This window comes from Streptomyces sp. RB17 (assembly GCF_009604455.1).
In the GTDB taxonomy this organism is placed as follows: domain Bacteria; phylum Actinomycetota; class Actinomycetes; order Streptomycetales; family Streptomycetaceae; genus Streptomyces.
In genome coordinates this window covers 850140-905405 of record NZ_WEGL01000001.1, presented here as the reverse complement: position 1 = coordinate 905405, position 55266 = coordinate 850140, and the positions used below count along the sequence as shown (strand labels likewise).

58 protein-coding genes (2 of these 58 running past the window's edge) are annotated in these 55266 nt (G+C 71.7%); 30 read left to right on the top strand and 28 right to left on the bottom strand.

From position 1 onward, the window contains the following. Positions 1-417, bottom strand: the 5' portion of a protein-coding gene (locus SRB17_RS04175) for a MaoC/PaaZ C-terminal domain-containing protein (protein ID WP_153534639.1). It extends 459 nt beyond the left edge of the window; 417 of the gene's 876 nt are visible here — the first part of the coding sequence; the start codon lies at positions 415-417; its stop codon lies beyond the left edge, outside the window. Between the two features lie 382 nt (positions 418-799). Between SRB17_RS04175 and SRB17_RS04170 the strand changes: the two genes are divergently transcribed. Genes SRB17_RS04170 through SRB17_RS04160 form a run of 3 tightly spaced genes read left to right on the top strand, consistent with a single transcriptional unit; the run spans position 800 to position 3722 of the window. Beyond that, positions 800-1699, top strand: coding sequence for an ATP-binding cassette domain-containing protein (locus SRB17_RS04170; RefSeq protein ID WP_416237021.1), 900 nt, complete (start codon positions 800-802; stop codon positions 1697-1699). After that, entirely contained in the window at positions 1699-2415 is a 717-nt protein-coding gene (locus tag SRB17_RS04165) for an ABC transporter permease (protein WP_153534635.1), read from the top strand. Before SRB17_RS04170 ends, SRB17_RS04165 begins: the two co-directional genes overlap by 1 nt. Positions 2416-2432: 17 nt before the next feature. Continuing rightward, on the top strand, positions 2433-3722 hold the full coding sequence (locus SRB17_RS04160; RefSeq protein ID WP_153534633.1) for a sensor histidine kinase: 1290 nt from the start codon (positions 2433-2435) through the stop codon (positions 3720-3722). On the opposite strand, the gene SRB17_RS04155 is transcribed toward SRB17_RS04160, so the two are convergent. Then, positions 3700-5262 carry an alpha-L-arabinofuranosidase B gene (locus tag SRB17_RS04155; protein ID WP_153534630.1) on the bottom strand — a complete coding sequence of 521 codons (1563 nt, stop codon included), beginning with the start codon at positions 5260-5262 and terminating at the stop codon, positions 3700-3702. The two genes, SRB17_RS04160 and SRB17_RS04155, sit on opposite strands and share 23 nt — an antisense overlap. A 420-nt stretch (positions 5263-5682) precedes the next feature. Between SRB17_RS04155 and SRB17_RS04150 the strand changes: the two genes are divergently transcribed. After that, positions 5683-6324: a response regulator transcription factor gene (locus tag SRB17_RS04150; protein ID WP_194293893.1), complete on the top strand. Its 642-nt coding sequence runs from the start codon at positions 5683-5685 to the stop codon at positions 6322-6324. A gap of 22 nt (positions 6325-6346) precedes the next feature. Here the strand turns inward: SRB17_RS04150 and SRB17_RS04145 are convergent, their stop codons facing one another. The 4 genes from SRB17_RS04145 to SRB17_RS04130 form a co-directional block, all read right to left on the bottom strand. Beyond that, positions 6347-7144, bottom strand: a complete 798-nt coding sequence (locus SRB17_RS04145) for a hypothetical protein (protein WP_153534628.1) — start codon at positions 7142-7144, stop codon at positions 6347-6349. Continuing rightward, positions 7144-7683: a SigE family RNA polymerase sigma factor gene (locus tag SRB17_RS04140; RefSeq protein WP_153534626.1), complete on the bottom strand. Its 540-nt coding sequence runs from the start codon at positions 7681-7683 to the stop codon at positions 7144-7146. Before SRB17_RS04140 ends, SRB17_RS04145 begins: the two co-directional genes overlap by 1 nt. A 51-nt stretch (positions 7684-7734) precedes the next feature. Then, on the bottom strand, positions 7735-9165 hold the full coding sequence (locus SRB17_RS04135) for an MFS transporter (protein ID WP_153534624.1): 1431 nt from the start codon (positions 9163-9165) through the stop codon (positions 7735-7737). 64 nt (positions 9166-9229) lie between these two features. Next, entirely contained in the window at positions 9230-10417 is a 1188-nt protein-coding gene (locus tag SRB17_RS04130; protein WP_153534622.1) for a lipid-transfer protein, read from the bottom strand. A gap of 163 nt (positions 10418-10580) precedes the next feature. Between SRB17_RS04130 and SRB17_RS04125 the strand changes: the two genes are divergently transcribed. The 5 genes from SRB17_RS04125 to SRB17_RS04105 all read left to right on the top strand — a co-directional run bounded on the left by SRB17_RS04125 (position 10581) and on the right by SRB17_RS04105 (position 16135). After that, positions 10581-12326: an MFS transporter gene (locus SRB17_RS04125; RefSeq protein ID WP_153534620.1), complete on the top strand. Its 1746-nt coding sequence runs from the start codon at positions 10581-10583 to the stop codon at positions 12324-12326. 183 nt (positions 12327-12509) lie between these two features. After that, positions 12510-13163, top strand: a complete 654-nt coding sequence (locus SRB17_RS04120; protein ID WP_153534618.1) for a class I SAM-dependent methyltransferase — start codon at positions 12510-12512, stop codon at positions 13161-13163. A 23-nt stretch (positions 13164-13186) separates the two neighbouring features. Next, positions 13187-14140: an N-acetylmuramoyl-L-alanine amidase gene (locus tag SRB17_RS04115; RefSeq protein WP_323374948.1), complete on the top strand. Its 954-nt coding sequence runs from the start codon at positions 13187-13189 to the stop codon at positions 14138-14140. Between the two features lie 83 nt (positions 14141-14223). Next, entirely contained in the window at positions 14224-15021 is a 798-nt protein-coding gene (locus tag SRB17_RS04110) for a DUF5336 domain-containing protein (protein WP_323374947.1), read from the top strand. Positions 15022-15124: 103 nt separating this feature from the next. Beyond that, complete coding sequence (locus SRB17_RS04105) at positions 15125-16135, top strand: LLM class F420-dependent oxidoreductase (RefSeq protein WP_153534614.1); 1011 nt, start codon at positions 15125-15127, stop codon at positions 16133-16135. On the opposite strand, the gene SRB17_RS04100 is transcribed toward SRB17_RS04105, so the two are convergent. Further along, the gene (locus SRB17_RS04100; RefSeq protein ID WP_323374946.1) at positions 16132-16704 is read right to left on the bottom strand and encodes a hypothetical protein; all 573 of its coding nucleotides are present in this window, start codon (positions 16702-16704) and stop codon (positions 16132-16134) included. The two genes, SRB17_RS04105 and SRB17_RS04100, sit on opposite strands and share 4 nt — an antisense overlap. Positions 16705-16832: 128 nt before the next feature. Between SRB17_RS04100 and SRB17_RS04095 the strand changes: the two genes are divergently transcribed. Further along, positions 16833-17126, top strand: a complete 294-nt coding sequence (locus tag SRB17_RS04095) for a hypothetical protein (RefSeq protein WP_153534612.1) — start codon at positions 16833-16835, stop codon at positions 17124-17126. A 28-nt stretch (positions 17127-17154) separates the two neighbouring features. On the opposite strand, the gene SRB17_RS04090 is transcribed toward SRB17_RS04095, so the two are convergent. From SRB17_RS04090 to SRB17_RS04080, 3 genes are read right to left on the bottom strand one after another with little or no spacing between them, the layout of a single operon-like run. Next, on the bottom strand, positions 17155-18225 hold the full coding sequence (locus SRB17_RS04090) for a prenyltransferase/squalene oxidase repeat-containing protein (RefSeq protein ID WP_323374945.1): 1071 nt from the start codon (positions 18223-18225) through the stop codon (positions 17155-17157). Further along, a complete protein-coding gene (locus SRB17_RS04085; protein ID WP_323374944.1) occupies positions 18222-18974 on the bottom strand; it encodes a class I SAM-dependent methyltransferase in 753 nt (250 codons plus the stop codon). The genes SRB17_RS04090 and SRB17_RS04085 overlap by 4 nt, the downstream gene beginning before the upstream one ends. Next, complete coding sequence (locus SRB17_RS04080; protein ID WP_323374943.1) at positions 18968-20464, bottom strand: glycosyltransferase family 4 protein; 1497 nt, start codon at positions 20462-20464, stop codon at positions 18968-18970. Before SRB17_RS04080 ends, SRB17_RS04085 begins: the two co-directional genes overlap by 7 nt. A 220-nt stretch (positions 20465-20684) precedes the next feature. Between SRB17_RS04080 and SRB17_RS04075 the strand changes: the two genes are divergently transcribed. Continuing rightward, on the top strand, positions 20685-21305 hold the full coding sequence (locus SRB17_RS04075; protein WP_153534610.1) for a TetR family transcriptional regulator: 621 nt from the start codon (positions 20685-20687) through the stop codon (positions 21303-21305). A gap of 31 nt (positions 21306-21336) precedes the next feature. Here SRB17_RS04075 and SRB17_RS04070 read toward each other — a convergent pair whose 3' ends face one another. The 3 genes from SRB17_RS04070 to SRB17_RS04060 form a co-directional block, all read right to left on the bottom strand. Beyond that, complete coding sequence (locus SRB17_RS04070) at positions 21337-22200, bottom strand: tetratricopeptide repeat protein (protein ID WP_323374942.1); 864 nt, start codon at positions 22198-22200, stop codon at positions 21337-21339. Between the two features lie 70 nt (positions 22201-22270). Continuing rightward, the gene (locus SRB17_RS04065) at positions 22271-22504 is read right to left on the bottom strand and encodes a ferredoxin (protein ID WP_153534608.1); all 234 of its coding nucleotides are present in this window, start codon (positions 22502-22504) and stop codon (positions 22271-22273) included. Positions 22505-22508: 4 nt separating this feature from the next. After that, positions 22509-23960, bottom strand: coding sequence for an aldehyde dehydrogenase (locus SRB17_RS04060; protein ID WP_153534606.1), 1452 nt, complete (start codon positions 23958-23960; stop codon positions 22509-22511). A 458-nt stretch (positions 23961-24418) separates the two neighbouring features. Here SRB17_RS04060 and SRB17_RS04055 point away from each other — a divergent pair, with 458 nt between their 5' ends. The 4 genes from SRB17_RS04055 (at position 24419) to SRB17_RS04040 (ending at position 27606) form a co-directional block, all read left to right on the top strand. After that, on the top strand, positions 24419-24640 hold the full coding sequence (locus SRB17_RS04055) for a hypothetical protein (RefSeq protein WP_153534604.1): 222 nt from the start codon (positions 24419-24421) through the stop codon (positions 24638-24640). Positions 24641-25397: 757 nt separating this feature from the next. Continuing rightward, positions 25398-25775 (top strand): hypothetical protein, encoded by a 378-nt coding sequence (locus SRB17_RS04050; RefSeq protein WP_153534602.1) that lies wholly within the window; start codon positions 25398-25400, stop codon positions 25773-25775. A gap of 270 nt (positions 25776-26045) precedes the next feature. Beyond that, complete coding sequence (locus SRB17_RS04045; RefSeq protein WP_153534600.1) at positions 26046-27083, top strand: MBL fold metallo-hydrolase; 1038 nt, start codon at positions 26046-26048, stop codon at positions 27081-27083. Positions 27084-27126: 43 nt separating this feature from the next. Continuing rightward, entirely contained in the window at positions 27127-27606 is a 480-nt protein-coding gene (locus SRB17_RS04040; protein ID WP_194293892.1) for a nuclear transport factor 2 family protein, read from the top strand. 8 nt (positions 27607-27614) lie between these two features. Here SRB17_RS04040 and SRB17_RS04035 read toward each other — a convergent pair whose 3' ends face one another. Next, complete coding sequence (locus tag SRB17_RS04035) at positions 27615-28088, bottom strand: phosphotransferase (RefSeq protein WP_323374941.1); 474 nt, start codon at positions 28086-28088, stop codon at positions 27615-27617. A 336-nt stretch (positions 28089-28424) separates the two neighbouring features. Here SRB17_RS04035 and SRB17_RS04030 point away from each other — a divergent pair, with 336 nt between their 5' ends. The 7 genes from SRB17_RS04030 (at position 28425) to SRB17_RS04000 (ending at position 35577) form a co-directional block, all read left to right on the top strand. Beyond that, positions 28425-29657, top strand: a complete 1233-nt coding sequence (locus SRB17_RS04030) for a prenyltransferase/squalene oxidase repeat-containing protein (RefSeq protein WP_153534598.1) — start codon at positions 28425-28427, stop codon at positions 29655-29657. Beyond that, positions 29654-30307 carry an SCO2322 family protein gene (locus tag SRB17_RS04025; RefSeq protein WP_323374940.1) on the top strand — a complete coding sequence of 218 codons (654 nt, stop codon included), beginning with the start codon at positions 29654-29656 and terminating at the stop codon, positions 30305-30307. Before SRB17_RS04030 ends, SRB17_RS04025 begins: the two co-directional genes overlap by 4 nt. Next, entirely contained in the window at positions 30294-31457 is a 1164-nt protein-coding gene (locus SRB17_RS04020) for an energy-coupling factor transporter transmembrane component T (RefSeq protein ID WP_153534596.1), read from the top strand. The genes SRB17_RS04025 and SRB17_RS04020 overlap by 14 nt, the downstream gene beginning before the upstream one ends. After that, complete coding sequence (locus SRB17_RS04015) at positions 31454-33154, top strand: ABC transporter ATP-binding protein (protein WP_323374939.1); 1701 nt, start codon at positions 31454-31456, stop codon at positions 33152-33154. Before SRB17_RS04020 ends, SRB17_RS04015 begins: the two co-directional genes overlap by 4 nt. After that, a complete protein-coding gene (locus SRB17_RS04010; RefSeq protein ID WP_153534594.1) occupies positions 33151-33999 on the top strand; it encodes an ECF transporter S component in 849 nt (282 codons plus the stop codon). The genes SRB17_RS04015 and SRB17_RS04010 overlap by 4 nt, the downstream gene beginning before the upstream one ends. 365 nt (positions 34000-34364) lie before the next feature. Then, positions 34365-34778: a transglycosylase SLT domain-containing protein gene (locus SRB17_RS04005; RefSeq protein WP_323374938.1), complete on the top strand. Its 414-nt coding sequence runs from the start codon at positions 34365-34367 to the stop codon at positions 34776-34778. Between the two features lie 100 nt (positions 34779-34878). After that, complete coding sequence (locus tag SRB17_RS04000; RefSeq protein WP_323374937.1) at positions 34879-35577, top strand: YoaK family protein; 699 nt, start codon at positions 34879-34881, stop codon at positions 35575-35577. Between the two features lie 118 nt (positions 35578-35695). Here SRB17_RS04000 and SRB17_RS03995 read toward each other — a convergent pair whose 3' ends face one another. Beyond that, positions 35696-36931, bottom strand: coding sequence for a cytochrome P450 (locus tag SRB17_RS03995; protein ID WP_153534592.1), 1236 nt, complete (start codon positions 36929-36931; stop codon positions 35696-35698). A gap of 281 nt (positions 36932-37212) precedes the next feature. Between SRB17_RS03995 and SRB17_RS03990 the strand changes: the two genes are divergently transcribed. Further along, positions 37213-38382 carry a steroid 3-ketoacyl-CoA thiolase gene (locus tag SRB17_RS03990; protein WP_153534590.1) on the top strand — a complete coding sequence of 390 codons (1170 nt, stop codon included), beginning with the start codon at positions 37213-37215 and terminating at the stop codon, positions 38380-38382. Here the strand turns inward: SRB17_RS03990 and SRB17_RS03985 are convergent. Both SRB17_RS03985 and SRB17_RS03980 read right to left on the bottom strand, forming a co-directional pair. Further along, positions 38366-38620 carry a DUF397 domain-containing protein gene (locus tag SRB17_RS03985; protein WP_153534588.1) on the bottom strand — a complete coding sequence of 85 codons (255 nt, stop codon included), beginning with the start codon at positions 38618-38620 and terminating at the stop codon, positions 38366-38368. The two genes, SRB17_RS03990 and SRB17_RS03985, sit on opposite strands and share 17 nt — an antisense overlap. Further along, on the bottom strand, positions 38601-39428 hold the full coding sequence (locus SRB17_RS03980) for a helix-turn-helix transcriptional regulator (protein ID WP_323374936.1): 828 nt from the start codon (positions 39426-39428) through the stop codon (positions 38601-38603). Before SRB17_RS03980 ends, SRB17_RS03985 begins: the two co-directional genes overlap by 20 nt. A 108-nt stretch (positions 39429-39536) precedes the next feature. On the opposite strand from SRB17_RS03980, the gene SRB17_RS03975 reads away from it, so the two are divergent. Further along, positions 39537-39929, top strand: a complete 393-nt coding sequence (locus SRB17_RS03975; RefSeq protein WP_153534586.1) for an ATP-binding protein — start codon at positions 39537-39539, stop codon at positions 39927-39929. Between the two features lie 131 nt (positions 39930-40060). Here SRB17_RS03975 and SRB17_RS03970 read toward each other — a convergent pair whose 3' ends face one another. Next, positions 40061-42094 carry a bifunctional glycosyltransferase 87/phosphatase PAP2 family protein gene (locus SRB17_RS03970; RefSeq protein WP_323374935.1) on the bottom strand — a complete coding sequence of 678 codons (2034 nt, stop codon included), beginning with the start codon at positions 42092-42094 and terminating at the stop codon, positions 40061-40063. A 390-nt stretch (positions 42095-42484) separates the two neighbouring features. On the opposite strand from SRB17_RS03970, the gene proP reads away from it, so the two are divergent. Both proP and SRB17_RS03960 read left to right on the top strand, forming a co-directional pair. Further along, positions 42485-43864 carry a glycine betaine/L-proline transporter ProP gene (proP, locus tag SRB17_RS03965; protein WP_153534584.1) on the top strand — a complete coding sequence of 460 codons (1380 nt, stop codon included), beginning with the start codon at positions 42485-42487 and terminating at the stop codon, positions 43862-43864. A gap of 211 nt (positions 43865-44075) precedes the next feature. Beyond that, entirely contained in the window at positions 44076-44747 is a 672-nt protein-coding gene (locus SRB17_RS03960; RefSeq protein ID WP_153534582.1) for an O-methyltransferase, read from the top strand. Between the two features lie 31 nt (positions 44748-44778). On the opposite strand, the gene SRB17_RS03955 is transcribed toward SRB17_RS03960, so the two are convergent. Further along, on the bottom strand, positions 44779-45171 hold the full coding sequence (locus SRB17_RS03955) for a hypothetical protein (RefSeq protein ID WP_323375112.1): 393 nt from the start codon (positions 45169-45171) through the stop codon (positions 44779-44781). 116 nt (positions 45172-45287) lie between these two features. Between SRB17_RS03955 and SRB17_RS03950 the strand changes: the two genes are divergently transcribed. Further along, the gene (locus tag SRB17_RS03950) at positions 45288-45716 is read left to right on the top strand and encodes a DUF1992 domain-containing protein (protein WP_153534580.1); all 429 of its coding nucleotides are present in this window, start codon (positions 45288-45290) and stop codon (positions 45714-45716) included. Here SRB17_RS03950 and SRB17_RS03945 read toward each other — a convergent pair. The 4 genes from SRB17_RS03945 to SRB17_RS03930 form a co-directional block, all read right to left on the bottom strand. After that, a complete protein-coding gene (locus SRB17_RS03945) occupies positions 45705-46199 on the bottom strand; it encodes a hypothetical protein (RefSeq protein ID WP_228395828.1) in 495 nt (164 codons plus the stop codon). The two genes, SRB17_RS03950 and SRB17_RS03945, sit on opposite strands and share 12 nt — an antisense overlap. A gap of 809 nt (positions 46200-47008) precedes the next feature. Continuing rightward, positions 47009-47629, bottom strand: coding sequence for a hypothetical protein (locus SRB17_RS03940; RefSeq protein WP_194293891.1), 621 nt, complete (start codon positions 47627-47629; stop codon positions 47009-47011). A gap of 76 nt (positions 47630-47705) precedes the next feature. After that, entirely contained in the window at positions 47706-48116 is a 411-nt protein-coding gene (locus SRB17_RS03935) for a nuclear transport factor 2 family protein (protein WP_153534578.1), read from the bottom strand. An 82-nt stretch (positions 48117-48198) separates the two neighbouring features. Then, positions 48199-48921 carry a YafY family protein gene (locus SRB17_RS03930; protein WP_323374934.1) on the bottom strand — a complete coding sequence of 241 codons (723 nt, stop codon included), beginning with the start codon at positions 48919-48921 and terminating at the stop codon, positions 48199-48201. 51 nt (positions 48922-48972) lie between these two features. On the opposite strand from SRB17_RS03930, the gene SRB17_RS03925 reads away from it, so the two are divergent. After that, positions 48973-49479: a GNAT family N-acetyltransferase gene (locus SRB17_RS03925; protein WP_153534576.1), complete on the top strand. Its 507-nt coding sequence runs from the start codon at positions 48973-48975 to the stop codon at positions 49477-49479. Here SRB17_RS03925 and SRB17_RS03920 read toward each other — a convergent pair. Both SRB17_RS03920 and SRB17_RS47950 read right to left on the bottom strand, forming a co-directional pair. Further along, positions 49472-51511 carry an MDR family MFS transporter gene (locus tag SRB17_RS03920; protein ID WP_153534574.1) on the bottom strand — a complete coding sequence of 680 codons (2040 nt, stop codon included), beginning with the start codon at positions 51509-51511 and terminating at the stop codon, positions 49472-49474. The two genes, SRB17_RS03925 and SRB17_RS03920, sit on opposite strands and share 8 nt — an antisense overlap. A 587-nt stretch (positions 51512-52098) precedes the next feature. Continuing rightward, positions 52099-52335 (bottom strand): hypothetical protein, encoded by a 237-nt coding sequence (locus SRB17_RS47950; protein ID WP_323374933.1) that lies wholly within the window; start codon positions 52333-52335, stop codon positions 52099-52101. A gap of 58 nt (positions 52336-52393) precedes the next feature. Here SRB17_RS47950 and SRB17_RS47945 point away from each other — a divergent pair, with 58 nt between their 5' ends. Further along, positions 52394-52582, top strand: coding sequence for a peptidoglycan-binding domain-containing protein (locus SRB17_RS47945; RefSeq protein ID WP_323374932.1), 189 nt, complete (start codon positions 52394-52396; stop codon positions 52580-52582). A 39-nt stretch (positions 52583-52621) separates the two neighbouring features. Here SRB17_RS47945 and SRB17_RS03910 read toward each other — a convergent pair whose 3' ends face one another. Then, positions 52622-53290: an HAD family hydrolase gene (locus SRB17_RS03910; protein ID WP_153534570.1), complete on the bottom strand. Its 669-nt coding sequence runs from the start codon at positions 53288-53290 to the stop codon at positions 52622-52624. Positions 53291-53516: 226 nt separating this feature from the next. Further along, positions 53517-54098: a TMEM165/GDT1 family protein gene (locus SRB17_RS03905; protein WP_153534568.1), complete on the bottom strand. Its 582-nt coding sequence runs from the start codon at positions 54096-54098 to the stop codon at positions 53517-53519. A 397-nt stretch (positions 54099-54495) separates the two neighbouring features. Here SRB17_RS03905 and SRB17_RS03900 point away from each other — a divergent pair, with 397 nt between their 5' ends. Continuing rightward, positions 54496-55140 (top strand): HNH endonuclease family protein, encoded by a 645-nt coding sequence (locus SRB17_RS03900; protein WP_153534566.1) that lies wholly within the window; start codon positions 54496-54498, stop codon positions 55138-55140. Positions 55141-55239: 99 nt separating this feature from the next. Here the strand turns inward: SRB17_RS03900 and SRB17_RS03895 are convergent, their stop codons facing one another. Beyond that, positions 55240-55266 carry the 3' end of a VTT domain-containing protein gene (locus SRB17_RS03895; protein ID WP_153534564.1) on the bottom strand. It continues 618 nt past the right edge of the window, so 27 of the gene's 645 nt are visible here — the last part of the coding sequence; the start codon falls outside the window, past its right edge; it ends in the stop codon at positions 55240-55242.

The following is a 55266-nucleotide window of genomic DNA, read 5'->3' as shown; positions in this document are numbered from 1 at the left end:
GCCGTCGGCGTCGGCGACCTCGGTGCGCAGGACCAGGATGGCGGCCTTGCCCTTGTCGTAGACGGCGGCGAGCCGGTGGGTCGCGGTCGCCGTGCCCTGGGCCGGGATGGGGCGGTGGATCTCCAGCCTCTGTCCGCCGTGCAGCACCTTGGCGAGCTCGACCTCCACGCCGGGCATGGACAGCCCGCTGATCACGCCGGGCGCGCCGGAGCCCGCGACGGTGGCGAAGCTCGGCAGGACGTGCAGCCGGGACTCCAGGGTGTAGCGCAGCTCGTCGGGGTCGGTGGCGGGGGCGTCCTTGTCGGGGTTGGCGCCCGCGCCGATGCCGAGGTGGTAGAGCTGGACGTCCTTGGTGGTCCAGGAGATCTCGCCGGTCCGGGGTTCGGCCGCGAGGGCTCGGCTTGCGTCGATGGGCATACGACTCCTGACACTCGCGGTTCAACTGGCGGTTCAAGACCCCGGCGCGGACGTCCGCACCGTCGGCCGCACCGAGGTCGCTACGGGCCGACCTAGAACGCGTTCCAGTCCGGCGCCCTCTGTATAGCCCAGCGCTCCATACTTGTGAAGGCTCCTGACGCCGTGTCAGCTCAGTGGGTGATGGCTCGGGGGGTAGTGACATTTGTACTGCCCGAGTCCGTACATGCGCATCTGCCGGGGCGAGGACCGGATCCGTAGCGTCCTAGACATGACACAACGGGGACGACGGGGACTACAACGGGGACCACGGGGAGCACGGGGACCACGCGGAAGCGCCGTCTGCTTCACGCGGGCGGTCAGGACGTACGGCACGGTGCGCGCCGTGGACGGTGTCGACCTGGACATCCCGCCCGGACAGACCGTGGCCCTGCTGGGCCGCAACGGTGCCGGCAAGTCGACCGCGATCGGCCTGCTGCTCGGGCTGTACGAGCCCGACGCCGGGACCGTGGAACTGTTCGGCGCCGCGCCCGAGCGGTCGGTGCGCGCGGGGCGGGTGGGCGCGATGCTCCAGGACGCCCGGCCGGTGCCCCGGGTCACCGTGGGCGAACTGGTCACCTTCCTGGCCTCCCGCTATCCCGCACCCATGCCGGTGGCACGGGCGCTGGAGCTGGCCGGGATCGCGGATCTGGCCGGGCGGCGGGTGGACCGGTTGTCCGGCGGGCAGGTCCAGCGGGTGCGGTTCGCCCTCGCACTGGCCGGCGACCCGGCGCTGCTGGTGCTGGACGAGCCGACGGCGGCGCTGGACGTGGAGGCCCGGCACGCCTTCTGGGAGTCGATGCGCACGTACGCCCGCCGTGGCCACACCGTGCTCTTCTCCACGCACTACCTGGAGGAGGCGGACGCCCACGCCGACCGGATCGTGGTCATCGACCGGGGCCGGATCGTCGCCGACGGCACGGGAGAGGAACTGCGGCGCGCGGCGGGCGGGAACCTGGTCTGCGTGGATCTCGCGGGGCGGGAGCCGGAGTCCTTCGGCCTGCTGCCGGGAGTCCGCTCGGTGGAGGTGCACGGCGACCGGGTCCGGCTCCGCACGGACGACTCCGACGCGACGGTGATGGCGCTGGCGGAGCTGGGCGCGATCAGGAACCTGGAGGTGACCCCGGCGTCTTTGGACGATGCGTTCCTCGCTTTGACAGCCGGGGGAGGCGCCGGCGCCCTCAAGGGGCGCGGGGAACTGCGCGAGCAACCCACGGCAACCCGCACCCGAAGGACGACCGTCTGATGCTCGCCTACATCCGTCTGGAAACCCTCCGCACCCTCCGCGATCCAGGCTTCGTCATCGGTGGCATGGCCATGCCGGTGATGATTTATCTCCTGTTCACCAACCTCGGTGAAAACGACCGGAGTTGGCGCACCGCAGCAATGGTGGGCATGGCCGCCTACGGCGCGCTCGGCTCCGCGCTGAACACCGGAGGTGCCGTCGCCGAGGACCGCGCGACCGGCTGGCTGCGCCAACTCCGCGTGACCCCCATGACCCCACGCGAGGTCGTGACCGGCCGGACCCTGACCGGCGTGGTGACCGTACTGCCCTCGATCGTCGCCGTACTGACAGCGGGCGGACTGGTCAACGGGGTACGTCTGGCGCCGAGTCACTGGGCGGCGATCGCGCTGCTGCTCTGGCTCGGCTCGGTCCCGTTCACGCTGCTCGGCCTCGGCAACGGCTACCGGCTGACCGGGCCGAGCACCGGCGTGGTGAACATGGTGTGCAATCTGGGGCTCGCGGTGCTCGGCGGCCTGTGGTTCCCGGTCAGCCTCTTCCCCGCCTGGCTGCGGGCCGTGTCGGCGTACACCCCCACGCATCGGTTCGCCCAGCTGGGCACCGCCGTATCCGAGGGGCACGCACCCGGGGTCGGTGCCATCATCGTGCTGACCGCTTGGCTCGTTCTGTTCGGTTCGTACGCTGTGCTGTCGTACCGCCGTCGGGCGGGGACCATCTGACCGGGGGAAACAAAGACATGACGTGGGGACTGGGCGTTCGGTGCGAGATACAGGCCCTTCGGGCCGAACGCCGCCGGTGGAAAGCCGAGCACGAGCGCTTCAAGGCCGCACAACGGGCCGCCCGGAAGAAGGGCAAGGCCCCGGACGTCGACCATCCGGGGCCGCCACCCACCGGCTTCGCCCTGCTGCCCTGGCTGCTGATGGGGATGGGATCCTTCTCCAATCTCCTCCAGGGCAGCACCCCGAACCCGTGGATCGGCAGCGTGGGCCTGGTCACGTTCAACACTCTCTACATCTACGTCACCTTCCGCTCCTTCGAACGGGAGAAGCGCGAGGCGCTCTCCACCCGGGTGGCGCTGCTCGTCATGGGCCTGGTGACCACCGGTCTGGCGCTCGGCTACGGCGGCAACTGGCTGATGTTCTTCCCGTTGCTGGGGCTGGCGACGGGTGCGGCGCTGCGCGGCCCGTGGCTCGGCCGTACGGGTGTACTGCTGGCCGCGTACGCGGGTGCGATCTCCGCTGCCCACGACGGCTCGGACGCGGTGAACATCGCCTACGGCACCTTTCTCTCCAGCATGGTGACCGCCGCGATCCTCGGCCTGTCCGAGGCGGTACGGGAACTGCGCGCCGCCCGCGAGGAGCTGGCCCGCCGCGCGGTGGAGAAGGAGCGGCTGCGTTTCTCCCGGGATCTGCACGATCTGCTGGGGCACACGCTGTCGGTGATCGTGGTGAAGTCGGAGGCGGCCCGGCGGCTGGCCCCGCGCGACATGGACGCGGCGCTGGGCCAGATCACGGACATCGAGTCGGTGGGCCGGCAGGCGCTCACCGAGATCCGCGAGGCGGTGACCGGCTACCGGGAGGGAAGCCTGGCCACCGAGCTGACCCGGGCTCGCTCGGCGCTGTCGGCGGCGAGCCTGGAGCCGGTGGTACGGCAGTCGGGGGCGCCGCTGGAACCGCAGGCGGAGGCGCTGCTGGGCTGGGTGGTGCGCGAGGCGGTGACGAACGTGGTCCGGCACAGCGACGCGAGCCGCTGTGAGATCACCGTCGAGAGCGGCGCCGAGCAGGTCCGGCTCACCGTCACCGACAACGGCAGCGGCAACGGCAAGCCGGTCAGCCGGCCTCAGCAAGGCATCGGCGGCACCGGACTGAAGGGGCTCACCGAGCGCCTCGCGGCGGCGGGCGGCTCACTCACGGCCGGCCCGTCGCCGCGCGGCGGTTTCACGGTGACCGCGGAACTCCCTGTGGAGTCGGCGGAGTTCGCGGATCTGGTGGTGACGGCTACGGCTACGGCGCCCAGGGCGAGCTGACCGCCCAGCTGACGTCGTCGGTCCAGGACGTGCTGCTGTCGAAGTCGTTGGAGCCGCCGTCGCTCGCTATGTACAGGTTGTAGTCGTAGTGGCGCAGATATCTCGTCGGGTAGTTGTACGAGGCGAACGAGGTGCCGGTGCCGCTCTTGCCGGTCGTCGGGCAGAAGGTGGCGTCGGCCCGGAACTGGGCGGTGCCGTCCATGGGCTGCCGGTAGAGCTTGTAGTTGTAGTGGCGCAGGTAGTCGCCGGGGTAGTTGCGCGACTCGAAGGAGACGCAGGAACTGCTCGCGAGGCCCTTGCGGACGATCCAGGTGGCGTCGTTCTTGTCCAGGCTGGAGCTGCTGGAGGTGATGGCGGAGACGACGCCGGCGTCGTTCTGGTGGCGGACGTAGTCGCTGGTGCAGCAGGAGGTGGTGGCGCGCAGCGAGATCTCCGAGCCGGGGCTGAGCGTGCCGGTGCTGCCGGTCGCGCCGCCGTAGCCGACGGAGACGATGTCGGCCTGGACGGCGTTGTCGGCGGCGTCCGTCGGGATGCCGGAGGTCATGACGCCCTCGAAGAACGAGCCGATGGATCCGTTGCTGTTGTCGCCGCCGGTGCCCAGGACGATCGCGCCTTCCTGGTGCATGGGCGAGTATCCGCTCGTGGTCGGCTCACCTCCGGAATAGGTGGTCGTGAGCCCACCGGATTGTGCATTACCCCATTTGAGCGCGAAATGGTTCTGGCCGTTGTTCTTGAGCAGCGCGGTCACGAACGGCAGTGAGCCCGTGCCGGTGTTGGAGGAGTTCTTGCTGTATCCGGCGTCGGACTGGAACAGCCCGTTCTCCAGGTCGGCCTGCACCCAGGGGCCCTGCCCGTAGCAGGGGGAGAACCAGCACTCGGTGCCGAAGTTGATGGCGTCCATGTGGCCGTTGCCGGTGTCCTTGTTGTTGGTCTCGGCGTTGCCGTAGTCGAAGCAGCAGCGGTTGTTGACGTGGGTGCCGGAGGTCACCATGTACATCCCCTCGGCCGCGCCGTTGGTGGCGACGCCGGAGGTGGAGTTGTCCCGGTAGCCCATGCCGGCGGAGATCTCCAGGCCGTAGACCTGGTGGCCGCCGACGGTCACCGGCAGTGCGTCGGCGGGCGCCCCGACATCGGCCGCGCCGGCCCCGCCCGCGCCCTCGACCGTGAGGTCGTTGTGGCGGGAGGACTGGTCGTAGATCTTGGTGATGATGCAGGTCGTGCCGGAACAGAAGGTGTCCTGGGCGGCCGCGTTGGCGTATCCGCCGGCGGTCAGCAGCCCGATGTCCTTCGTGGCGCTGTCCGAGGCCCGCTGCACCTGGTAGAGCGGGCCGTTGTACGACGCGTACAGCGCCCGGACCAGGCTGTGCGCGGCGACGCAGGGGGTGCCGGCAGTGGCGTAGACGTCACAGGGCAGCGAACTGGCGGCGGCGGCCTGGGGCGCGCCGACTCCGAGGAGCAGCGCGGCGAGGGTCGCGCAGACGGCGAGCACGGACAGGGCGGCGCTTCTCAGCCGCCCGGGGCGGATGTGGGGGGATCTCATGGGCACGGTGCACCTCGGATTCTCGGCGTTCGATATCTCGGACGTCGTTCGATCGAAATACCGAACCTATTCGACGGTGGAAATTCCATGGATTTCTGGAAAGGCAGGGGCGATTGTTTGAGTACGGCCGGAGACCGTCAACCCCCGCCGCATCGGACCATGCCAAGTCTTTAATCGCCGACGACTGCCCGTGCCATGAGCAACGGCCGAAAGAAACCTGTTCCCTTCGGGCATCACCCAGGCGAAGTCGGCCGCCCCGCACGTCCGCCGCTGTACGGTGCCGTCGGGACGGTTCCCTGGTTCGAGTTCGGCGACGACGAGGCCGAGGTGTCACGGCCGACTGGTTCGGCGAGATCCTGCGGCTGCCGACGCTCGAGTACGCCGGCCGCCGCGACGGGTTTCCGGCCGTAACCTGAGGCCATGAACGAGATGCCCCGGGAGCACCGGACCGGCAAGTCCATTCGGGTGCTGCTCGCCGAGGACCAGGGCATGATGCGGGGTGCGCTCGCTCTGCTGCTCGGCATGGAGGAGGACATCGAGGTGGTGTCCCAACTGGGCTCGGGCGACGGCATCGTGGACGCCGTGCTCACCCACCGGCCGGACGTGGCGCTGCTGGACATCGAGCTGCCGGGCATCAGCGGGCTGGACGCGGCGGCCGAACTGCGGGAACAGGCGCCCGACTGCCGGGTGTTGATCCTGACCACCTTCGGCCGGCCCGGCTATCTGCGCCGGGCCATGGAGGCGGGTGCGGCCGGGTTCCTCGTCAAGGACGGGCCCGTGGAGGAACTGGCCGCGGCGATCCGGCGCGTACTCACCGGGGAGACCGTGGTCGACCCGGCGCTCGCCGCTGCCGCGCTCAGCGCCGGGCCCAGTCCGCTGACGGCCCGCGAGTGCGATGTGCTGAAGGCGTCGGTGGACGGGGCGACCGTCGCCGACATCGCCGGCAGGCTGCATCTGTCCGAGTCCACCGTCCGCAACTACCTGTCCTCGGCGATCGGCAAGACGGGCACCCGCAACCGGGCGGAGGCGGTACGGGAGGCCCGGCAGCAGGGGTGGCTGTGAGCGCCGGTCCGGCCGTGCCGGGTCACCGCATCACCTCCGCGCTCCGATAGTGCCTGCCTTCCGGTGCCACGCAGACGAACCAGGCCGACGAAGCCCCGACACCGGCTCGGGGCACCGCCACGGTGCTGGTGCCGTCGTTCCAGGTGCATTTGACCTGGCCGGCCGTCTGGGCCACCTCTCCGATCACCAGCCGTCCGGAGCTTTCGGGGCCCCAGCCCAGCCGCGTGGCGATGGATTCGAGATCGGTGCCCGACGGACGGTCCAAGGTCTCCGCGGTGTTGAACATGACCTGCTGCTGCGGGTGTTCACCCCAGGCACGCGTGACGAAGAAAGAGCTCTTGCCGATCAGGTCGGCCGCCCTGTGGACCTGCGCCGCCTCCAGCCCCAGCCTTTTCATCGCGTTGTACTGCCGGACCGCCTCCGTCCGGTCGCGCGGCGCATCCCACACCTGGAGCTCCACACGCCATTGCTTTCCCCGGTACAGGCCGCTCGCCAGATCCGTGCGCTGCGGCTCGTCCACCTGCCGGGCGCGAGGAAGCGCCGGGCGGATTGCCACTGGCGCCGTCCGGTCCCCCGACCCCCCGCCCGGCAGCCCCGTCACCGCCAGGGTCGCTCCCGTCGACCCCGTCAGCACCAGTGTCGTGGCCGCCGCCACCGCCCAGCGGCGGGCTCTGCGCCGCCGGCCGCCGCGGATGACCGCCTGGACGGGGGCTATGCCGATCTCGACCTCGTCCGCGGCGTCCGCGAGGAGGAAGGCGATGTCCGTCTGCGTCATGTCGGTCATCCCGTTCATGTCGTGGCTCTCCCGGTCCGCGCTCATCACTTCCGCCCTCCGTGCGTCACCGTCTCCGCCAGTTCCGGTATGGCCCGGAGTTTGGCGATCCCCTTGGCCGCGTTGCTCTTCACCGCGCCGACCGAGCAGCCCATCGCCTCCGCCGCCTGAGCCTCCGTCAGGTCCTCCCAGTAGCGCAGGACCACCGCCTCCCGCTGCCGCACCGGCAGTCGGGCGAGCGCCTCGAGCAGCGCGCCGCGGTCGTCGGCCTGCGCGATCCGGTCCCCGGTGTCGGCGATCTCGTGCACCAGGCCCGAGTCGTCCTTGGGGGCCAGGAACTCCTTGAGTTTTCTCCGGTGCTTGCGCGCATGCAGGTTGATCATCACGCGCCGTACGTACGCCTCCGGTTCGTCGGCGGCGCCGACCTTGCGCCAGGACACATAGACCCGCTCCAGGGTCGACTGCACCAGGTCCTCGGCGGCGTGCTGCTCCCCCGTGAGGAGAAATGCCGTACGCATCAGCCGCGGCCAGCGGCCGATCATGAAGCTCTGGAACTCCTCGTTCCGAGCCTGCTTCCCGTCCCCCATGGGCACCTCCTAGATGTCAGAAGGAGTCCATGAGCGGCTCGGACCGTTGCCTCACGTCGAGGAAATTTTCCGCGGCAGCCACAGCAGCATCAGCACCGCCCCGCCCAGCAGCACCGCCGTACTGGCCTGGAAGGCCAGCGCATAGCCGTCGGTCAGCGCACCGGGGCCGTGCCCACTGCCCGTGCCGGCCGCGGCGACGGTCGACATCACGGCGAGGCCGAGCGAACCGCCCATCGTGCGCGAGGTGTTGACAAGCCCCGACACCACACCGGCCTCGCCCGGTGCCGCGCCGGACGTGGCCAGGGAGGCGAGCGGGGTCGCCGCGAGACCCGCGCCCAGCATCATCAGGACCCCCGGGATCATGATCGCGGTGAGGTACGCCTCGTGCGCGCTCATCGTCGACTGCCAGCCGAAGCCGGCCGCGGCCACCAGCGTGCCCAGCACCGCCACGGTCCGCGGACCGGCCGACCGCATCAGGCGCGGCGCGAGCTTCGAGCCGACGACCACGGACAGCGAGCTGGGAACCAGGGCGAATCCGGCCTCCAGCGGCGTGTAGCCGAGGACGTTCTGGGCGTAGAGCGTCATGAAGTACCACATGCAGAACATGGCCGAGCCGGAGAGGAACATCGCCGCGTTCGCCGAGGCGACCGAGCGCAGCCGGAGCAGGCCGAGCGGCATCAGCGGGGCCGCCGTACGCGCCTCGACCAGCAGGAACAGGACGATGAGCGCCGCCCCGGCGAGCAGTGGGAGCAGCGTGGCCCGGGCCGCCCAGCCCTCCGCCTCCGTCTGCGAGATGCCGTAGGCCAGGGTCGCGAGGCCCGCCGTGACCAGCAGCGCGCCCGGCAGGTCCAGCCGCCGCCCGTCGCCGGCTCGGCTCTCGCTCAGCCAGACCACCGAGCCGGCCAGCACCAGCGCGCCCACCGGCACGTTGATCAGCAGCACCCAGCGCCAGGACAGCACGTCCACGAGCACCCCGCCGACCAGTCCGCCCGCGGCCCCGCCCCCGGCACCGACCGCGGTCCAGGTGGCGATCGCGCGCGCCCGCGCCGCCCCCTCCGGCACCGCGGACGTCAGCAGGGTCAGCGTCGAGGGGGCCAGCACCGCCGCGCCCAGCCCCTGCACGGCCCGCGCCAGCAGCAGCTGCCGGCCCTCCTGGGCGAGGCCGCCGCCCAGCGAGGCCAGCGTGAACAGACCGAGGCCGACCAGGAACATCCGCTTGCGCCCGTACAGGTCGCCGGCCCGGCCGCCGAGCAGCATGAAACCGGCGAAGGCGATGGCGTAGGCGTTCACCACCCACTGCAGACCGGACGCGCTCAGGCCGAGGCCGGACCGCATGGACGGCAGGGCGACGTTCACCACCGACACGTCGAGGACGACCAGGAACTGTCCGGCGCAGGCGAGCGCCACCACCAGCCAGGTCGGCGGGGCCGTACGGCGGGATATAAGGGGTGTGGTGTCGGCGGCTTCCAGCATGGGGGTCATGCTCTCAACCCGGTTACGGTCCTTGCATCGGCATTTCGGACCGCGGGTGCCCAGGTCGTGCGTCCTACACTGCGCGCAGTACCGTCACCACCGCCGCGCCGCCCAGCCCGATGTTGTGCGCGAGCCCCACCCGCGCGCCCGGCACCTGCCGCTCCCCCGCCGTGCCGCGCAGTTGCCACACCAGCTCGGCCGTCTGGGCCAGGCCGGTCGCGCCCAGCGGATGCCCTTTGGAGATCAGCCCGCCCGACGGGTTCACCACCCACCGGCCGCCGTAGGTCGTCGCGCCCGACTCGACGAGCTTTCCGGACTCCCCGGGGGCGCACATGCCGAGTGCCTCGTACGTCAGCAGTTCGTTGACCGAGAAGCAGTCGTGCAGCTCGATGACGTCCACGTCCTCGATGCCGAGCCCGGCGCGCTCGTACGCCTGCCGGGCCGCCTCCCTGGACATGGGCTGCCCGACGACGTCGATGCAGGAGCCGGACGCGAAGGACTCCTCGGTGTCCGTGGTCATGGCCTGTCCGGCGATCTCCACGAGACCGGTGAGGCCGCGCCGCGAAGCGAACCGGTCCGACACGACCACTGCCGCCGCCGCACCGTCCGAGGTCGGCGAGCACTGGAGCTTGGTGAGCGGCCGGTGGACGGTACGGGAGGCGAGGATGTCGGCGATGTCGTACACGTCCCGGAACTGCGCGTAGGGGTTGTGCGCGGAGTGGCGGTGGTTCTTGGCGGCGACCGCGGCGAGCTGGGCCTCGGTCGTGCCGTACCGCTCCATGTGCTCGCGGGCCGCGGCGCCGAAGATCTGCGCGGTCGGCGGGGCGGGTTCGAAGCCGTGCCGGGCGGCCATGATGCCGTAGTGCCGGGCGACGGGGGACACAGAGAAGTCTCCGCCGTCGGCTCCCCCGCCCAGCGCGCCCTTCTTCATCTTCTCGAAGCCCAGCGCCAGTACGCAGTCGGCGGCGCCGCCCTCGACGAGCTGACGGGCGAGCATCAGCGCGGTCGAGCCGGTGGCGCAGTTGTTGTTGACGTTGCAGACGGGGATGCCGGTGAGGCCGAGTTCGTAGGCGGCGCGCTGGCCGGCGGTCGAGGGCTGGAAACAGTAGCCGACGGGAACCTGTTCCACGTCGCCGTAGACAACGCCCGCGTCCGCCAGTGCTGCCGTCCCCGCCTCGCGCACCATGTCCCAGTACTGCCATGAACGGGTCTCGGGCTTCTCGAACCTGGTCATCCCGACCCCGGCGACATAGGCCTTCATGGCGCGCAGAATAGAACGTGTTCCATAAACCCACCAGCCCCTGACACCGAATCAGAAACCCATGGCCTGGTCAAGGATTCGTTAGAGGCTCGAAGCAACGGAATAGTTGCCTGTGCATACGAGGTTTACCCGGCACTTATCACTACGGGGAGGCCTCGACTCCATGACCCACACGACGACCGACCAGCCGGCCCGGAGGGCGAGCGGCGCCGTGGTCCCGGTGCTCGCCTTCGCGGGCATCGTCGTCGCGGTGATGCAGACCCTGCTCGTGCCGGTCATCAAGGACCTGCCGCAGCTGCTGCACACCGCGCCCTCCAACGCCACCTGGGTCCTCACCTCGACCCTCCTGTCCGGCGCCGTGGCCACCCCGATCATGGGCCGGCTCGGCGACCTCTACGGCAAGCGGCGCATGCTGATCCTCAGCCTCGCCGTGATGGTGGTCGGCGCCCTGGTCAGCGCCCTCACCAGCCAGCTGCTCACCATGATCGTCGGCCGTACGCTGCAGGGCTTCGCCATGGGTGCGATCCCGCTCGGCATCGGCCTGATGCGGGACATGCTGCCGCGCGAGCGGCTCGGCTCGGCCATGGCCCTGATGAGCTCCTCGATCGGCGTCGGCGGCGGCCTCGCGCTGCCCGCCGCGGCCCTGGTCGCCCAGCACACGGACTGGCACGCCCTGTTCTACGGCGCCGCCGGCCTCGGCGCGCTGTCCATCGTCCTCACCCTCCTGGTCGTCCCCGAGTCCCCGATGCGGGCGAAGGGCTCCTTCGACCTGCTCGGCGCGCTCGGCCTGTCCACCGGCCTGGTGCTGCTCCTGCTGCCCATCACCAAGGGCAGCGACTGGGGCTGGTCCTCGGGCAGGACGCTCGGCCTGTTCGCCGCGTCGGTCGTCGTCCTCCTCCTGTGGGGCCTGTTCGAGCTGCGCCACCGGGCGCCCCTGGTCGACCTGCGCACCACCGCACGCCCGGCCGTCCTCTTCACCAACCTCGCGTCGATCATGGTCGGCGTGGCGTTCTACGTCGTCTCCCTGGTCCTGCCCCAGCTGCTCCAGCTGCCCAAGGCCACCGGATACGGCCTCGGCCAGTCCATGGTCGTCGCGGGCCTGTGCGTGGCCCCGCTGGGCCTGACGATGATGTTCACGGCCCCGGTGTACGCCCGGCTGTCCGCCAAGTACGGCCCGAAGACCACCCTCATCCTCGGCCTGCTGATCATCGCGCTCGGCTACGGCGGCGGGCTCGGCCTGATGGACGCCGCCTGGCAGACGATCGTCACGTCCGTGGTCCTCGGCGCGGGCATCGGCCTCGCCTACTCCTCGCTGCCCGCCCTGATCGTCGGCGCGGTCCCGGCCTCGGAGACCGGCGCGGCGAACGGCCTCAACACCCTGATGCGGTCCATCGGTACGTCGGTGTCGAGCGCCGTCATCGGCATGGTGCTCGCCAACACGGCGAACAACGTGGGCGGCATCGCGATCCCGACCATGCACGGGTTCCGGGTGTCCTTCCTGATCGCCACGGCCGCGGTGGCGGCGGGCCTGCTGATGGCCCTGTTCCTGCCGAAGGCCCCCCGGCCGGGTCAGCAGCACACTCAGCTGCGGGCCAGCAGTGAGGAGGACGCTTCGCTGGAGCGGGCCGAGGAGGTGCTGCGAGGCTTCCGGGGCCGGGTTCTGGGCGCCGACGGCGTTCCGGTCGCCCGGGCCAAGGTCACGCTGATCGACCGGCGGGGGCGGCAGGCCGGGGCGGCCGTCTCCGACGAGGACGGCGGCTATGTGCTTGCCGTGCCGGCCCAGGGGGCGTATGTGCTTGCCGCACGGGCCGCGGGGCATGGGCCGCTTGCCTCTTCCGCCACGCATTCGGGTGAGGAGCGGGCTGTCGATCTGGATCTGTCATTGCCCGGGGAGACTGTGAGCGCCTGAGAGCTCGGCGGGTACTGCCGCCCGGCGGCCGACCCGCCGTCGTGGCCCTTCGCGCCCGCGCGGCGGAGCCGCATATCAATACAGCCCCGCGCCCCTTGGATACGCACCCCCCGTCGATAAGTTACCGGGGGGTGCGGCAGCATGGGCGGCTGGAACAGTCGTACGACCGGAAGGCCGCCGCCCATGCCCGCCAGCGCTCCCAAGCCCGACATCCTCGCCGCCTTCGAGGCGGCGAAGGGGTTCATGCCCGTGGACGAGGGGCTGGCGTTGTACGAGGCCGCGGTGGAGGCGGGGCGGCTGGGGCTGGCGTTGCTGGAGGTCGGGACGTACTGCGGGCGGTCCACCGTGCTGCTCGCCGACGCGGCCCGCGCGGCCGGGGTCACGGCACTGACCGTGGACCATCACCGGGGCAGCGAGGAGCAGCAGCCCGGCTGGGACTATCACGACCCCGAGACGGTCGACCCGGAGACCGGCCTGATGGACACCCTGCCCACCTTCCGGCGCACGCTGTTCAAGGCGGGGCTGGAGGAACACGTGGTCGCCCTCGTGGGCCGCTCCCCGCAGATCGCGGCGATCTGGAAGTCCCCGCTCGGTCTCGTCTTCGTCGACGGCGGCCACACCGACGAACACGCCACCGCCGACTACGAGGGCTGGGCACCCCATGTGGCCGAGGGCGGCTTCCTCGTCATCCACGACGTCTTCCCCGAGCCCGAGGACGAGTTCACCGGGCAGGCGCCGTACCGCGTGTACCTGCGGGCACTTGAGTCCGGAGCGTTCACGGAGACCTCGGCGACCGGCTCCCTGCGTGTCCTGCGGCGAACGGGAGCGGGGATCTAAGGGCCCCGGTTAGAGTCGCAGACGTGTCGTACCTAGGCCCGGAGTTCGATCCCCCCCAGCCGCGTCGGTCCCGGCGTGGACCGTTGACCGTGGCGCTCGCCGCGCTGGTGCCCGGTGCGTTGCTCGGCTGGGTGGTGTACGAGGCGGTGGGCGCCGGTGCCGGCAGTGGTGGTGCGGACCGTACGGCCGCCCCGGCTTCGGCGTCCGGTACGTCCGCCGTGCCCTCTCCGTCCGCCGACTCCGCCTCGCCTTCCGCGCCGGACGACGGCAAGCGGCCCTCGGGAGGCTCCGCCTCCGGTCCGCTCAGGGGCAAGGTCGTCGTCATCGACCCCGGGCACAACCCGGGCAACTTCCAGCACACGGCCGAGATCGACCGCAAGGTGGACATCGGCACGAACTGGAAGGAGTGCGACACCACCGGGACGTCCACCAACGACGGTTACACCGAGGCCCGGTTCACCCTCGACGTCGCCCACCGGCTGCGCACGCTGCTGGAGAAGCAGGGCGCCACGGTGAAGCTGACCCACGACGGCGACAGCCCGGCCTGGGGGCCGTGTGTGGACGAGCGGGCGCGGATCGGCAACGCGGCGCACGCGGATGCGGCGATCTCCATCCACGCCGACGGCTCGGCGCAGGGCAACCGCGGCTTCCATGTCATCCTGCCGGGCTCGGTGCACTCCGGCGCCGCGGACACCCGTCGCATCGTCGGACCCTCGCGCGACCTCGGCACGCGCATCGCCGGGAACTTCCTGCGCGACACCGACGAGCCGCCGTCCAACTACCTCGGCGACGGTACCGGTCTCGTCACACGTACGGACCTCGGCGGTCTCAATCTGTCAACGGTTCCCAAGGTGTTCATCGAGTGCGGCAACATGCGCGATAGCAAGGACGCGGCACTGCTGACCAGCGGCGCCTGGCGGCAGAAGGCGGCGCAGGGGATCTCTGAGGGAATCGTGAGTTTCCTGCACGGTTCGTGACCGGCGGGCGGAACCGGCCGGACAGCCGGATCTTGCGGACGGTAGTGTCTACCGACGACGAGACGACCTACGAAGGACCTGAAGTGAATATCCGCTCCCTCACTAGAGGCGACGGCGTGGTGATCGGAGCAGCGGTGGTGCTGTTCATCGCGTCGTTCCTCAATTTCGAGAGCTTCTCCGCTTTCGGCGCCAGCGAGAGCCGGAACGCGTGGGACAGCCTGGGTACGGGCCTGGGCATCTACATGGGCGCGGTGATCGGTGCCGTCCTCATCGTCGTCAACCGCTGCCTGCCGCAGCCCCGCAAGGTGCTCGGACTCGACCTCGGACAGGTCGGCACCGCGTTCCCGGTGCTGGCGGCCTGGACGCTGCTGTGGACGCTGATCGACGTGCCCGACGGAGTGAACGTCGGCGCCGGTCTCATCCTCGGCCTCATCGCCGCCCTGGTTCTCGCGGGCGCCGCCATCGCCACCCCGCTCTCCCCGCCGCTGCAGGCCGCCCTCCTCCCGGCCCCCAAGCCGGTCGCCCCGCAGCCCTACGGCGCCCAGCCGCCCGCTGGTTACGGCTACCCGGGTGCCCAGCCGCAGCCGGGCCAGCCGTACGGTGCCCAGCCGCAGCCGGGCCAGCCGTTCGGGCAGCAGCCTGCCCCGCACGGTGCTCCGGCGGCCGCGCAGCCGCCCGCCGCGGACTTCTCGCCGTTCTGGTTCGCCGTGCCGGTGACCCGTCCGCTGTTCGCGGAGGACGGCTCGCCGACCCCGATCGCCGAACTGGCGCCGGGCACCTGGTACCTGGCCGTCGAGCAGCGCGGTGCCGCCCTCGTCGCGCAGACCCAGGACGGCCGCCGCGGCGTGCTCCAGGACACCTCCGGCATCCAGCGCGGCTGAGCCCCGCACGCCGTCGCACGGCCCCTCGCCCTTCCGGGCGGGGGGCCGTTGTCGTACAGTCGCCCGTGACCGGTGATCTGACGATCCGTCAGGAGGCAGGCATATGCGGCTCGGTCTCGCACTCGGTTACTGGGGACGCGGCCCGGACGCCGGTCATGTGCCGCTCGCCCAGGAGGCTGAGCGGCTCGGGTACGACTCCGTGTGGACTGCCGAGTCGTGGGGCTCGGACGCGTTCACGCCGCTCACCTGGATCGCCGCGCAGACCTCAACGATCAGGATCGGTACGGCCGTTGCCCAGATGGCCGCCCGCTCGCCGGCCACCACCGCGATGCACGCGCTCACCCTGGACCACCTGTCCGGCGGGCGGATGATGCTCGGCCTCGGGCTGTCCGGGCCGCAGGTGGTGGAGGGCTGGTACGGCCGCCCGTTCCCGGCGTCGCCGCTGACCGCGACCCGGGAGTACGTGGACGTCGTACGGCAGGTGCTGCGGCGGGAGGCGCCGGTGGAGGTCGACGGGCGGTTCCATCCGCTGCCGTACCGGGGGCCGGACGGCACCGGGCTGGGCAGGCCGCTCAAGCCGATCACCCATCCCCTGCGGGCCGGTCTGCCCGTCCTGCTCGGCGCCGAGGGGCCGAAGAACGTGGCGCAGACGGTCCGCATCGCCGACGGCTGGCTGCCGTTGTACTGGGCGCCGAGCCGGCCCGAGGTGTACGGGGACGTGGTGCGGGGGCTGCCGGAGGGGTTCCTGGTGGCTCCCATGGCCCGAGTGACGGTGTGTGACGACGTGGCCGAGGGGCTGCTGCCCGTGAAGGCCATGCTCGGCTTCTACATCGGCGGCATGGGCCACGCCTCCCGCAACTTCCACGCCGACCTCATGGCGCGCATGGGGTACGAGAAGGAGGCCCGGCGGATCCAGGAGCTGTTCCAGGCGGGGCGGCGGGAGGAGGCCGTGCTGGCCGTGCCGGACGCCTTCGCCGACGAGATCTCGCTGGTCGGGCCGCGTGAACGCATCGCCGAACGGCTCGAGTTGTGGCGCGCGGGCCCAGTGACGGACCTGCTGGCCCTGTCCCCGGACCCGCACTCCCTCAGGGTGCTGGCGGAGCTGAACTCCTAGCTCCCCTTGGAGAGCTGGGACGCCGAGGGCACCTGGTTCTTGACCGGGGCGCCGGCGCTGCTGCCCGCGTCCTTGACCTTGTTGATCACGTCGTTGAAGGAACTGGCCGCGTCCGTGTCGCCGCCGCGGAGCTTGGCCGGCAGGCCCTTCAGGGCGTCGATACCGGCACTGAGCGGGGCGAGCGCCTTGGACAGCGTCGGATCGCCCTGGGCGTTCTTCTGGGCGGCCTTGAGCCGGTTGTAGGTGAAGCCACCGGCCAGAGCGGCCTTGACCAGGGCCATCTTGCGGCCGTGGGCGCCCTTCTTGAACTTGCCCGCCTTCCAGGGCTTCACGATCCACTGGTAGGTCGCGCCCGCCGCGAGGCCGGCGTTCGCCACGAACCGGGTCTTGGCGAACTTCTGCCGTTGCGCGGAGGTGCTCGGGCTGGGGGTGTCGGCGGCGGGGACGGCCTGCACCGCCGCGGTGTCCTTCGTGCTGGTCTTCTCGCTGCTGCCGCAGGCGGTGGCACCGGCCACCAGGGCGCAGCACAGCGTGAGCGCCACGACGAGGCGCCGTATCGGTACGGGCACGGGGTCCTCCCGGCGTGTCCTCCCCGAGCGGTCTGCTTCCTCCGGCAGCCTCACCCCGGAGGGCCGGGTACGCCAGTCGGCCGCCGCCGTTCGGGTTTCACCGGCCGCCGCCCGGCAATCCGGAAGGTATGTCGCCTCGATATCGCAACAGCGCGAATCAGGCCGGGACAGTGATCGCGATCGTCGCCGACGTCATGGCGCTGATCCTCGGCCTGTGGATCCTGATGTACCTGCTGGACGCCAACCGCGCCAACAGCCTGGTCCAGTTCGTCCACCACGCCGCCGCCTGGCTGGCGGGCTGGTCCCACGACCTGTTCACCTTCGACGAGACGTGGGCGAGGGTGGTGGCCGGGTACGGCCTGGCGGCGGTCGTGTACCTGTTCGTGGGCCACGCCATCGCCAACCGGATCCACCGGCACTGAACCGGTGGGCCCGGCCGCGGCCGTCGGGCTAGCCGCAGCAGTCGGGGTCCAGGCCGGTCGGCAGGTGCTCCCCGCCGAACACCGCGCACGTCGCCTCGTGCCCGCCCAGCGCCGCGACGGCGAGGAGCAGGGAGCCCGCCGTCCACGTGGTGAGTTCGCGGGGCCAGATCGCGTCGTCCTCGAAGACGTAGCCCGTCCAGTACAGACCGCTCTTCGGGTCGCGCAGGTGCTGGATGGACTGGAGGATCTCCAGGGCGCGGTCCGACTCCCCCACCGCCCACAGGGCCAGGGCGAGCTCGCTGGACTCGCCGCCGGTGACCCAGGGGTTGGGCACGACGCAGCGCACGCCGAAGCGGGGCACGACGAAACGGTCCCAGGACTCCGCTATGCGGACCCTGGCCTCCTCGCCGGTCAGCGCGCCGCCGAGGACCGGGTAGTACCAGTCCATCGAGTAGCGGTCCTTGTCGAGGAAGCGCTCGGGATGCCGGCGGATCGCGTGCCGCAGTCCCCCGACGGCCAACTCCCAGTCCGGCTGCGGCTCTTCACGCTGCTCGGCGATGGCGAGCGCGCAGCGCAGCGCGTGGTGGACCGAGGAGCTGCCGGTGAGCAGGGCGTCGGCGGTGGGCGTGCCGTCGTCCTCGCGGCGCCAGCCGATCTGGCCGCCGGGCTGCTGCAGGGCGAGCACCCATTCCATGGCCGCGTAGACGCAGGGCCACATGCGGTCCAGGAACGTGTCGTCGCCGGTGGAGAGATAGTGGTGCCACACGCCGACGGCTATGTAGGCGACGAAGTTCGACTCGCGGGCGCGGTCGGTGACGTCGTCGTGGGCGCCGTCGGCGTAGGCGGCGTACCAGGAGCCGTCCTCGTTCTGGTGCCGGGCCAGCCAGCCGTACGCCCGCTCGGCGGCCTCGTGTTCGCCGGCCGCGTCCAGGGCCATCGCGGCCTCGGTGTGGTCCCACGGGTCCAGGTGGTGCCCGCGGAACCACGGGATCGCGCCGTCCTCCCGCTGCACGGCGAGGATGCCGCGGACGGTCGCGGCTGCCTCCTCGGCGGTGAGGACCCCGGGCAGGACGAGGTGTTCTGTCCGGGGAGTGGTCACTTGGCGGCCGCCTCGGCGGTCTCGTCCAGCCGGGGCAGGTGGGGCTTGGTCGCGTAGACCACGAAGCTCTTGCCGATCAGCGGGTTCAGCGCCTGTTCGGCGACCCGCGTGGCGAGCGGCTTCTTCATGATGTCCCAGACCAGCAGCTTGTGGTACGCCCGCACCGGCAGCGCCTTGTCGTTGTCGACGCCGAACGCGCACTTCAGCCACCAGTACGGCGAGTGCAGCGCGTGCGCGTGGTGGCTGCCGTACGGCTTCAGGCCCGCCTCGCGGACCTTCGCGACGAGTTCGTCGGCCTTGTAGATGCGGATGTGGCCGCCCTCGACCTCGTGGTAGGCGTCGGACAGTGCCCAGCAGACCTTCTCCGGCCCGTAGCGCGGCACGGTGACGGCGATACGGCCGCCCGGCCTGAGCACGCGGACCATCTCGGCGAGCACGCCCTTGTCGTCGGGGATGTGCTCCATCACCTCGGAGATGATGATCACGTCGAAGGACTCGTCCGGGAAGGGAAGGGCGAGCGCGTCGCCCTCCATGGCCGTGGCGGTGGCGCCCTCGGGTGCCTCCCCGGCCTCCTTCATCGCCGCGAACCACTTGGCGACCTCGCGGATCTCCTCGCCGTTCTGGTCCAGGGCCACGACCTGGGCGCCGCGCCGGTAGCACTCGAAGGCGTGCCGGCCGGCCCCGCAGCCGAGGTCCAGGACTCGGTCGCCCGGGGCGAGCGGGAACCGGGAGAAGTCGACGGTCAGCACGTGGCCCTGCTTTCGGAGGAGACAACACTTGCCGAGGTCGCCGGGGCGACGCTCGCTGAGGCTGCGGAGGCGACACTCGGCGGGGTCGCGGACGCAGCACTCGGTGAGGCCGCGGAGCGGCCGGGAGTCGGGGCCGCGGTGGGGGTCCCGCCGCGCGAGCCTGTGCGGGCGTGGGGGCGGCGGGAGCGCGCGGAGCGGGCGATGGCCTCGCGGTAGTGGGCCACCGTGCCCTCCGCGGCGCGGGCCCAGGTGAACTTCCGCAGGACCCGCTCCCGGCCGGCGCGGCCGAGCCGCACCCGCAGCTCACGGTCCCCCAGCAGCCGGCCGAGCCCGGCGGCCAGCGCCCCCGCGTCGCCGGGCGGTACGGCCAGGCAGGTCTCGCCGTCGTGGCCGGCGACCTCGGGGATCGCGCCGCCGGTCGTGGCGAGCAGCGGGGTGCCGGTGGCCATGGCCTCGGCGGCGGGCAGCGAGAAGCCCTCGTACAGCGAGGGCACGCAGGCGACCTCGGCCGAGCGGATCAGGTCGACCAGTTCGGCGTCGGAGATGCCCTTGACGAACTCGACGGCGCCTTCGAGGCCGTACCGCTCGATCGCCGTCGCGACCGGCCCCTCCTCGGGGCGCTTGCCGACGACGACGAGATGGGCGGCCGGGTGCTCGGTGCGGACCTTGGCCAGCGCCTCCACCAGGAACACCAGCCCCTTGAGCGGCACATCGGCGCTGGAGGTGGTGACGATCCGGCCCGGCACCTCGGGCACGGCCGGATTCGGCGCGAACAGATCGGTGTCGGCGCCGATGTGGACCACGTGCACGCGGTCGTCGCGGACGCCGAGGTGGTCGACGATCTCCTGCTTGGAGCTGCCGGAGACGGTGAGGACCGAGGGCAGCCGGCGTGAGACGCGCTTCTGCATCCGGGTGAAGGCGTACCAGCGGCGCACCGAGTAGCGGCGCTGCCAGCCCTCGGCCGCGTCCAGCTCCAGCTGCCGGTCGACGGTGATGGGATGGTGGATGGTGGTCACCAGGGGCGCGCCGATGTCCCCCAACAACCCGTACCCGAGCGTCTGGTTGTCGTGGACGACGTCGAACTCACCGCGCCGGGCGCGGAGATGGCGGCGCGCACGCAGGGAGAAGGTCAGCGGCTCGGGAAAGCCGCCGGTCCACATCGTCGCGACTTCCAGGGCGTCGACCCAGTCCCGGTACTCGTCCCGCCCGGGGGTGCGGAAGGGGTCGGGCTGGCGGTAGAGGTCGAGGCTGGGCAGCTCGGTCAGAGTAAGCGCGGGATATCCCTCGTCGAGGACGGGGTACGGCTGCGAGCCGATGACCTCGACGCGGTGTCCGAGCCGGGCCAGCTCGCGCGAGAGATGCCGTACGTAGACACCCTGGCCGCCGCAGAACGGGTTCCCTTTATAGGTGAGGAGCGCGATGTCGAGCGGTCGCTCGCCGTCGGCAGCGGGGCCCTGATCGACGCCCGCCACACGGGCCTCAGCGGTCACTCCGTGCCCCCTTCTGCCTGCTCTGCCCCGCGAGACTACGTCGGGACGCTAATCTAGAACAAGTTTCAGACTTGATCGTTCAAGAGGCTCTGAATCTACCGGCAGGTAGGGGTGCTGTGAGCAGTGGATCAGGTGATTCGCGCCACGGCGCGTCGCCCTGCCATGCTGTCTGATCACGTGCCCCACAGACGCCTTCACCGACTGTCACGGAACGGGACCCATGCCTGCGGAAGCCAGTGTTTCGAGGCCTGCCTCACCGCCGCTCACCGAGCGCCAGGAGGCCCGCCGCCGCCGGATCCTGCACGCGAGCGCCCAGCTGGCCAGCCGGGGCGGTTTCGACGCCGTGCAGATGCGCGAGGTCGCCGAGTCCTCGCAGGTGGCCCTCGGCACCCTGTACCGCTACTTCCCGTCCAAGGTCCACCTGCTGGTGGCGACGATGCAGGACCAGCTGGAGCACATGCACGGCACCCTGCGGAAGAAGCCCCCCGCGGGTGACAGGGCGGCCGAGCGGGTGGCGGAGACCCTGATGCGGGCCTTCCGCGCCCTGCAGCGCGAGCCGCACCTGGCCGACGCGATGGTCCGGGCTCTGACCTTCGCCGACCGCAGTGTCTCGCCGGAGGTCGACCAGGTCTCCCGCCAGACGACCCTGATCATCCTGGACGCGATGGGCCTGGAGAACCCCACTCCCGAGCAGCTCTCGGCGGTCCGCGTCATCGAGCACACCTGGCACTCGGCCCTGATCACCTGGCTCTCCGGCCGCGCCTCCATCGCCCAGGTGAAGATCGACATCGAGACGGTGTGCCGCCTGATCGACCTGACGGATCCGGGCGCGCACGCCTGAGCACGCGCCCTTGACGCTCCCGGGGCGGCACTCAGCCGGCCGGGGTCAGCTCACTCCACGTGCGGTGGGCGGAGTTCTCGCCGGCCCACAGGTCCAGCAGCCGCCGTGCCTCCTCCTCCGGTGCCGCCAGGGACACCTGCTGGGTGCCGCCGTGGGTCTTGCGTTCGCGTTCCAGCGTGCCCTCGCTGCAGCATGCGCACAGCAGCTCGAAGCTGCTGTACGGCTCGGCGCCGTAGTCCCGGTCCACGAACAGGTCGATCAGGGCTTCGACGTCGGCGGCCGCGGCGGCGTTCACCGTCACGGTGTGCGTCGGCAGGCCGGAGGCCTCGAAGAGGAGGAGTTCGTCGAAGACGGGGTATTCACGGCCGTCCACGACCCGGTGGCCCTTCGGCTCGCCGTCGTGGACGACGATCTCGCCGAAGCGGCGGCCGGCGGTCACGGGCACGTTCATCACCCGGCCCCGGGTCGGGCACAGCCGGTCGAGCCAGACCACCTCACGCTCCCCGCCCGTGTCGAGCCGCACGCAGGCCAGGCCGAACCGGCCGTTGATCTCGCCCTCGCCGTCCGGGAGTTCGATGCCGAAGCCCGTCCAGGCGTCCCGCGCGGCGGCCCAGTCGCGCTGGATGGTGGCGGCGATGCCCAGGTTCCAGTACGCCGGGTCGCCCTCACCGCGCGGGGCACGTGCGGCGGCCTCGCGGCCCAGCTCGTACGCCTTCGCCCAGTTGCGCAGGAACTTGTGGGCGAGCGCGGCGTCGTACCACCACACCGCGCTCGGCTCCTCGTCCGGGTAGTGCGCGAGCACCGGCTCGTAGAGGTCGGCCGCCCGCAGCCACTCCTCGGCCTGCCACTCCCGCCGAGCCCGCTTGATCAGCTCGACCGCCTCGGACCTGTCCACGCTTCCCCACCCCGCTCGTTCCGCCGCGACAGCCGCGACCGCAGGAGGGTAACCCGAGGCACCGACACGCCTACTCCTCCGGCGGGAACACCGCCTCCCCGCTCTCCAGCAGCGTGATCACGATCGCCTCCACCGGGCAGCTCTCGGCCGCCTCCAGGAGGGGTTCGCCGGCGTCGGTGTCCGCCTGGACCGGGTGGGACTGGCGGGCGGAGTCCAGGCGGAAGGCGTGCGGGGCGTGGTGGAGGCACTGGGCCGAGCCGATGCACACCGACCGGTCGACCTCGACGTGCCAGCGGTCGCCCATGGCCCTACGCCCCCGCCGGCAGGTGGATCATCTTGTGCTCGAGGTAGGCGCCGTACCCCTCCGGGCCGAACTCCCGTCCCAGCCCGGAGTTCTTGTAGCCGCCGAACGGGCCCAGCATGTCCAGGCTGAAGGTGTTGACCGAGTAGGTGCCGGTGCGGACCTGCCTCGCCACGTCGATGCCGTGCTCGACGTCCGCCGTCCACACGCTGCCGGACAGGCCGTAGTCGGAGTCGTTGGCGATCTTCACCGCCTCCTGCTCGTCGCCGTACGGCAGCAGGCAGATCACCGGGCCGAAGATCTCCTCGCGGGCGATGCGCATGGTGTTGTCGACGTCGCCGAAGAGGGTCGGTTCGACGTACCAGCCGCGCTCCAGCCCGGCCGGGCGGCCGCCGCCCGTGAGCACCTTGGCGCCCTCCTCCTGGCCGATCCGGATGTAGTCCAGATTGCGCTGCTGCTGGCGCCGGGCGACCAGCGGGCCGACCTGGGTCGCCGGGTCCAGCGGGTCGCCGACCTTCAGCGCGCCGGCCGCTGCCGCGAAGGCCTCGGCGAACTCGTCGTAGCGGGCGCGCGGGACGAGGATGCGGGTCTGGGCCACGCACGCCTGCCCGTTGTTCATCCAGGCCGCCGGGACGATCCCGGCCACCGCCGTCTGCACGTCCGCGTCCGGCAGGACGACCGCCGCAGACTTCCCGCCCAGCTCCAGCGTGACCCGGGTGAGGTTGCGGGCGGCGACCTCCATCACCCGCTTGCCGGCCGCGACCGAACCGGTGAAGGAGATCTTGTCGATGCCGGGGTGGCCGACCAGGTACTCGCTGACCTCGCGGTCGGCGGGGAGGATGGAGAGCACGCCCTCGGGCAGTCCGGCCTCCCGCGCGATCTCCCCCAGGAGATACGCGTCGAGCGGGGACTCCGGGGACGGCTTCAGGACGACCGTGCAGCCGGCCAGCAGCGCGGGCGCGAGCTTGGCGGCGGCGACGAACTGCGGGACGTTCCACGGGACGACGGCCGCGACCACACCGACCGGTTCGCGGCGGACGAGGATCGGCCCGAGAACGCCGTCCCGGCGCTCCTCGTACGTGTAGTCCCGCGCGACCCTGATCGCTGCGTCCCACACCATCATGGCACCGAGCGCCTGGGCGAGGACGCTCCAGGAGTACGGGGAGCCGTTCTGGGCGGAGATCACCCGGGCGATCTCCTCGTGCCGGGCCGCGATGCCGTCCTTGATCCGGGTGACGACCTCGATCCGCTCCTGAAGGGTCGCCCGCGGCCACGGCCCCTCGTCGAAGGCGCGGCGCGCGACGGCCACGGCCCGGTCCACGTCCTGCCGGGAGGCGTGCGGCACCCGGCCGATGACCTCCTCGGTGTGCGGGGAGATCACCTCGATGACGTCCTTGCCCAGGGGTTCGGTCAACTCCCCGCCGATGAACAGCTGTCCGTGTTCCACGAGCTCGGTCATGGCCGACTGCCTCCCACCGCACCGCACGTTTCTGACGCTGTTTCAGAACTGATATCAGTTCTAGTTATAGGGAGCAATGGCCACCACCGAATAGGCCCGCACCAGCGCATTCGCCGCCGGCGCCGTAGGGCGGGGGCCGTCATGCCGCTGGGCCGTCCGCGGAGTGTCACGCACCTTCCGTGGGCCCGTCCGTGGACCGGTCGTGGACCCGTGCGTGGACCGGCCGTGGACCCGGCCGTGGACCGGTCGTGGGCCCGTGCATGGACTGTCGTGGACTGGCCGTGGCCCGTCCGTGTGCCGTCGTTGCCTTCACCGGCCGCACGCGAAGGAGATCTACGGTCCATTTTCGCCGCGCCCGTGCCTCGAAACCCCAGGTCAGCGGCGTGCGGCGGCTGGTCCCATCCGGATCTGTGCCGACGGCCACAGCGAACGGGATGCGCGTAGGCTCATACTGAGTCATGACAAAGCCTGCTGCGCCGAAGCGTCATCTGCCCACCAGCCCCTTCAAGGCCCCGGTCACACCGGCTCCCAAGCACTTCTCCGTGGGCGACCAGGTCTCCCACGACATGTACGGCCTCGGCCGAGTGATCGGCATCGAGGACGGAGTCGCGGCCCTCGTGGATTTCGGCTCGGCGCAAGTGCGGGTCTCGAGCCCGTACGCCAAGATGACCAAGCTGTAGAACCGCCGCGCCCGGTCATGGCGCACCAGACCCCTTCAGGGGCCTGCAACGAAAGAGAGTCCCCTCATCGATCTGACGTCACTGTTCTCCGCCCCGGAAGGGCAGCCCCGCTACCCCGCCGCAACATCGCCGCCCCCGACGACCAACCCCTTCCAGGCCCCCGACTTCGGGGAGGACGAAACCCTGCCGCCCGAGGACACACCGGAGGCCACCTTGGACATACGCGCGGCGCGGCCGAGCGGTGGTCGAGGCGCGCGGCGATGAGCGGTCGAGCGTCACTGTTCCAGCGGACGTGATCGAGGAGTATGCCCGCCGGGGCAAGTGATCCGCCCTCTCCGCCGAAGGCATCTCCGAGAGAAAAAGGGCACCTACGAATCGCCGTAGGTGCCCTTTTGCACGACCCGCGACGGTTCCCCCGAACGGAGGCTCTCCGTCGTTACGGAAGCTATTGGGCCGTTCGAAGGAGTCGAGGCCACGGAACCGCCAAGAGCGTCTCGGGCCGTCAACCGCTCTTTTCCCTGCTCTCCGCGTGATTCCAAGCCGGGACAGGACCGGTACCCGAGCCCCTCCCCAGCTTGAATGGCCCGTACAAGGGAGGGCTACGGATATATCTGCGCTTTGTAACGCGGATTCTTTCCGTCGTCCGGTGTCGCCGTGGAGGGCCACAGTGTGGGGCCTCGGCACCGAGCCGGGAATTTCGGATTGCACGTCCGGCCCCGACCAGGGTCGGCGTGCACGAACGTGAGGTGACAGATTCATGTCTGTTTCTCGTACGACAGTACGCCTGATCGCCACCTTCGTGGCTTCGGGCGCTCTCGTCGGCGCGGCCGCCCTGCCCGCCCTGGCCGTCGGAGCCGGCCACGACCGCGACCATGACAGGGGCTACTCGCACAGCTACTGGAGCGACCACGACCACGGCCGCCACTTCGGCGACCGGGACCGGGGCCGGGGCTGGGGCTGGGGCTGGGGCCGGGACGGCCGCTGGGACCGGGACCACGACCGCGGCCGGCACCACGACCGAGGCTGGCACCACAACCGGGACTGGGACCACGACCGGGGCTGGGACCGGCACGGGGACCACGACCGGGGCTGGGACCGGCACGGGGACCACGACCGCTACCTCGGCCACCGCTAGCCGGCCCGCCGTGCAGGCCGTGCTGTGACGCGGAGGCCCACATCCACCGCCACCCGTCGTCATAGCCGGCACGGCCGCTAGACCAACCCGACCGGAGGGCCGAAGCTCCTTGCAGCTTCGGCCCTCCGACCACGCCGTGGTCCGGGCCGTCCCCGGGTCGCGCGAGAGCCGCCGACGCTGAGCAGCATCTACTATCTGACGTTCCATCAGTTCTCGTTATAGTGGGCCATGGTCCGGCTGCGGGCGGTGGGGTGGAGGGGTGGAGGGCACATGGCGACGGCGACGACGTTCGAGCACGGCGGAGGCGTACGGTCGGTGGCGGTGCCCATCCCGGACAACCCCCTCGGCCACACGCTGGTCTACGTGGTGGAGACCGACCGCGGGCCGGTGCTGGTCGACACCGGGTGGGACGATCCGGCGTCCTGGGACACACTCGCGGCGGGACTGGCCGCATGCGGTACGGCGGTGGCGGAGGTGTACGGCGTCGTCATCACGCATCACCATCCGGACCACCACGGCCTGTCGGCCCGGATGCGCGAGGCCTCCGGCGCCTGGGTGGCGATGCACGCCGCCGACACCGCGGTCGTACGACGCACCCGGGAGGCCCCGCCGGAGCGCTGGTTCCGCTACATGAGCGCCAAACTCGCGGCCGCCGGCGCCCCGGAGGACCACCTGGCGCCGCTGCGCACTCCCCGCACCCCCCGCACCCTGCCCGGCCTCTCCCCGGCGCTCCCGGACCGGGAGATCGTCCCCGGTGAGCTTCTCGACCTGCCCGGCCGCAGGCTGCGCGCGATCTGGACCCCGGGCCACACGCCGGGCCACGTCTGCCTGCACCTGGAGGAGGACCATCCCGACCGCCGGCTCCCGGGCCGCGGGCGGCTGTTCAGCGGCGACCACCTCCTCCCCCGGATCACCCCGCACATCGGCCTGTACGAGGACCCGGACGACGCGACCGTCACCGACCCCCTCGGCGACTACCTCGACTCCCTGGAGCGGATCGGCCGCCTCGCACCCGCCGAGGTCCTCCCCGCACACCAGCACGCCTTCACCGACGCGCCGGGCCGGGTCCGGGAGTTGCTCGCCCACCACGAGGAGCGCCTGGCCGGCCTGCTCGCCCTGCTCGCCGAGCCGCTCACGCCCTGGCAGCTCGCCGAGCGCATGGAGTGGAACCGCCCCTGGGCCGAGATCCCGTACGGCTCCCGGAACATCGCCGTCTCGGAGGCCGAGTCCCATCTGCGCCGCCTGGTGAAGCAGGGCCGGGCGGAGCCGTTGGCGGGGAGCGAGCCGGTGGCCTACGTGGCGGTGTGAATAATGGTTCGCCGCTGCTCGGGTGCCCCTGTTACACAGCCTCATGGACCCCTTGCAGCGACTTCTCGCCGAACGCGCCTGCGAGCGCGCGATCACCGACTTCGTCCTCCACCTCGACCTCGGTGAACCGTCCTCCGTGGCCGAGTTGTTCACCGAGGACGGCAGCTGGGAGTGGCCCCCGCCGGGAGACGGGCGCCGCATCCAGGGCCGGGAGGCCCTGCGCACGTACTTCGGCTCCCGCCCCGCCGACCGGCTCTCCCGCCGCCTGGTGTCCAACCTGCTGGTCACGGTGACCGGCCCGGACACAGCGACCTCCACGGCGTACTTCACGACGTACCGCGTCGACGGATACGAGACAGGCGGCCCCATCCCCGCCGGACCACCCGTCCAGGTCGGCCACTACGAGGACACCTTCCGCCGGGTCGACGGCTCGTGGCTGATCGCCTCCCGCGTCCTGCACCTGCCCTTCGGCGGCCCGACCCCGACGGCGCCTTCCGGACTCACAGGAGGGCCAGCTTCCTGATCAACTCATCAGCCGGGTCCAGCAGTTTGGCCTCTCGCCCGCTCATCGTCGGGTTGGCGGCTCGGCGCCTGCGTGCCTGGGGCAGGCCGGCCTCCGTCCGGGGTCGGCATCACGTTGTCCGGATGCAGACCCAGGTGCAGCACCCGGGCCTCCGGCCGCGTCGCGTCCCGACCGGGTACGGCGTGCAGCCGACGCAGCAGACCGGCGAGCAGAGCGCCCGCCTCCTGCACGCCGACCCGCCCGTCCCCGAGGGCGCCGAGCAGGGTGGGCCCGGACAGCCGCTCCAGCACCAGTCCGGTGCGTGAGCCGGTGGGCCGTACCCGGGGTGCCGGACGGCCGTGCTGCCGCACGTGTGCCATCACGGCCCCCTCGGCAGCCGCGTCCCCCCGACCGTGCCGGTCGCGGCGCAACACCCAGGCCTCGTCGATCTCGTACACGTCGGCCGAGCGGCCGGAGCCCGGCAGTCTCCCCGTCTCCGTCATGATCGTGACCGTCGTCACCCCGACCCCGTGTGCACAGCCACTCCTCAGCGCGCTCGGGGCGGCCGGTAAAGTGGCGGCGTCGTCATCACACCCGTACGGGGGGAAGCCGGTGCAATTCCGGCGCTGACCCTCCCCCAACTCTCGGCTTCGCTCGAGCCGGGGGCACCCCACCGTGACCCGTCGCCGGACGGTGAGCCGGAACGCCCCGGCGGGATGTTGATCGGCTCGCGTGCGTCGGTGGTCCGCCGCGCACGGCACCGTCGAGGTTTACGGAGCCGAGCCGCCCGGGTGCTCCCGTGCGCTGCCGGTTCCCCGCAGGAGAGGCAGTCGCCGACCATGAACGTCCGCCGCAGTGCCGCGGCTCTCGCCGCCATAGGCGTGCTGGCCGCCGCCGCGCCCGCCACGGCCGCCGGCCAGTCCCCGTCCCCCTCTCCGAAGGTCGCGATCCCGTCCGGGCTGTACGGCACGTCCGACCCGGCCTACGACGGCGTGTGGCGCCAGTCCCTGACGCTCGTCGCCCAGCGGACCCTCGGCTACCGGCCGGCGGCGAAGGCCGTGGACTGGCTCGCCGGCCAGCAGTGCGCGAACGGCGCCTTCGCCGCGTTCCGCGCCGCCCCCGCCAAGGCCTGCGACGGCAAGGTCATGGTGGACACCAACAGCACGGCCGCCGCGGTCCAGGCCCTGAAGGCGGCCGGCGGGCACGACGACGCCGTCGGCAAGGCGGTGACCTGGCTCAAGTCCGTGCAGAACAAGGACGGCGGCTGGGGCTACTCGCCGGGCGGCGCCAGCGACACCAACTCCACCTCCGTCGTCATCGGCGCGCTCTCGGCGGTGGGTACGGATCCGGCGAGCGTCAGCAGGGCGGGCAGGTCCCCCTACGACCTCCTCGCCGCCATGTCCCTCCCGTGCGGGCAGGACGGCGGCGGTGCCCTCGCCTACCAGCCGGACAAGAAGGGCACGTTGGCCGCCAACGCGGACGCCACGGCGGCCGCGGTGCTGGGCGCCCTCGGCAAGGGGTTCGTGGCGACGGCCGGCAAGGCGCCCGCGCAGGACACGTGCACCAAGGCCGACCGCCCCACCCCCGCCCAGGTCGCCGACAACGCCGGCGCCTATCTGGCCGCCGCCGTCGGCAGGACCGGGCACCTGCAGTCCGCCCTCCCCGGCGCCAAGGACCAGCCGGACTTCGGCAACACCGCGGACACGGTCGTCGCGCTCGCCGCGGACGGCCGGACCGAGCAGGCGAAGAAGGCGTACGGCTGGCTGGAGAACAACGCCGGGCACTGGGCGGCGCAGAGCGGCCCGGCGGCGTACGCCCAGCTGATCCTCGCCGCGCACGCGGTCGGCGCGCAGCCCGGTGACTTCGGCGGCACCAGCCTGGTCCGGTCCCTCGACGAACTCGGCCCGGCCCCGGCCATGGACTCCGCCGGGCACGAGACCAGGAAGGCCGAGAAGGCCGAGAAGTCCGACAGCGGCCCGGGCTTCGGCGTCTGGTGGTTCGTCGGCGTCTGCCTCGTCGCGGGCATCGGCGTCGGCTTCCTGCTCAGCGGCCGGAAGAAGCGGCAGCCGTGAGGACCGTCCACCGCGCCGCGAGCCTGCTGTGCGCCGCGCTCGTCCTGCTGGCCGGGGCGGGGCAGGCGCACGCCGCCGGCTACCGCTACTGGTCCTTCTGGGAGCGGTCCGGCGGACGCTGGACGTATGCCACGCAGGGCCCGTCGACCGCCCGCCCCGACGACGGCGCCGTGGAGGGCTTCCGGTTCGCGGTGAGCGCGGACTCGGCGGACGCGAGCCGGCCGCGCGGTGCGGCGGACTTCGGCACGATCTGTTCGGGTACGCCCGCCAGGTCCGGTACGAAGCGGGTGGCGCTCGTCCTCGACTTCGGCACCCCCGCGGACGCGCCGTCCGGGGAGGTGTCGCCGCGCCGCCGCACGGCCTGCGTGAGGGTCCCGGCCGACGCGACGACCGCGGACGCCCTGGCGGCCGTCGCACCGCCCCTGCGCTACGACACCAACGCCCTGTTGTGTGCGATCTCGGGGTATCCGAAGAAGGGGTGCGGGGAGCAGGTGGCCTCCGGCCGGAAGCCGAGCGCCGACAAGGAAAAGAGCGGCGGCGGCTCGGACAGCGGGCCTTCTCTGGGGTTGCCGGTCGGTGCCGGGGTGGTCGTCCTCCTGGGAGGCGCGGCGGTGTGGCAGTTCCGACGGCGACGCAATGACTCCGTCTGACTGCGGCCGGGTGCGGGCTGGTCGCGCCCACGCCGCGGAGCCGCATATCGACACGGCCCGCGCCCCTGGGGAGTCGCAGCACCGCGCACTGCGAAGTGCTGTCCACCCCGGTGCCTGGTGGCTCTGGGCGCTCTCCCTCGGTACCGCCGCCACCCGCACCACCAACCCCCTCCTCCTCGCCCTCCTCATATCCGCCTCCGCCTACGTCGTGGCAACGCACCGCACCGGCACCCCGGCCGCCCACGCCTACCCGGCCTTCGCCAAACTCGCCCTCGCCGTGCTGCTGATCCGCGTCCTGTTCGCGGTGGCGCTGGGCTCCCCCGTCCCCGGCACCCACATCCTCCTCACGCTCCCCGAGGTCCCCCTCCCCCACTGGGCGCAGGGCATCCGCCTGGGCGGAAAGGTCACGGCGGAGGCGCTCGTCTTCGCCGCCTACGACGGGCTGAAGCTGGCCACCCTCCTGATCTGCGTCGGCGCGGCGAACGCGCTCGCGAGCCCCGTCCGTCTCCTCAAGTCCCTCCCCGGCGCCCTGTACGAGACCGGCGTCGCCGTGGTCGTCGCGCTCACCTTCGCCCCGCATCTCATCGCCGACGTCCAGCGCCTGCGCGCCGCCCGTCGGCTGCGCGGCCGCCCGGACCGGGGCCTGCGGGGCCTGCTCCAGGTCGGACTGCCGGTTTTGGAGGGCGCCTTGGAGCGTTCGGTCGCGCTCGCCGCCGCGATGGAGGCCCGCGGTTACGGCCGTACGGTCGAGGTCCCCGCCCGCATCCGCCGTACGACGGCCGCGCTCACCCTCGGCGGCCTGCTCGGCGTGTGCGCGGGAACGTACGGGCTGCTCACCGCGGAGGGCGGCACGTACGGCATCCCGCTGCTGCTCGTCGGTGTCGTCGCCGCCCTCGCGGGGCTGCGCCTCGGCGGCCGGCGTTCGCCGCGCACCCGGTACCGCCCCGACCCGTGGGACGTACGGGCCTGGCTGGTCACCGGCTCCGGCGCCGCGGTCGCCGCCCTGCTCGGCCTGGCCTCCGCGCGCGATCCGGAGGCACTGCACCCCGGGGTCGTCCCCCTCGTCGCGCCCAGTCTCCCCCTGTGGCCGGCCGCGGCGATCCTCCTCGCCCTCCTGCCCGCCTTCGTCGTCCCCAAGGAGCCGTCGTGATCCGCTTCGACGATGTCAGCGTGACGTACGACGGTGCGGCCGAACCGGTCGTCCACGGCGTCGACTTCGAGGTGCCGGAGGGTGAACTCGTACTGCTCGTCGGCCCGTCCGGGGTCGGCAAGTCGACCGTGCTCGGCGCGGTGAGCGGTCTCGTGCCGCACTTCACCGGCGGCACCCTGCGCGGCCGCGTCACGGTGGCCGGCCGGGACACCCGTACCCACAAGCCGCGCGAACTCGCCGACGTGGTCGGCACGGTGGGGCAGGATCCGCTCGCCCACTTCGTGACCGACACCGTGGAGGACGAACTCGCCTACGGCATGGAGTCGTTGGGCCTCGCTCCGGAGGTGATGCGGCGCCGGGTCGAGGAGACCCTCGACCTGCTGGGCCTGGCCGGACTGCGCGACCGCCCGATCGCCACGCTCTCCGGTGGCCAGCGGCAGCGGGTCGCGATCGGCTCGGTCCTCACCCCGCACCCGCGGGTACTGGTCCTGGACGAGCCGACCTCGGCCCTGGATCCGGCCGCGGCGGAGGAGGTCCTGGCGGTGCTCCAGCGTCTGGTGCACGACCTCGGCACGACGATCCTGATGGCCGAGCACCGCCTTGAACGCGTCCTTCACTACGCCGACAGGGTGGTGCTCCTCCCGGCCCCCGGCGAGCCGCCGGTCGTCGGCACCCCGCCGGAGGTGATGGCCGTCTCCCCCGTCTTCCCCCCGGTGGTGGCCCTGGGCCGCCTGGCAGGCTGGTCGCCCCTTCCCCTGACGGTGCGAGACGCCCGCCGCAGGGCCAGTGACCTGAAGGAACGCCTGGCCGCCTCCGCGGCGGACGGCACTCCTGCGACCGCGGCTGCGGGCCCGTCGGGGCTGGTCGCGCAGTTCCCCACAGTTACCGGGCGCCGCTTCCTCTTCCGTCGCCGCTCCACCTTCCCCACCCCGGAACCCCGGCGGACGCACATCGCCGAAGTCCGCTCCCTCTCCGTCCGCCGAGCCCGCGTCGACGCCCTCCGGCACATCGATCTCACCGTCGCCGCCGGCGAGACCATCGCGCTCATGGGCCGCAACGGCGCCGGAAAGTCCACCCTGCTCAGCTCCCTCGTCGGCCTCCTCCCACCCACCACGGGAACCGTCACCGTCGGCGGAGTCGAACCCCACCGCACCGCACCCCCGGCCCTCGTACGCCGCGTCGGCCTCGTCCCCCAGGAACCGCGGGACCTCCTCTACGCCGACACGGTCGCCGACGAATGCGCGGCGGCCGACCGGGACGCCGGCGCCGAGCCCGGGACCTGCCGGGCCCTCGTGTCCGAGCTGCTGCCGGGGATCACGGACGGCACCCACCCGCGCGATTTGTCCGAGGGGCAGTGTCTGACGCTCGCCCTGGCCGTCGTGCTGACCGCCCGCCCGCCCCTGCTCCTGCTCGACGAGCCGACCCGCGGCCTGGACTACGCGGCCAAGGCCCGCCTGGTGACCGTCCTGCGCGGCCTCGCCGCCGAGGGGCACGCGATCGTGCTGGCCACGCATGACGTGGAACTCGCGGCCGAGATCGCGCACCGGGTGGTGCTGCTGGCCGAGGGGGAGGTCATAGCCGACGGGCCGACCGCGCACATCGTCGTCTCCTCGCCGTCCTTCGCGCCGCAGGTGACGAAGATCCTCGCCCCGCAGCAGTGGCTCACCGTGGCCGAGGTACGCGAGGCCCTCGCATGAGCCGCACAACCCCCCTCAGCCCCGTACGCCCGGCCCGCCTGCACGCCATCCGTCTCGGCCCCCGCTCCCTCGCCGCACTCGTCCTGGTCAGCGCGGTCGGGGTGGTCGGCTTCGGGTGGCCCTTCCTCGCTCCGCCCGGCTCGCAGCTGAGCGCCCACGCCCAGGACGCGCCCTGGCTCTTCGCGGGGCTCCTGGTCCTCCTGGTCGCGGTCGTGGCGGCGACGATCTCGGAGTCGGATCTCGGGCCGAAGGCCGTGGCCATGCTGGGCGTGCTCGCCGCGACGGGGGCCGCGCTGCGGCCGATCGGCGCGGGTACGGCGGGGATCGAGCCGATGTTCTTCCTGATGGTGCTCAGCGGACGGGTGCTGGGCCCCGGCTTCGGCTTCACGCTGGGCTCGGTGACCATGTTCGCGTCCGCCCTGCTCACGGGCGGGGTCGGACCATGGCTGCCGTTCCAGATGCTGTCGATGGGCTGGTTCACGATGGGTGCCGGGCTGCTCCCGGGCCCGGTCCGGCTGCGCGGCCGCGCCGAACTGCTGCTCCTCGCGGCCTACGGCTTCCTCGCCGCCTTCGCCTACGGCGCCGTCATGGATCTGGCCGGCTGGCCCTTCATGGCAGGCATCGCCTCGAACATCTCCTTCGACGCCCATGCCTCCGTCCCTGCCAACCTGGCCCGTTTCGTGGCCTACTGCCTGGCCACCTCGCTCGGCTGGGACCTGGGCCGGGCCCTGTGCACGCTGGTGCTGACCCTCGTCCTCGGCCCGGCCGTGCTGCGCGCGCTGCGCCGGGCGACCCGGCGCGCCGCTTTCGAGACCGCGGTCACATTCGACGGCCCCGCCGCGTGACGGGCGGCACAGCGAACGGTCCCGCTGTGTGAGGCCTCGCATCCGGTCCGCGACCGTGACGGTGAGGCACCCCACATGACGCAGGTCACCTACGAGGCGGGGCCGTAGTCCCATATGCCCGATACATCCCTTAGCGTACCCCCACTGACCTGCACTTTGCGACCCACGTCACACGGCACGCGTTCGCCATCTATCCGGCCACAACTAGTAAAAGGGGTCATTGCGGACGGCTTTCCGGGCTGCTTCTCTGGACGACGTCGCCAGGCGCCACGAGCCCACCCGGGCCGAGGCGCCGACGCATGCGGCCACATCGCGTGGCCCGTCCCATGCGGGCGATCCCCTGTCCCCGACGCAAGAGGTACTCCGTGTCCGTCTCCTTCATCCGCCGCATCGCTTCCCCGAAGAAGGCCCTCACCACCGCCGTCGTGGCCGCCGCCACCGCCGGCCTGGCTCTGACCGCGGCGCCCGCCCAGGCCGCCCCGTCGTCGGCTTCCTCCGCTCAGGCGATCGCGCACAAGATGATCCCGGACGCCGCGCAGTTCACCGCGTTCAGCAAGATCGTCTCGCATGAGAGCGGTTGGAACCCGTCCGCCACCAACAGCTCCTCCGGCGCCTACGGCCTGGTCCAGGCGCTGCCGGGCTCGAAGATGGCCTCCGCCGGTTCCGACTGGAAGACCAACCCGGCCACCCAGATCAAGTGGGGCCTGGACTACATGAACTCCCGCTACGGCAGCCCGGTGAAGGCCTGGAACTTCTGGCAGACCAACCACTGGTACTGAGCCAACCGCAGCGCGCACAAAAGCCGCCGAAGGCGGCGGCCCCCGATCCCCGGGCCGCCGCCTTCGGCGTTCCCGCACCTCCGCGTGGTCAACTGGGGCGGTGAGCGCAGCAGAAGAAGCATCGCCGGACGAGACGTACGACCCGGAGGCGCGCGGGCTGCGGCTGGTGCTCGTGCTGCTGGCCCTGACGGTGGTCAGCGGGCTGATCGACGCCGTCAGCTATCTGGGCCTCGGCCGGGTCTTCACGGCCAACATGACCGGCAACGTGGTCGTCCTCGGCTTCGCGGCGGCCGGCGCGCCCGGATTCTCCGTGCCCCACACGGCAACCTCGCTGGGGTGCTTCCTGCTGGGCGCGGTGACCGGCGGCCGGCTGGCGGCCCGCGTCGGCAAGGGCTCTCGCCGCACCTGGACCCGCCTCACCCTCGCCGCAGAAGCGGTCCTGGTGGCCCTGTCGGCAGCGGTCGCCTTCACCTGGCCGCACGCCACCGGCACGGTCTACGCCCTGATCGCCCTGACGGGGTCCGCGATGGGCCTGCGCAACGCGACCGTCCGCAAGCTGGGCGTCGCCGACCTCACCACCACCGTCCTGACCATGACCCTGACCGGCCTGGCCTCCGAGTCCCGCCTCGGCGACGCCACCGGCCACCGCTCACCGCGCCGTACGGCCTCGGTGATCGCCATGCTCGCCGGCGCCTTCCTGGGCGCGTGGCTGGTCCTGCATCACGGCCTGGGCATCCCCCTGCTGATCGCGGCCCTCACCTCGGGAGTGCTGGCGGTGGTGGCATCCGGCAGGGAATGAGCCGTACGACCCTCGGACCGCAGGTCACTGACAAGGTCTGCGACCTCGGGGGAGGCAGGAACGGGGCGTTGGGGTAGGGGTGCTCCTGCCTCCCTCGGGGTGGGCCGACCCGTGCGGGTCAGCCGGTGGTGACCTGAAGTTCCTTGACGCCGTTGATCCAGGCCGAGCGCAGCCGGCGGGGCGTGTCGGCCGGCCGCAGGTCCGGCATCGCGTCGGCGATCGCGGTGAAGATCAGGTCGATCTCCAGGACGGCCAGGGACTTGCCGAGGCAGTAGTGGGGCCCGCCACCGCCGAAGCCGAGGTGGGGGTTGGGGTCACGGGTGATGTCGAAGGCGTCGGGGTCGGTGAAGACCTCGGGGTCGTGGTTGGCGGAGGCGTAGAACAGCCCGACGCGATCGCCCTTCTTGATCTGGACCCCGCCCAGCTCCGTGTCCTGGGTGGCCGTCCGCTGGAAGGCGTTGACCGGGGTCGCCCAGCGCACGATCTCCTCGGCCGTCGTGGCCGGCCGCTCCCGCTTGAACAGCTCCCACTGCTCGGGATGGGTCAGGAACGCGTGCATCCCGTGCGTGATGGCATTCCGGGTGGTCTCGTTCCCGGCCACCGCCAGCATCAGCACGAAGAAGCCGAACTCGTCCGAGTTCAGATTGCCCTCGTCCTCCGCCGCGACGAGCGTCGTGACGATGTCGTGGGCCGGGCACTTCTTCCGCTCGGCGGCCATGTTCATCGCGTAGGCGATGATCTCGGTGGCCGACTCCGCGCCGACCTCCTCGGTGATGGCGTACTCGGGATCGTCGTAGGCGATCATCTTGTTGGACCAGTCGAAGATCTTCGACCGGTCCTCCTGCGGCACGCCGATCAGCTCGGCGATGGCCTGCAGGGGCAGTTCGCAGGCGACCTCGGTGACGAAGTCGAAGGGCCCGGAGCGGGCACAGGCGGCCGAGACGATGGCCTGCGCACGCGCGCGGAGTCGCTCCTCCAGGGCGCGGATGGAACGTGGCGTGAAGCCGCGCTGCACGATCTGCCGCACCCGCGTATGTTCCGGAGGATCCATGTTGAGCAGGATCAGCCGCTGCACGTCGATCGCGTCGCGCTCGATGTGCTCGTTGAAGCGGATGATCGCGGTGTTGACGGTGGAGGAGAAGAGTTCCGGGTGCGTGGAGACGTACCGGACGTCCGCGTGCCGGGTCACGGCCCAGTAGCCGTCGTCGGCGAAGCCCGCGATGCCGTGCGGCTGCGGGATCCAGCGGACCGGCTCGGTGCGGCGCAGCTCGGCGAACTCCGGGAGGGGCACACGGTGGTGCAGCAGGTCGGGGTCGGTGAAGTCGAACCCGTCGGGCAGCGCGGGACAGTGCATCGGTCGGCTCCCGTCGTCCGTTCTGAGTTCCGTTCCGAGTCGGTTCCGAGTCGGTTCCGAGTCGGTTCTGACGGCCCATCAGCGAGTGCCGTGAAGGTAGTAACGGGTTCTACAAGTCGCAAGAGGTACGGCATCCCCAATCCGTGCGGAATTCGTGCAGATCGCGACTTCGGCAGCTGCACGACCCTTGCGGTGATGGACATCACGTCAGCAGACTGCTGGGCAGAACTAGAACGCGTACTAGTTCTGGAGGAGAGCCCTCTCGGAGAGGACCCGCACCCATGGCCGCCGAACCCGTGATCGTCGAAGCCGTCCGCACCCCGATCGGCAAGCGCGGCGGCGCGCTCGCCAACCTGCACCCCGCCTATCTCCTGGGCGAGACCTACCGTGAACTCCTCGGCCGCACCGGCATCCCCGCCGACGCGGTCGAGCAGATCGTCGGCGGCACGGTCACCCACGCCGGCGAACAGTCCATGAACCCCGCGCGCACGGCCTGGCTGACCATGGGGCTGCCGTACGAGACGGCGGCCACGACGGTCGACTGTCAGTGCGGCTCCTCGCAGCAGGCCTCGCACATGGTGGCCAACATGGTCGCCGCGGGTGTGATCGACGTCGGGATCAGCTGCGGCGTGGAGGCCATGTCCCGGGTCCCGCTGGGATCGGGTTCGAAGCACGGCCCCGGCAAACCGTTCCCCGACGAGTGGAACGTCGACCTGCCGAACCAGTTCGAGGCGGCGGAGCGGATCGCCCGGCACCGGGGCCTTACGCGGGAGAACGTCGACGCGCTGGGCCTGCGGTCACAGGAGCGGGCGGCGCTGGCGTGGGCGGAGGAACGCTTCAAGCGCGAGACATTCGCGGTCCAGGTGCCGACGACCGAGGAGGAGCAGTACGCCGGTCAGGGCATGTGGCGCCTGGTCGACAAGGACGAGGGCCTGCGGGACACGTCGACGGAGGCGCTGGCCGGCCTGAAGCCGGTGATGCCGACGGCCGTCCATACGGCGGGCAACTCGTCGCAGATCTCGGACGGGGCGGCGGCCATCGTGTGGGCGTCCAAGCGGATGGCTCGCGCACTGAAGCTCAGGCCGAGGGCAAGGATCGTCGCCCAGGCGTTGGTCGGCGCCAACCCGCACTTCCACCTGGACGGCCCGATCGACGCGACGCGCGCGGTGCTGGGCAAGGCGGGTATGTCGCTGAAGGACATCGACCTGGTCGAGATCAACGAGGCGTTCGCGTCCGTGGTGTTGAGCTGGGCCCAGGTCTTCGAACAGGACCTGGACAAGGTCAACGTCAACGGCGGTGCGATTGCCTTGGGCCATCCGGTGGGGGCGACAGGCGCCCGCCTGATCACCACCGCCCTGCACGAACTGGAGCGCACGGACAAGGAGTTCGCGCTGATCACCATGTGCGCGGGCGGTGGACTGGCTACCGGGACGATCATTCAGCGGTTGTAGAGGCCCAGTTCACGAAGGTGGTGAAGGCGGCGGGGTCGAGGGTGAGGATCGGTCCCGCCGGGGTCTTGGAGTCGCGGATGGCGACGGCGGTGGGGGCTTCTGCGATCTCGACGCAATCACCGCCCTGGTCTCCGCTGTACGACGACTTGCGCCAGGCGAGCGGACCGAGCGGCGCGCACTCGACGCATTCGCCGCCCTGGTCGCTGCTGTAGCTGGACTTACGCCACTTGCTCCCCATAGCGGTCCTCCATCACCTCTCGGATCAGCCCCGCCGAGTCCTTGATCGAGAGCGCGGCGGCTCGAAGATGATCGTATCGGAGCGAGCAGTCCTTGACAGTGTCCGGGTTCGCGGTCGGATGCCCACTGCCATATCCCTCGGTGTAAACGATGGTCGGATCGCCAGCGAAGCGGAAGGCGGTGAACGAGCCTGTCAGTCCCGCATGCGCCCCCGCCGAAAACGGCAGCACCTGGATGTTGATCCGCGGGTTGTTCTCGAAGGTCAACAGGTGAGCCAACTGCCCGCGCATGATCTCCGGTGCGCCGATCTCCTGCTTCAGCGCGGCCTCACTGAGGACCGGCCAGAAGACCGGCGGCTCCCCCTTCTCGAAGATGCGCTGGCGTGCCAGCCGGACGGCCGTGCGGTCGTCGAGGTCGGTGTCGTCCAGCGCGCCGAGCACCGCACGCACGTACTCCGGAGTCTGCAACAGCCCGTGGATCATGCCCATCTGAAACGTACAGATCTCCGCCGCCCGCACCTCCAACTCCGCCACCTGCTGAAACCACGCCGGGAGTTGGCTTCGCATCACCAGGGGGTGGAGCCGTGTCAGTAACCCGCCCGTACACAGCGCCGCATCCGCCCGCTGGCTGAAGTCGAGGGTCGGCAGCTTCCGTGCCGTCTCCACCTGGCCGACCATCGACCCCGTGTAGTTGATGATGTCCCCGAGCTGCTTCTGCGTGAGCCCCGCCGCCTCCCGGAAGCGACGCAACTCGAAGCCGTAGTAGTCGAGCGGTGAGGCGCTCGGGTCGAGGGTGTTGATGTTCACCACGGCAAGTCCCCTCTCGGACCCGTTGTGTTCAGGCTGTAGCCGAGCGTAGTGATCCGAGGTCAGCCTCGTCCTGTGAAACTCAACTTTCCCCACACTCCCCAGTACCGCATGAACCTCACCGTCGGAGAACACTCGGTCCGCCACATTCGCCGTATCGTCCGCTCGCTACTGAACGAATGGCAGCTGACGGAGCTGACGTTCGCCGTCGAGCTGGGCGTCAGCGAGCTGGTCACCAACGTCGTACGGCACGTACCTGACCGCCGCTGCACGGTACTGCTCGCGCGGCTGACGGCGGGCGTACGCGCCGAGGTGACCGACGGTGTCGCGCAACTCCCCTCTCCGCCAAGCGAAGTCGACCACGACTCGGAGAGCGGCCGGGGCCTGGCCCTGCTCGATGCCGTGGTCGACAAGTGGGGCGTGTCAGCGGCCGGCGGCGTCGGAAAGACGGTCTGGTTCGAGTGCGGGGCCGAGGGTGTTCCTCCCAGGCTGACTGAGGCGTGACCGCGGGGCCGCCCGGGAAAAGTGGCCGCCTTACTGGCGCCCGTTGGCCCAAAGCCTCCAATCACCGCCGGAGCCGCAGCTGACGGCGCCGAGGCAGCGCCCTGAGGCCCCGGTACCGGGCGGCCCGACGGTCACGTGCTGCCGACGGTCACCTTCTGTGCCTCTTGGGCGCCCGTAGCCGCCGTAACCGTCTTCGCCCTCGGGCCCTGGAACGCGTACGACAGCCCGAACCCCGCCGACACCACCGCCGCGCCGCCGACCGCGTCGAGCACCCAGTGGTTGCCGGTGGCGATGATGGCCGAGACGGTGAAGAGGGGGTGCAGCAGGCCGAGGGCCTTCATCCACCACTTCGGGGCGATCACCGCGATCACCACGCCGCACCACAGGGCCCAGCCGAAGTGCAGCGACGGCATCGCCGCGTACTGGTTGGTGACCGCGGTCAGGGTGCCGTAGTCCGGCTTGGAGAAGTCCTGGACGCCGTGGACGGTGTCGATGATGCCGAGGGTCGGCATCAGGCGCGGCGGCGCCAGTGGGAAGAGCCAGAAGCCGATCAGGGCGAGGAAGGTGGCGAAGCCCAGGGAGGCGCGGGCCCAGCGGTAGTCGACGGGGCGGCGCCAGTAGAGGACGGCGAGGACCGCCAGCGGGACCACGAAGTGGAAGGACTCGTAGTAGAAGCCGAAGAAGTCCCGCAGCCAGCCGATCGTGGCCACCGCGTGGTTGACCCCGTGCTCGATGTCGATGTGCAGGAACCGTTCGAGGTCGAGGACGAGACGGCCGTGCTGCTCGGCCGTCGCCCGGCCCCCGGTGTTGCTGCCACCGGTCGCGGCCAGGCGTACCTGCTGGTAAGCGGCGTACACGACCCGGATGAGCAGCAGTTCCAGGAGGAGGTTCGGGCGGGTGAGGACGCGGCGGAGGAAGGGCAGGAGGGGGACCCGGCGGAAGCGGGCCGGGAGCGCCGGCGCGTACTGCGCCGGGATCGGCCGCTGGTAGTGGGGGGAGGTCCGGGACAGGAAGGGGACGGCCGTGGCGGCGGCCAGGGCCGCCAGCAGGACGAGGTTGTCGCGCAGCGGGTACATCACCGCCATGTTCGGCAGCATCATCTTCGCCGGCAGGGTGGTGACCAGGATCATCGCGACCGGCCAGACGTACCGGTCGGAGGCCCGCCTGCCGACCCGGCCGACCATCGCGAGCAGCACCCACAGCAGCTGGTACTGCCAGGCGGTGGGCGAGACGGCGACGACGGCACAGCCGGTGACGGCCACGGCGAGCAGCAGCTGGCCGTCGTGGGCGTAGTGGACGGCGCGGCGCAGGGCGAGCGCGGCGACGGCGGCGGCGAGCACCAGGAAGAGGGCGATCTCCAGCGGGCCGGTCAGGCCCAGGCGGAGCAGGGCGCCGTGCAGGGACTGGTTGCCGAGGGCGTCGGCCTTGCCACCGAGGCCCACCCCGGCCATGTGGTGCACCCAGTACGTGTACGAGTCGTGCGGCAGCGCCGCCCAGGCGAGCGCGGTGCAGGCGGCGAAGGTGCCGGCCGTGGCGGCGGTGGCCCGGCGGCGGCCGGTGAACCACAGCAGCGGGGCGAAGAGCAGCATGGTCGGCTGCAGAGCGGCGGCCAGGCCTATGCACAGCCCGCTCTCACGCTCGCTGCGTACGGCGAAGCAGCCGAGCAGGACGAGCAGGACCGGGATGATGCTGGTCTGGCCGAGCCACAGGGCGTTGCGGACCGGCAGCGACAGCATGAGCAGGCTGATCGCGACGGGCGCGGCCAGCAGGGAGGTGCGGCGGCCGACGGGCTGGGGCAGCGCGCGGGCGGCCACCAGGCCGAGGGCGACGACCAGCAGCAGGGTGCCGAAGGTCCAGCCCCAGCCGAGGGCGGCCTGCGCGGAGCGGGTGAGGGGCTTGAGGACCAGGCCGGCGAAGGGGGTGCCGGTGAACCGGGTGGAGTCGTAGAGCGAGCCCTTCACGTGCAGGACGCCGTGGGGGCCGACCCAGGTCTCCAGGTCGGTCAGCCGCTCGCCGCTCGGCGTGGTGAGGACGACGGTCAGCTGCCGTATCGCGAGGATCGCGGCCACCGCCCACAGGGCGAGCCGGGCGGCGCGCAACCGCGCCTCTGCCGGGGCGCCGCCGAAGGTGTCCGCCGGTCGCCCGCTGTGCTCCACGTTCGCCACGCCTCGTCGGCCTCCCGCCCCGTCAGGTCCCGGCACCGGTGACGCCGGGTACTTCCGAGAACCCTATGAGGCTCCCGGCCCCCGGTGAAGGACGCAGGAAACCCGCACTTCACCTGACGTCCGTTCTCCTTTTGTCCGGATGACGATAGTCCGTGGCAGGGCTGGTTCCCCCTCCGGGGCGCGACAAGGATCACAGCGCGGGACCGGCATGCCTGATCGCGAGTGGGCAGACGTACCTGCGTATCCACCGTTTAACTGCACTATGCAGCTAACTGCATACAGGACGTAAGGAGCCGATGTCCGCCTATGGTCGCTTTTCGGCCCGTCCCCCGGCAGCGTCGCCGTACGGACCGCGTCACTGTCCCCGTCGAAAGGTAGGCGAGCCCCGTTTTGGCGACCGCCGCAGCAGTCTCCCCGTCCCTTCCGAAGACCCGGCGGGCCACCCAGGCCCGCGACGTCACCGTCACCGACCCCGCGCTCGTCAAGCGCGCCGTGAAGGCGGCCGCGCTCGGCAACGCGATGGAGTGGTTCGACTTCGGTGTCTACAGCTACATCGCGGTCACACTGGGCAAGGTCTTCTTCCCGTCCGGCAACCCGACCGCGCAGCTGCTGTCGACCTTCGGGGCCTTCGCGGCGGCCTTCCTGGTCCGGCCGCTCGGCGGCATGGTCTTCGGTCCGCTGGGCGACCGCGTGGGCCGCCAGAAGGTGCTCGCCCTCACGATGATCATGATGGCGGCGGGCACGTTCGCCATCGGCCTGATCCCGTCGTACGCGACGATCGGCGTGGGCGCGCCGCTGCTGCTCCTGGCCGCCCGGCTGGTGCAGGGCTTCTCGACCGGTGGTGAGTACGCGGGCGCGTCGACCTTCATCGCCGAGTACGCCCCCGACAAGAAGCGCGGCTTCTTCGGCAGCTGGCTGGAGTTCGGCACGCTGGCCGGGTACATCGGCGGTGCGGGTCTGGTCACCCTGATGACGGCTCTGCTGTCCACGCACGACCTGGTGTCCTGGGGCTGGCGGGTCCCGTTCCTGATCGCGGGCCCGATGGGCATCATCGGCCTGTATCTGCGGATGCGTCTCGAGGAGACCCCCGCGTTCGCGGCGGAGGTGGAGAAGGCGGAGGCCGCCCGGCCGAAGGTGCCGCTGCGCGAGATGGTCGCGGGCCAGTGGAAGGCCCTGCTGCTGTGCATGGGGCTGGTGCTGGTCTTCAACGTCACCGACTACATGCTGCTGTCGTACATGCCGAGCTACCTCACCAGTGAGCTGAAGTACGACGAGACGCACGGTCTGCTGGTCGTGCTCGGCGTGATGGCACTGATGATGATCGTCCAGCCGTTCGCGGGCGCGCTGACCGACCGGGTCGGCCGGCGTCCGGTGATCGCGGCGGGCTGCGCGGGCTTCCTGTTCCTGTCCATCCCCGCCGTGCTGTTGATCCGCCAGGGCAGTCTGCCGGCGGTGGGGCTGGGGATGGGCGCGCTGGGTCTGCTCCTGGTGTGCTTCACGGCGGCCATGCCGGCCGCGCTGCCCGCTCTCTTCCCGACGCGGGTGCGGTACGGGTCCCTGTCCATCGGGTTCAACGTGTCCGTTTCCCTGTTCGGCGGTACGACTCCGCTGGTCGTGACCGCGCTGATCGGGGCGACGGGGAACATGATGATGCCCGCGTACTACATGATGGCCGCGGCCGTGGTGGGCGGGTTCGCCGTGTGGCGGATGTCCGAGTGTGCGGGGCGGCCGCTGCCGGGTTCGGCGCCGTCGGTGGAGGGCCGGAGCTGAGCACCGCAGGGATGCCGGTTGTGTGCCGGGGGCGGGTGCGTGGGGGCTGATCGCGCCCACGCGACGGAGCCGCATATCGATGGCGGAGCCGCATATCGATACGGCCCGCGCCCCTTCGGCCGCCGAATCCGTCGGTGATCACCCCGTCGGCGCCCGTCGGCTGAGACGATGTCCGTGGGAAGGGCAGGCACTCGGGAAAGGCAGCAGGAGCATGAGCGACTCCCAGCTCTGGGACGACGTCGACGACTACTTCACCAGCCGGCTCGCCCCGGATGACGAGGCGCTGCGAGCGGCCCTGCGGGAGAACGACGCAGCCGGTCTGCCGCACATCGCCGTCACGGCGGCGCAGGGCAAGTTCCTCCAGCTACTCGCCCAGGTGCAGGGCGCGCGGCACATCCTGGAGATCGGCACACTCGGCGGTTACAGCACGATCTGGCTGGCCCGGGCCCTGCCCGAGGACGGCAGGCTGGTGTCGCTGGAGTACAGCGCCCGGCACGCGGAGGTGGCCACCCGGAACCTCGCCCGGGCCGGCCTGGACCGGATCGCGGAGGTGCGGGTGGGCCCGGCCCTGGAGTCGCTGCCCAAGCTCGCCGACGAGAACCCGGCCCCGTTCGACCTGGTGTTCATCGACGCCGACAAGGCCAACAACGCGCACTACGTGGAGTGGGCGCTGCGGCTCACCCGCACCGGCAGCCTGATCGTCGTGGACAACGTGGTGCGCGCCGGCCGGGTCGTCGACGCGGGCAGCACCGAGCCCGACGTCGTGGGCACACGCGCCGCGATCGAGCTGATCGCCACGCATCCGAGGCTGAGCGGCACCGCCATCCAGACGGTCGGCAGCAAGGGCTACGACGGCTTCGCGCTGGCCCGGGTGCTGGACTGAGCCGCCGCCCCCCTCGCCGCCCGGCCGGGGCTCAGGCCTCGTGGTAGAAGCCGACGTTGACACTGCGCGGCGCGGTGCGGTCCTGGACGACGATCTCGCCGGACCCGCCGCGCGGCAGCGGTACGGTCGCGCCGTAGCCGAGGGGCTGCGCGTACTCCCCGACCATCAGCCGTACTTCGGACGACGGCTCGGCCTGTGAGCCGCGCATCCAGGTGAGTTGCCAGCCGCCGTCCTGGCCGCACAGGAACTCGAGATGGACCCGGGAGACGAACAGCCAGTCCTCCGGGGTGACCAGCCGGCACATGGACGCGTCGCGGCCGACCCGGAGCACGGCGCCCGGTGCGCTGGGCGCCTCGGCCATCGTCATGCCGGCCGTGGAGCCCGCGTCGGCCCCGGAGACGGTGGCCATGGTGAGTTCGAGCACGAGCGTTTCCCCCTGTACGACCAACTGCACGACCGTCGTTGTCCGGCGGCCGCGTCTGCGGACCGCCGCCGCATGATAAAACGCCCGGCCGGGCCGCGTCCGGCACAATGGGGTTCATGACCGAGCGAAAGCCACCGGGCGTGCCGTTCGAGTCCTGGGTCGACAAGCAGATCCGCGACGCGCAGGGGCTCGGTGAGTTCGAGCGGCTGCCGGGCACGGGTGAGCCGCTGCCCGCCGAGCTCGACTCCACCTACGACGAACTGTGGTGGATCAAGCGGAAGATGGCGCGCGAGGGCCTGTCCGTCCTGCCGCCCGCCCTCGCCCTGCGCAAGGAGGCCGAGGACGCGCTCGCGGCGGCCTACGCGGCGCCCTCCGAGCGGATCGCGCGGAAGATCATCGAGGACGTCAACGTCAAGATCAAGGACATGATGTTCAAGCCGCCGCCCGGTCCGCCGCTGGGCAGGAAGCCGTACGACGTCGAGGCGGTCGTACGCGAGTGGCGGCAGCGCAGGGCTGCCGCCAGGCGTGGTCCCTCAGATGTGTAGCAGGCGGTCGGCCAGTTCCCGGTAGTCGCGCAGAGCCAGCCTGAGCTGCTCGGTGTCGGTGTCCGAGCCGGGTCCACGGTCCTCGGAGGCCTCCCAGGACCGCCGCAGCGTACGGCGCCGCCGCTCCACGGCCTCTTCGAACCGCCCCGCGATCTCCTCCAGCATGTGATCGGCCTGTTCGACCGCGCCCCGGGGCTCGTCCACGAACCCGACGGCCAGCTGCCGCATCGCCTGCTCCCAGCGGTCGGTCTCGTCGTGGGGCAGCAGGGGGGCACCGGTGCCGGAGGGAGCGGGGGCCGGTGCGCCTCCGGCTGCGGTCGCGGGCCGACGCGCGCCGGCACCGCCGGGCGCCGTCGGCCAGGCGTCCGGTGCCGTGGACTCGGTGGTGTGCGCGTCGCGCGCGCTCACCTCACCGGAGGACGGAACCCCCAGCCCGTCGTCCGGCATCGGGCTCTCGTACGCCGTACCGCCCTCACCGGACATGCGCCTCTCACCAGGCATGCGGCGGCTCTCGCGCGGTCCCCCGCGCCCACTCGGCAACCCGCTCCCCGCGGGCATCCGCCCCTCACCCGGCGGCATACCCCTCACCCCCGGCCCCGGCCTCTCACGCCGCGCCACGGGCTCAACCGGCACCCCAGGCTCGATCGGCCCGCCCTCGCCCGGCATCCGGCCCTCATCCGGCATACGCCCCCTCCGACTCTCATCCGGCACGCGCTCCCCGCCCGACGGCATACCCCTCACCCCCGGCCCCGGCCTCTCACGCCGCGCCACGGGCTCAACCGGCACCCCGGGCTCGATCGGCCGCACGCCCTCGCCCGGCATCCGGCCCTCATCCGGCATGCGGCCGCCGCCCGGAACACGGCCCTCTCCGGGCATCCGCCGCTCGCCGGCGATACCGCCGACACCCGGCATCCGGCCCTCCCCCGGCATGACACCCTCGCCCGGCATTCCGCTCTCACCCGGCATCCGGCCCTCGCCCGGTGTGCCGGTCTCGGGCCTTGGCGGCTCTGTCCCGGGGCGGGCGTTCGTGGGGGCCGGTGGGTGTGGGGGCGTGTCCTCCGGGGTGAGGTCGTCGGCTGTCAGGCCGTCTCTGCCGGGGCCGACCGAGCCGGGGAGGCGGGACGTGGCGCCCGGCGGCGGTTCGCCGGGGAGGCGTTCCTCCGGCAGGGGGTCGCTCGGGACGGCCCGGCCGAGGGGCGTGTCCTCCGGGGTCCAGTCCTCGTCCGGCGGCCGACGGAAGCGGCCGGTGGGACGATCGTCGCCGGGGCCGCTCGTCCTGTCCGACATGATGCTCAACCCTCCTTCGCGTGGCCGGTGCCGGCGTGGACCGCGCGGTGGCGGCCGGTTTCCCGGGAGGGGTGGGTCAGGTCGTCGAAGAGGGCGCGGGCGCCGACCAGCGCCGTACGCATCTCCTCGGTCCCGGAGCCCGCCTCGGTCAGCCCGTCGCGCGCCCCGGCGCGGGCCACCCGGTGCACCTGCCGATAGCCGTCGACGTGGTCGGCGTGGTGCACGGACAGCGCGGCGAACTGCTCCTCGTAGCGCCTGCCGTCCGGGTAGCCGCGCGCTGCAGCGAGGTCCGCGAGCAGCTGGTCGGCCTCGGTCACCGCCTGCCGCGGGGAGTCGACGAAGTGTTCCTGTACGGCCGTCCAGCGGGCGGTGTAGTGCTCACGCCCTGCCGGGTCCAGTGGCCGTTCGAGCAGGTCGCCGTGGCGTTCGACGCGCTCGGCCAGCTCCTGTTCGGCGGCCTTGGTGTCCCCGCCGTAGCGGGCGACGGTCCGCTCGTACTCGGGTCCGAAGCGCCGCTTCAGGCCGGGGCCGCCGTGCCGTCCGCTGCCGCGCACCACCAGGGAGGTGGCCGCGGCGATGACCACGGCCGCCGCGATCACGACGAACACGATCATGCCTGTGGACATGGTTGCCTTCCGATCGGCCGGCCCAGGTGGCCGGCTCCCCTGCCGGGTGACCCGGAAGGGGAGCCACAAACGGTGGTCAGTCGGCGAAGCGGCGCAGTCCGGTCACCGACCAGACGGTGGTGATGCGCCCGTCCACCACCTCCAGCAGGTCGATCCCGCTCTTCTGGGCGCCGTCCGGCAGGGTCACGTACCAGCAGCAGGCGGTCCGGCCGAGCGCGCCGTCCACCGTCGGTGTGCCGTCGACGAAGAACCGCAGTCCGGGCTTCTCCTCGCGGAAGGCGGAGACCAGGCCGGCCATCCCGGCCGGGCCGTACACCTCGTCCATGACCGCCCCGCGCTCGGGGTCGTTGCCGAAGTGGATGCGGAAGCCGGGCGCGAGGAAGGCCTCCGGGTCGCTGAGGTCGCCGTTCCACAGCGCGGTCCAACGGTCGAAGAGGGCGATGCCGGCGGCACGGGTGAGGGCGCTTGTCTGCTGTGTCGTTGTCATGGGCAGCAGCCTCCGCCGCGGCCGCGACACCCCCCTGTCGGTGATTGCCGTCACATCCGTCCCACCGCCGTCGCCGCGTCGATCAGACCACCGTCGCCGCGTCGAGCGGTACGACGTCGGAGCCGAGCGTGTCGAGCGCGGCGAGGTCGACGGCCCGGTGCGGGGCCCGCTCGTCCAGGGCCGCCGCCGCGCGGACCCGGTCCAGCCGGAAGCCGCGCGGCGCGTCCCGCAGCCGGCACCAGCCGGCCAGATACCAGTGCTCCTCGCCCCCGAGGAAGCCGAGCGGTTCCACGTCCCGCGCGGTGATACGGCCCGCCGCGTCGGCGTACTCCAGGCGCAACACCCGGCCGGCCGTCAGCGCCTCCCGCAGCGCGGCGGGCACCACGGGGCCGGCGGGCCGCGCCGGGCGGGCGGGCGGGACGAGCAGCCGTACCCGCCCGGTCAGCTCCGCCGCCGCCGTCCGCTCCCGTTCCGGCATCACGGCCAGCACCTTGTGCAGCGCACTGCGCGCGTCCGCCGCGAACGGCGTCCCGGTCAGGGCGTGCAGGCCCACGGCGAGGGCGGTCGCCTCGGCCGGGGTGATGGCCAGCGGCGGCAGCGTCCGTTCCCGGTCGAGGACGTACCCGCCGCTGCGGCCCGGCTCGGCATGGATGGGCACCCCGGACTGCTGCAACGCGGCAAGGTCCCGCTCGATCGTGCGGACACTGACCTCGAAGCGCCGGGCGAGCGCGCGGGCGCTGCGGGGCCGGGGAGCGGCGGCGCGCAGCTCCTCGACGAGGGCGTAGAGACGGTCGGTGCGGTTCACGGCAGACAGTCTGCGGAAATTCGCTCGGCGGTGCAGCGCCGGCCGCCGACAATGGCCGCCATGACGTGGACGATCACTGCGGAACCGTACGACTCCCCGGTCGCCGCCGCGCTGTGGCGGGCGTACTACACGGAGGTCAGCGACCGCTGGTATCTGCTGCACGAGGGCCGCCCGACCGACCCCGACGAGCTGGAGCGGGGGATCGCGGCCACGACCGGCGCCGAACTGGCGCCGCCGACCGGCCAGTTGCTCGTCGGCCGGTACGAGGGTGAGCCGGCCGGCTGCGCGGGGGTACGGCTGCTGGAGCCGGACACGGCGGAACTGACCCGGGTGTTCGTGTACGAGCGGCTGCGCGGCCGGGGCGGGGCCCCGTTGCTGGTGGCGGCCGCCGAGCAGGCCGCCCGCGCCCTCGGCGCCCGGTGGCTGGTCCTGGACACGCGCAGCGACCTGGTCGAGGCCCGCGCCCTGTACGCCCGCCTCGGCTACGCGGAGACCGACCCGCACAACGACGACGTCTACGCCGAGCACTGGTTCCGCAAGGAGCTGGCGCTCAGCTGACCTCGGCGGTCGTCGCGTCGTGCGGCCGCTCGCGCTCGGTGCCGCACAGTTCGCCGGTGAGTTCCCTGACCAGCTGGGTCAGGTCGGTGGAACGGCCGGGCTGCCACCAGTCGCCGAGGAGCTCGGCGAGGGACTCCTCGCGGGCCTTGGCGAGGCGTTCGGCGACCACGCGGCCCGAGGAGGTCAAGTACAGGTCCAGGCCCCGGCGTTCGGCCAGCCGCCGTTCCTCGACCTGGCGGGCGGCGGCCAGGACGGCCTCCAGCGGGACGGGGCTGCGCTCGGCGAGCACACAGGGCTCGACGGAGCCGTACTTGCGGATGCGCAGCAGCAGCCAGCTGGCGGCGGGCAGCAGGTCGTACCCGGCCCGCTCGGTGATCGTCCGGTAGATCTCGCGGCGGCCCGCCCGGGTGCCGAGGAGGGACAGGGCCCGGCAGCACTCGTCGTAGGAGGACCGCTCGACCGGGTTGGGCGGGATGGTCTCTGAGGCGTCCGGCGCGGTGACCGAGCCGCGCAGCCGGTCCTCCTTCAGGAACCAGGCCAGCAGGAAGCCGAGGAGGGCGACGGGGGCGGCGTAGAGGAAGACGTCGGTGATGGCGGAGGCGTACGCGTGCAGGGCCGCCGGGCGCAGGGTGGGTGGCAGGGCGGCGATGCCGCGGGGGTCGGACTTGAGGGCGTTCGGGGACGTGCCCGGGGGCAGGCTCACGCCCCGGAAGGCGGCGGCGAGTTTGTCGCCGAGCCGGCTCGCGAACACCGTGCCGAAGATCGCCACGCCGAAGGAGGCGCCGATGGAGCGGAAGAAGGTCGCGCCGGAGGTGGCGACGCCCAGGTCCTCGTACGACACCGCGTTCTGCACGATCAGGACGAGCACCTGCATGACCAGGCCGAGCCCGAGGCCGAACACGAAGAAGTAGCCGCTCATCTCGGCGGTGGAGCTGTGTTCGTCGAGCCGGTGGAGGAGGAGCAGGCCGAGGGTGGTGACGGCGGTGCCGGTGAGCGGGAACACCTTCCAGCGGCCGGTGCGGCTGACGATCTGCCCGGAGATCGTGGAGGACAGCAGCAGGCCGACCACCATGGGCAGCATGTGCACGCCGGACAGGGTCGGCGAGATGCCGTGCACGACCTGCAGGAAGGTCGGCAGATAGGTCATCGCGCCGAACATGGCGAAACCGACGATGAAGCTGATGACGGCGGCGAGACTGAAGGTGCGGACGCCGAACAGCTTCAGCGGCAGCACCGGTTCGGCGGCCCGCCGCTCCACGACGACGAACGCCACGGCCAGCAGGACGCCCAGCAGGGCCAGCCCGACGATCTGCGTCGAGCCCCAGGCCCAGGTCGTGCCGCCGAGCGAGGCGACGAGGACCAGGCAGGTGGCGACGGACGCGATCAGGAGCGTGCCCAGGTAGTCGACGACGTGGTGCGCGGTGTGGCGCGGGATGTGCAGGGCCGCGGCGATCACCGCGAGCGCGACCACGCCGACGGGCAGGTTGACGTAGAACACCCAGCGCCAGCTCAGATGCTCGGTGAACAGCCCGCCGAGCAGCGGGCCCAGCACGCTGGTCGCCCCGAACACGGCCCCGAACAGCCCCTGATATCGCCCGCGTTCACGGGGCGGCACGATGTCGCCGACGATGGCCATCGACAGCACCATCAGCCCGCCGCCGCCCAGCCCCTGCAGCGCCCGGAACCCGATCAGCTCGCCCATGTTCTGCGCCATGCCGCACAGCGCCGAGCCGACGAGGAAGATCACGATGGCGGTCTGGAACAGCCGTTTCCGCCCGTACTGGTCGCCGAGCTTGCCCCACAGCGGGGTCGCTGCGGTCGAGGCCAGCAGATAGGCGGTGACCACCCAGGACAGGTGCTCCAGGCCGCCGAGGTCGCTGACGATGGTGGGCAGCGCGGTCGACACGATCGTCTGGTCGAGCGCGGCGAGCAGCAGCCCGAGGAGCAGGGCGCCGATCGGAACGAACACGTTGCCGGAGACGTGCTCGGCGGCCTTGATCTCCTCCTGCGTGGCGGGCGTGTCCAGGGCCATGGAGACCTCCCGGGACTCGAGGGCTCGGGTGCACCTTCCATCGTGGTCGGTGTCACCGTCCATGGCCTGTCGAGTCCCGCGTTTCCGGCGGCGGATGCGAAGAAGATGCGCATAGTGTCGGTAGTTCGTGAGGGGAGGGGCGAACACGTGAGTGAATCCGAGGGCCGCGGCTGCCCGCAGTGCGGTGCACCGAGGGGCCCGGACCTGAGCCCGTCCTGCGACTGCACCGAGCGCGCGGCCGCGGCCCTGCGCGAGACGCGTACGGCCGAGGCGGCAGCGGCGGAGGACTTCGATCCGCTGCGGATCCGGCCGTATGTGGAGGTCGAGGCGGTCGAGGCGGTCGAGGCGACGCTGCCGTTGCAGTACCCCGAAGGGGCGCGGGGCCGCGTTCGATATGCGGCTGCCGCCGCGTGGGCGCGACCAGCCACATCGGCGCCGCAGCCGGACGGCGACCCACCGCGGCCGAACGACGACGCCGTACCACCGCCGAACCGGCGCCGCGCTCGCCGCACCGTCCTGTTGTCCGTCGCAGCCGCGGGCACGGCGCTCGTATCGGCGGCCGGGTTCGCAAGTGGGGTGTTCTCGTATCACACGCCGTCGCGGGATCGGGCGGCCCCGGAGATCAGGGAGAGCGTCCCGGAGGTGAGCACACCGGCCCCGACGTCACCGCCGGCACCCTCGTCCCCGGCCCCGTCCCACCCGCCGGTGCCGCCGCCCGCCGCCTCGGCGAGACTCCCGAGCCCACCGGCGACGCCGACCACGTCACCGACGCCGACCACTTCCCCTGCTACGACCCGCCGGGCCTCCCCCACAGCGTCCGCCACCGCACTGACCACTCCCGCCGTCACCCCTGTGCTGCAGCGCGGCGACCATGGTGAGCAGGTGACCGAACTCCAGGAGCGACTACGGCAGTTGAACCTCTACGGCGACCAGGTCAACGGCAGCTTCACCCGCCCGGTGGAGGACGCCGTACGCAACTACCAACTGGCACGGGGTATCCAGGGCGACACCCTCGGCGTGTACGGGCCGGCGACCCGGAAGAGCCTGGAGGGGGAGACGTCCGAGCCCTGAGAGCCGTGAGAGCCCTCTGGAGGTCGACGGAGCGCCCCGTCAGCCGATGTGCAGCCGGATCGTGCCGTCACCCGTCGCCTCGACCCGTACGCGCGTAATGTCCGGCACGACCACATCAGGTCCGTGCAGACCGGCGCGGGGCCCGACCCCCACGACCGTCATCCCCGCGGAGCGCCCCGCCGCGATCCCCGCGCCGGAGTCCTCGAAGACCACGCAGTCCGCCGGATCCACGCCCAGCTCGGCCGCGCCCTTCAGGAACCCCTCGGGATCGGGCTTGCTCGCACCCACCGACTCGGCGGTCACGCGGACCTCCGGCAGCGGCAGCCCGGCGGCGTTCATGCGCGCGGTGGACAGCGCGACGTCGGCGGAGGTCACCAGCGCGTGCGGGAGCGCGCGCAGGGAGGCGAGGAAGGCGCTCGCACCGGGGATCTCGACCACGCCGTCGGTGTCGGCGGTCTCCTCGGCGAGCATGCGGGCGTTGTCGGCGAGGTTCTGCTCCATGGGCCGGTCGGGCAGCAGTACGGCCATGGAGGCGTGTCCCTGCCGGCCGTGGACGACCTTCATCACCTCGTCTCCGTCCTGCCCGTGCCGCTCGGCCCAGCGGCGCCAGATGCGCTCGACGACGGCGTCCGAGTTGACGAGGGTGCCGTCCATGTCGAGCAGGAGGGCGCGGGCGGTGAGGACGGTGGGCGTGGGGGTGGCCGTCATCGGGCAGCTCCAGGAACGTACGGACCCCGACAGGGCGGAATGAACCCCGTCAGGGAGGGACAAGGCGGCCCCGCCCGCCGGTCAGGGAAAACGGGCGGGAGCCACTTTGTTCCTCCACGGTACAAAACCGGGGGCGGATCCCGCCACCGCTCCCGAAAGGGTTCACCGACCGTTCAGCTCGGCCGGGCCGCACGGCCGGCGTTCCGACCACGCCTGCCCCCGAAGTTCAGCCCGCCACCGCCTCGTACAGACTCCACACACCCAGCGCGAGCATCAGCAGCGCCGCGATCTGGGTGATCAGCCGCAGCGGCACCTTCTTCATCAGGGCCTTTCCGCCGACGATGCCGAGTCCGGCGACGGCCCACAGGCCGAGCACGGCGCCGAGGCCGACGGAGATCGGGTCGTCGTAGCGGGCGGCGAGGTTGGCGGTCATGATCTGGGTGAGATCGCCGAACTCGGCGACGAGGATCAGCATGAAACCCGTACCCGCGACCTTCCAGAAGGACTGGTCGGCGGGCTTCTTGATCTCCTCCTCGTCCTCGCCCTTGCTCAGCAGCAGCATCGCGGCTCCGCCGAGGAAGAGGACGCCGGTGAGGGCGTGCACGATCCGCTGCGGCAGCAGGGTCAGCACGCTGCCGGCCGCTACGGCGAGCACGACGTGCAGCAGGAAGGCGGCGGCGACACCCGCGAAGACGTAGCTCGCGCGGTAGCGGGTGCCGAGGACGAGGCCGGCGAGCGCGGTCTTGTCCGGCAGTTCGGCGAGGAAGATGACGCCGAAGACGAGCGCCGTCACGGTGATGCTGATCAAGGTTCCTCAATCGGTCGGGGCTGCCCACCGAGAGTGCGGTACGTCACGCGATGACACCTCGGCACGGCAGCACACTCGGCGCCCGTGTCGGGGGGACACGGACGTGCACTGCTTGCCGAAGGTCTCGCTGGCGGTCCTCGAAAGACTCGAGGGCCCGCCTCCGGGCGCCGGCTCAGGCTGGCTGAGCAGTATGTCGACGGTCCGGCGAAGAGCTACTCCCCTTCTGCGCCCCCCATCGTAAGGGATACGAAGGTTCGGCCCCCAATTGCCGCCGTAAGGCTTGTTGTGTCATGCACGCGTCATTACCTTCTTACCGAGCGCTCACCTTCCGGCAACACGGGCTCGCGAGCATTTCCCCCGCCCGCGCCCAACATCCCCACGTCACAAGGGAGTTCGCATGCCCAGGTGCTACGCGCGTCGACGACTGAGCATAGTCGCCGCTCTTACCGGTTTCATAGCCTCCGCCGCCCTGTTCAACTCCCCGAGCGCCTCCGCCGCGCTGCCCACGCCGGTCAGCGCAAGCACCGCCCGCAGCTACCTCTCCCAGCTCACCGTGGCCACGGAGAACCGCACCGGCTACAGCCGCGACCTCTTCCCGACCTGGATCACCATCTCGGGCACCTGCAACACCCGTGAGTGGATCCTCAAGCGGGACGGCACGAACGTCGTCACCGACTCCTCCTGCGTGGCCAAGAGCGGCAGCTGGTACTCCCCGTACGACGGCGCCACCTGGACCTCCCCCTCCGACGTCGACATCGACCACCTCGTCCCGCTGGCCGAGGCCTGGGACTCCGGCGCGAGCAAGTGGACCACCGCGCAGCGGCAGGCCTTCGCCAACGACGTCACCCGCCCCCAGCTCCTCGCCGTCACCGACAACGTGAACCAGGCCAAGGGCGACCAGGACCCGGCGACCTGGATCCCGTCCCGGTCCGCCTACGTCTGCACCTACGTCCGCGCCTGGGTGCAGGTGAAGTACTACTACGACCTCTCGGTCGACTCCGCGGAGAAGACGGCACTGACGAACTACCTGGCGAGCTGCTGACCGAGCCGCCGCCGGCTGTCCGGTGCCGCTCGCCGCAGTGCCCGTTCCAGGGGGCTCGCCCCCTGGAACGACCGACATGGCCCGGCTGGACCGAACGACCTACACGGCCTGGCGCCGCATGAGGAA

Bases quoted from the DNA above. Each gene is read 5' to 3' on its own strand.
- SRB17_RS04060 (WP_153534606.1), bottom strand. From the start codon at position 23,960: ATGACCGAGCTCGTGGAACACGGACAGCTGTTCATCGGCGGGGAGTTG.
- SRB17_RS03950 (WP_153534580.1), top strand. From the start codon at position 45,288: ATGACCGAGCGAAAGCCACCGGGCGTGCCGTTCGAGTCCTGGGTCGAC.
- SRB17_RS03910 (WP_153534570.1), bottom strand. From the start codon at position 53,290: ATGACGGCCACCCCCACGCCCACCGTCCTCACCGCCCGCGCCCTCCTG.
- SRB17_RS04010 (WP_153534594.1), top strand. From the start codon at position 33,151: ATGAGCCGCACAACCCCCCTCAGCCCCGTACGCCCGGCCCGCCTGCAC.
- SRB17_RS03940 (WP_194293891.1), bottom strand. From the start codon at position 47,629: ATGTCCACAGGCATGATCGTGTTCGTCGTGATCGCGGCGGCCGTGGTC.
- SRB17_RS03935 (WP_153534578.1), bottom strand. From the start codon at position 48,116: ATGACAACGACACAGCAGACAAGCGCCCTCACCCGTGCCGCCGGCATC.
- SRB17_RS03945 (WP_228395828.1), bottom strand. From the start codon at position 46,199: ATGTCCGGTGAGGGCGGTACGGCGTACGAGAGCCCGATGCCGGACGAC.
- SRB17_RS04105 (WP_153534614.1), top strand. From the start codon at position 15,125: ATGCGGCTCGGTCTCGCACTCGGTTACTGGGGACGCGGCCCGGACGCC.
- SRB17_RS04155 (WP_153534630.1), bottom strand. From the start codon at position 5,262: ATGAGATCCCCCCACATCCGCCCCGGGCGGCTGAGAAGCGCCGCCCTG.
- SRB17_RS03960 (WP_153534582.1), top strand. From the start codon at position 44,076: ATGAGCGACTCCCAGCTCTGGGACGACGTCGACGACTACTTCACCAGC.
- SRB17_RS04140 (WP_153534626.1), bottom strand. From the start codon at position 7,683: ATGGGGGACGGGAAGCAGGCTCGGAACGAGGAGTTCCAGAGCTTCATG.
- SRB17_RS04160 (WP_153534633.1), top strand. From the start codon at position 2,433: ATGACGTGGGGACTGGGCGTTCGGTGCGAGATACAGGCCCTTCGGGCC.
- SRB17_RS04130 (WP_153534622.1), bottom strand. From the start codon at position 10,417: ATGAAGGCCTATGTCGCCGGGGTCGGGATGACCAGGTTCGAGAAGCCC.
- SRB17_RS04075 (WP_153534610.1), top strand. From the start codon at position 20,685: ATGCCTGCGGAAGCCAGTGTTTCGAGGCCTGCCTCACCGCCGCTCACC.
- SRB17_RS04035 (WP_323374941.1), bottom strand. From the start codon at position 28,088: ATGACGGAGACGGGGAGACTGCCGGGCTCCGGCCGCTCGGCCGACGTG.
- SRB17_RS04055 (WP_153534604.1), top strand. From the start codon at position 24,419: ATGACAAAGCCTGCTGCGCCGAAGCGTCATCTGCCCACCAGCCCCTTC.
- SRB17_RS04030 (WP_153534598.1), top strand. From the start codon at position 28,425: ATGAACGTCCGCCGCAGTGCCGCGGCTCTCGCCGCCATAGGCGTGCTG.
- SRB17_RS04020 (WP_153534596.1), top strand. From the start codon at position 30,294: ATGACTCCGTCTGACTGCGGCCGGGTGCGGGCTGGTCGCGCCCACGCC.
- SRB17_RS04095 (WP_153534612.1), top strand. From the start codon at position 16,833: ATGTCGCCTCGATATCGCAACAGCGCGAATCAGGCCGGGACAGTGATC.
- SRB17_RS04125 (WP_153534620.1), top strand. From the start codon at position 10,581: ATGACCCACACGACGACCGACCAGCCGGCCCGGAGGGCGAGCGGCGCC.
- SRB17_RS03900 (WP_153534566.1), top strand. From the start codon at position 54,496: ATGCCCAGGTGCTACGCGCGTCGACGACTGAGCATAGTCGCCGCTCTT.
- SRB17_RS03925 (WP_153534576.1), top strand. From the start codon at position 48,973: ATGGCCGCCATGACGTGGACGATCACTGCGGAACCGTACGACTCCCCG.
- SRB17_RS03920 (WP_153534574.1), bottom strand. From the start codon at position 51,511: ATGGCCCTGGACACGCCCGCCACGCAGGAGGAGATCAAGGCCGCCGAG.
- SRB17_RS04165 (WP_153534635.1), top strand. From the start codon at position 1,699: ATGCTCGCCTACATCCGTCTGGAAACCCTCCGCACCCTCCGCGATCCA.
- SRB17_RS04045 (WP_153534600.1), top strand. From the start codon at position 26,046: ATGGCGACGGCGACGACGTTCGAGCACGGCGGAGGCGTACGGTCGGTG.
- SRB17_RS04040 (WP_194293892.1), top strand. From the start codon at position 27,127: ATGGACCCCTTGCAGCGACTTCTCGCCGAACGCGCCTGCGAGCGCGCG.
- SRB17_RS04050 (WP_153534602.1), top strand. From the start codon at position 25,398: ATGTCTGTTTCTCGTACGACAGTACGCCTGATCGCCACCTTCGTGGCT.
- SRB17_RS03975 (WP_153534586.1), top strand. From the start codon at position 39,537: ATGAACCTCACCGTCGGAGAACACTCGGTCCGCCACATTCGCCGTATC.
- SRB17_RS04065 (WP_153534608.1), bottom strand. From the start codon at position 22,504: ATGGGCGACCGCTGGCACGTCGAGGTCGACCGGTCGGTGTGCATCGGC.
- SRB17_RS04135 (WP_153534624.1), bottom strand. From the start codon at position 9,165: ATGACCCCCATGCTGGAAGCCGCCGACACCACACCCCTTATATCCCGC.
- SRB17_RS03995 (WP_153534592.1), bottom strand. From the start codon at position 36,931: ATGCACTGTCCCGCGCTGCCCGACGGGTTCGACTTCACCGACCCCGAC.
- SRB17_RS04145 (WP_153534628.1), bottom strand. From the start codon at position 7,144: ATGAGCGCGGACCGGGAGAGCCACGACATGAACGGGATGACCGACATG.
- SRB17_RS04150 (WP_194293893.1), top strand. From the start codon at position 5,683: ATGAACGAGATGCCCCGGGAGCACCGGACCGGCAAGTCCATTCGGGTG.
- SRB17_RS03985 (WP_153534588.1), bottom strand. From the start codon at position 38,620: ATGGGGAGCAAGTGGCGTAAGTCCAGCTACAGCAGCGACCAGGGCGGC.
- SRB17_RS03990 (WP_153534590.1), top strand. From the start codon at position 37,213: ATGGCCGCCGAACCCGTGATCGTCGAAGCCGTCCGCACCCCGATCGGC.
- SRB17_RS04120 (WP_153534618.1), top strand. From the start codon at position 12,510: ATGCCCGCCAGCGCTCCCAAGCCCGACATCCTCGCCGCCTTCGAGGCG.